General features: G+C 62.7%; 56 protein-coding genes. 34 read left to right on the top strand and 22 right to left on the bottom strand.

The features are described from left to right. Nucleotides 1-163: 163 nt before the first annotated feature. From C8J40_RS18305 to C8J40_RS18260, 10 genes are all read left to right on the top strand, one after another. The gene (locus C8J40_RS18305) at nt 164-757 is read left to right on the top strand and encodes a M17 family peptidase N-terminal domain-containing protein (protein ID WP_165911505.1); all 594 of its coding nucleotides are present in this window, start codon (nt 164-166) and stop codon (nt 755-757) included. Nucleotides 758-861: 104 nt separating this feature from the next. After that, a complete protein-coding gene (locus tag C8J40_RS18300) occupies nt 862-1464 on the top strand; it encodes a response regulator transcription factor (protein ID WP_132898234.1) in 603 nt (200 codons plus the stop codon). Nucleotides 1465-1581: 117 nt separating this feature from the next. Beyond that, nucleotides 1582-2214: an AraC family transcriptional regulator gene (locus C8J40_RS18295; RefSeq protein WP_243693484.1), complete on the top strand. Its 633-nt coding sequence runs from the start codon at nt 1582-1584 to the stop codon at nt 2212-2214. A gap of 26 nt (nt 2215-2240) precedes the next feature. Continuing rightward, a complete protein-coding gene (locus C8J40_RS18290) occupies nt 2241-2912 on the top strand; it encodes a hydrolase (RefSeq protein WP_132898233.1) in 672 nt (223 codons plus the stop codon). Nucleotides 2913-2916: 4 nt separating this feature from the next. Next, the gene (locus tag C8J40_RS18285) at nt 2917-3168 is read left to right on the top strand and encodes a XapX domain-containing protein (RefSeq protein ID WP_132898232.1); all 252 of its coding nucleotides are present in this window, start codon (nt 2917-2919) and stop codon (nt 3166-3168) included. A 77-nt stretch (nt 3169-3245) separates the two neighbouring features. Further along, on the top strand, nt 3246-5090 hold the full coding sequence (locus C8J40_RS18280; protein ID WP_132898265.1) for an amidohydrolase: 1845 nt from the start codon (nt 3246-3248) through the stop codon (nt 5088-5090). Between the two features lie 19 nt (nt 5091-5109). Further along, nucleotides 5110-6009, top strand: coding sequence for a glyoxalase (locus C8J40_RS18275; RefSeq protein WP_132898231.1), 900 nt, complete (start codon nt 5110-5112; stop codon nt 6007-6009). Beyond that, nucleotides 6006-6434, top strand: a complete 429-nt coding sequence (locus C8J40_RS18270; protein ID WP_132898230.1) for a DoxX family protein — start codon at nt 6006-6008, stop codon at nt 6432-6434. The genes C8J40_RS18275 and C8J40_RS18270 overlap by 4 nt, the downstream gene beginning before the upstream one ends. Then, on the top strand, nt 6427-7773 hold the full coding sequence (locus C8J40_RS18265; RefSeq protein ID WP_132898229.1) for an alginate export family protein: 1347 nt from the start codon (nt 6427-6429) through the stop codon (nt 7771-7773). The genes C8J40_RS18270 and C8J40_RS18265 overlap by 8 nt, the downstream gene beginning before the upstream one ends. Before the next feature lie 45 nt (nt 7774-7818). Then, a complete protein-coding gene (locus C8J40_RS18260; RefSeq protein WP_132898228.1) occupies nt 7819-8514 on the top strand; it encodes a YoaK family protein in 696 nt (231 codons plus the stop codon). A gap of 310 nt (nt 8515-8824) precedes the next feature. Here C8J40_RS18260 and C8J40_RS18255 read toward each other — a convergent pair whose 3' ends face one another. Then, on the bottom strand, nt 8825-9934 hold the full coding sequence (locus tag C8J40_RS18255) for an aldo/keto reductase (RefSeq protein WP_056677988.1): 1110 nt from the start codon (nt 9932-9934) through the stop codon (nt 8825-8827). 96 nt (nt 9935-10030) lie between these two features. On the opposite strand from C8J40_RS18255, the gene C8J40_RS18250 reads away from it, so the two are divergent. Further along, on the top strand, nt 10031-10933 hold the full coding sequence (locus C8J40_RS18250) for a LysR family transcriptional regulator (protein ID WP_132898227.1): 903 nt from the start codon (nt 10031-10033) through the stop codon (nt 10931-10933). Between the two features lie 202 nt (nt 10934-11135). Here C8J40_RS18250 and C8J40_RS18245 read toward each other — a convergent pair whose 3' ends face one another. The 8 genes from C8J40_RS18245 to C8J40_RS18210 form a co-directional block, all read right to left on the bottom strand. After that, entirely contained in the window at nt 11136-12521 is a 1386-nt protein-coding gene (locus C8J40_RS18245) for a carbohydrate porin (protein WP_132898226.1), read from the bottom strand. 17 nt (nt 12522-12538) lie between these two features. Beyond that, nucleotides 12539-13612 carry a phosphotransferase gene (locus tag C8J40_RS18240; RefSeq protein WP_132898225.1) on the bottom strand — a complete coding sequence of 358 codons (1074 nt, stop codon included), beginning with the start codon at nt 13610-13612 and terminating at the stop codon, nt 12539-12541. A gap of 115 nt (nt 13613-13727) precedes the next feature. Next, the gene (locus C8J40_RS18235; RefSeq protein WP_132898224.1) at nt 13728-14501 is read right to left on the bottom strand and encodes an SDR family NAD(P)-dependent oxidoreductase; all 774 of its coding nucleotides are present in this window, start codon (nt 14499-14501) and stop codon (nt 13728-13730) included. Next, nucleotides 14498-15994, bottom strand: coding sequence for an AMP-binding protein (locus C8J40_RS18230; protein ID WP_132898223.1), 1497 nt, complete (start codon nt 15992-15994; stop codon nt 14498-14500). Before C8J40_RS18230 ends, C8J40_RS18235 begins: the two co-directional genes overlap by 4 nt. Further along, a complete protein-coding gene (locus C8J40_RS18225; RefSeq protein WP_132898222.1) occupies nt 15987-16781 on the bottom strand; it encodes an SDR family oxidoreductase in 795 nt (264 codons plus the stop codon). The genes C8J40_RS18230 and C8J40_RS18225 overlap by 8 nt, the downstream gene beginning before the upstream one ends. Next, nucleotides 16774-17118 carry an EthD family reductase gene (locus tag C8J40_RS18220; protein ID WP_132898264.1) on the bottom strand — a complete coding sequence of 115 codons (345 nt, stop codon included), beginning with the start codon at nt 17116-17118 and terminating at the stop codon, nt 16774-16776. The genes C8J40_RS18225 and C8J40_RS18220 overlap by 8 nt, the downstream gene beginning before the upstream one ends. A gap of 16 nt (nt 17119-17134) precedes the next feature. Further along, nucleotides 17135-17932 (bottom strand): enoyl-CoA hydratase/isomerase family protein, encoded by a 798-nt coding sequence (locus C8J40_RS18215; protein WP_056485440.1) that lies wholly within the window; start codon nt 17930-17932, stop codon nt 17135-17137. A 40-nt stretch (nt 17933-17972) separates the two neighbouring features. Continuing rightward, entirely contained in the window at nt 17973-18665 is a 693-nt protein-coding gene (locus tag C8J40_RS18210; protein WP_132898221.1) for a carboxymuconolactone decarboxylase family protein, read from the bottom strand. A gap of 336 nt (nt 18666-19001) precedes the next feature. Between C8J40_RS18210 and C8J40_RS18205 the strand changes: the two genes are divergently transcribed. The 6 genes from C8J40_RS18205 (at nt 19002) to C8J40_RS18180 (ending at nt 26694) form a co-directional block, all read left to right on the top strand. Beyond that, nucleotides 19002-20240: an acyl-CoA dehydrogenase family protein gene (locus C8J40_RS18205; RefSeq protein WP_132898220.1), complete on the top strand. Its 1239-nt coding sequence runs from the start codon at nt 19002-19004 to the stop codon at nt 20238-20240. Then, nucleotides 20237-21313: a phosphotransferase family protein gene (locus C8J40_RS18200; RefSeq protein WP_132898219.1), complete on the top strand. Its 1077-nt coding sequence runs from the start codon at nt 20237-20239 to the stop codon at nt 21311-21313. The genes C8J40_RS18205 and C8J40_RS18200 overlap by 4 nt, the downstream gene beginning before the upstream one ends. 114 nt (nt 21314-21427) lie before the next feature. Beyond that, a complete protein-coding gene (locus C8J40_RS18195; protein WP_132898218.1) occupies nt 21428-23797 on the top strand; it encodes a TonB-dependent receptor in 2370 nt (789 codons plus the stop codon). A 1-nt stretch (nt 23798) separates the two neighbouring features. After that, complete coding sequence (locus C8J40_RS18190; protein ID WP_243693483.1) at nt 23799-25061, top strand: MFS transporter; 1263 nt, start codon at nt 23799-23801, stop codon at nt 25059-25061. Continuing rightward, on the top strand, nt 25058-25948 hold the full coding sequence (locus C8J40_RS18185) for an SDR family NAD(P)-dependent oxidoreductase (RefSeq protein ID WP_132898217.1): 891 nt from the start codon (nt 25058-25060) through the stop codon (nt 25946-25948). The genes C8J40_RS18190 and C8J40_RS18185 overlap by 4 nt, the downstream gene beginning before the upstream one ends. After that, nucleotides 25945-26694, top strand: coding sequence for an SDR family NAD(P)-dependent oxidoreductase (locus tag C8J40_RS18180; RefSeq protein WP_132898216.1), 750 nt, complete (start codon nt 25945-25947; stop codon nt 26692-26694). The genes C8J40_RS18185 and C8J40_RS18180 overlap by 4 nt, the downstream gene beginning before the upstream one ends. A gap of 4 nt (nt 26695-26698) precedes the next feature. On the opposite strand, the gene C8J40_RS18175 is transcribed toward C8J40_RS18180, so the two are convergent. The 9 genes from C8J40_RS18175 to C8J40_RS18135 form a co-directional block, all read right to left on the bottom strand. After that, on the bottom strand, nt 26699-27715 hold the full coding sequence (locus tag C8J40_RS18175) for an NADP-dependent oxidoreductase (protein ID WP_132898215.1): 1017 nt from the start codon (nt 27713-27715) through the stop codon (nt 26699-26701). Next, nucleotides 27712-28719, bottom strand: a complete 1008-nt coding sequence (locus tag C8J40_RS18170; protein ID WP_132898214.1) for an acyl-CoA dehydrogenase — start codon at nt 28717-28719, stop codon at nt 27712-27714. Before C8J40_RS18170 ends, C8J40_RS18175 begins: the two co-directional genes overlap by 4 nt. Nucleotide 28720: 1 nt before the next feature. Then, entirely contained in the window at nt 28721-29896 is a 1176-nt protein-coding gene (locus tag C8J40_RS18165) for an acetyl-CoA C-acetyltransferase (protein WP_132898213.1), read from the bottom strand. Between the two features lie 19 nt (nt 29897-29915). Beyond that, complete coding sequence (locus C8J40_RS18160) at nt 29916-31091, bottom strand: acyl-CoA dehydrogenase family protein (protein ID WP_132898262.1); 1176 nt, start codon at nt 31089-31091, stop codon at nt 29916-29918. Further along, nucleotides 31091-32239, bottom strand: coding sequence for a thiolase family protein (locus C8J40_RS18155; protein WP_132898212.1), 1149 nt, complete (start codon nt 32237-32239; stop codon nt 31091-31093). Before C8J40_RS18155 ends, C8J40_RS18160 begins: the two co-directional genes overlap by 1 nt. Next, entirely contained in the window at nt 32236-32664 is a 429-nt protein-coding gene (locus C8J40_RS18150; RefSeq protein WP_132898211.1) for an OB-fold domain-containing protein, read from the bottom strand. The genes C8J40_RS18155 and C8J40_RS18150 overlap by 4 nt, the downstream gene beginning before the upstream one ends. A gap of 61 nt (nt 32665-32725) precedes the next feature. After that, a complete protein-coding gene (locus C8J40_RS18145; protein ID WP_243693481.1) occupies nt 32726-33517 on the bottom strand; it encodes a LuxR C-terminal-related transcriptional regulator in 792 nt (263 codons plus the stop codon). A gap of 83 nt (nt 33518-33600) precedes the next feature. Then, nucleotides 33601-34215 (bottom strand): TetR/AcrR family transcriptional regulator, encoded by a 615-nt coding sequence (locus C8J40_RS18140; protein ID WP_132898210.1) that lies wholly within the window; start codon nt 34213-34215, stop codon nt 33601-33603. A gap of 85 nt (nt 34216-34300) precedes the next feature. Beyond that, nucleotides 34301-35011, bottom strand: a complete 711-nt coding sequence (locus tag C8J40_RS18135) for a carboxymuconolactone decarboxylase family protein (RefSeq protein ID WP_243693480.1) — start codon at nt 35009-35011, stop codon at nt 34301-34303. 173 nt (nt 35012-35184) lie between these two features. Here C8J40_RS18135 and C8J40_RS18130 point away from each other — a divergent pair, with 173 nt between their 5' ends. From C8J40_RS18130 to C8J40_RS18095, 8 genes are all read left to right on the top strand, one after another. Beyond that, a complete protein-coding gene (locus tag C8J40_RS18130; RefSeq protein ID WP_132898260.1) occupies nt 35185-35940 on the top strand; it encodes an SDR family oxidoreductase in 756 nt (251 codons plus the stop codon). A gap of 9 nt (nt 35941-35949) precedes the next feature. Next, nucleotides 35950-36711 carry an SDR family NAD(P)-dependent oxidoreductase gene (locus C8J40_RS18125; protein WP_132898208.1) on the top strand — a complete coding sequence of 254 codons (762 nt, stop codon included), beginning with the start codon at nt 35950-35952 and terminating at the stop codon, nt 36709-36711. Then, entirely contained in the window at nt 36708-37874 is a 1167-nt protein-coding gene (locus C8J40_RS18120; RefSeq protein WP_132898207.1) for an acyl-CoA dehydrogenase family protein, read from the top strand. The genes C8J40_RS18125 and C8J40_RS18120 overlap by 4 nt, the downstream gene beginning before the upstream one ends. Then, on the top strand, nt 37871-38656 hold the full coding sequence (locus C8J40_RS18115) for an enoyl-CoA hydratase-related protein (RefSeq protein ID WP_132898206.1): 786 nt from the start codon (nt 37871-37873) through the stop codon (nt 38654-38656). The genes C8J40_RS18120 and C8J40_RS18115 overlap by 4 nt, the downstream gene beginning before the upstream one ends. 43 nt (nt 38657-38699) lie before the next feature. Continuing rightward, a complete protein-coding gene (locus tag C8J40_RS18110; RefSeq protein WP_132898205.1) occupies nt 38700-40712 on the top strand; it encodes a 3-hydroxyacyl-CoA dehydrogenase NAD-binding domain-containing protein in 2013 nt (670 codons plus the stop codon). A 92-nt stretch (nt 40713-40804) separates the two neighbouring features. Further along, nucleotides 40805-41569 carry an SDR family oxidoreductase gene (locus C8J40_RS18105; protein WP_132898259.1) on the top strand — a complete coding sequence of 255 codons (765 nt, stop codon included), beginning with the start codon at nt 40805-40807 and terminating at the stop codon, nt 41567-41569. Nucleotides 41570-41926: 357 nt separating this feature from the next. Further along, entirely contained in the window at nt 41927-42328 is a 402-nt protein-coding gene (locus tag C8J40_RS18100; RefSeq protein ID WP_056420892.1) for a response regulator, read from the top strand. Nucleotides 42329-42460: 132 nt separating this feature from the next. After that, entirely contained in the window at nt 42461-43441 is a 981-nt protein-coding gene (locus C8J40_RS18095; RefSeq protein WP_056420889.1) for a PAS domain-containing protein, read from the top strand. Between the two features lie 252 nt (nt 43442-43693). Here C8J40_RS18095 and C8J40_RS18090 read toward each other — a convergent pair whose 3' ends face one another. Beyond that, nucleotides 43694-44095 (bottom strand): BLUF domain-containing protein, encoded by a 402-nt coding sequence (locus tag C8J40_RS18090; protein WP_056420887.1) that lies wholly within the window; start codon nt 44093-44095, stop codon nt 43694-43696. Nucleotides 44096-44318: 223 nt separating this feature from the next. Between C8J40_RS18090 and C8J40_RS18085 the strand changes: the two genes are divergently transcribed. From C8J40_RS18085 to C8J40_RS18075, 3 genes are all read left to right on the top strand, one after another. Next, entirely contained in the window at nt 44319-46847 is a 2529-nt protein-coding gene (locus C8J40_RS18085; RefSeq protein ID WP_132898204.1) for a PAS domain S-box protein, read from the top strand. After that, entirely contained in the window at nt 46844-47083 is a 240-nt protein-coding gene (locus tag C8J40_RS20825) for a VOC family protein (RefSeq protein WP_235517089.1), read from the top strand. The genes C8J40_RS18085 and C8J40_RS20825 overlap by 4 nt, the downstream gene beginning before the upstream one ends. Before the next feature lie 446 nt (nt 47084-47529). Continuing rightward, nucleotides 47530-47970, top strand: a complete 441-nt coding sequence (locus C8J40_RS18075) for a GAF domain-containing protein (protein WP_165911503.1) — start codon at nt 47530-47532, stop codon at nt 47968-47970. 254 nt (nt 47971-48224) lie between these two features. On the opposite strand, the gene C8J40_RS18070 is transcribed toward C8J40_RS18075, so the two are convergent. After that, the gene (locus C8J40_RS18070) at nt 48225-48686 is read right to left on the bottom strand and encodes a VOC family protein (protein ID WP_132898202.1); all 462 of its coding nucleotides are present in this window, start codon (nt 48684-48686) and stop codon (nt 48225-48227) included. Between the two features lie 376 nt (nt 48687-49062). Between C8J40_RS18070 and C8J40_RS18065 the strand changes: the two genes are divergently transcribed. Continuing rightward, nucleotides 49063-49668 (top strand): plasmid pRiA4b ORF-3 family protein, encoded by a 606-nt coding sequence (locus C8J40_RS18065; protein WP_132898258.1) that lies wholly within the window; start codon nt 49063-49065, stop codon nt 49666-49668. Between the two features lie 220 nt (nt 49669-49888). On the opposite strand, the gene C8J40_RS18060 is transcribed toward C8J40_RS18065, so the two are convergent. Further along, nucleotides 49889-51067, bottom strand: coding sequence for an MFS transporter (locus C8J40_RS18060; RefSeq protein WP_243693479.1), 1179 nt, complete (start codon nt 51065-51067; stop codon nt 49889-49891). Between the two features lie 129 nt (nt 51068-51196). Here C8J40_RS18060 and C8J40_RS18055 point away from each other — a divergent pair, with 129 nt between their 5' ends. Together C8J40_RS18055 and C8J40_RS18050 are read left to right on the top strand one after the other, a co-directional pair. Continuing rightward, nucleotides 51197-51808, top strand: a complete 612-nt coding sequence (locus C8J40_RS18055; RefSeq protein WP_132898201.1) for a TetR/AcrR family transcriptional regulator — start codon at nt 51197-51199, stop codon at nt 51806-51808. A 312-nt stretch (nt 51809-52120) separates the two neighbouring features. Further along, nucleotides 52121-53110 (top strand): SDR family oxidoreductase, encoded by a 990-nt coding sequence (locus tag C8J40_RS18050; RefSeq protein ID WP_207901267.1) that lies wholly within the window; start codon nt 52121-52123, stop codon nt 53108-53110. Nucleotides 53111-53266: 156 nt separating this feature from the next. On the opposite strand, the gene C8J40_RS18045 is transcribed toward C8J40_RS18050, so the two are convergent. After that, nucleotides 53267-54001: an SDR family oxidoreductase gene (locus C8J40_RS18045; protein WP_093399983.1), complete on the bottom strand. Its 735-nt coding sequence runs from the start codon at nt 53999-54001 to the stop codon at nt 53267-53269. Between the two features lie 81 nt (nt 54002-54082). Between C8J40_RS18045 and C8J40_RS18040 the strand changes: the two genes are divergently transcribed. The 3 genes from C8J40_RS18040 to C8J40_RS18030 all read left to right on the top strand — a co-directional run bounded on the left by C8J40_RS18040 (nt 54083) and on the right by C8J40_RS18030 (nt 57398). Continuing rightward, complete coding sequence (locus C8J40_RS18040) at nt 54083-54487, top strand: helix-turn-helix domain-containing protein (protein ID WP_093399984.1); 405 nt, start codon at nt 54083-54085, stop codon at nt 54485-54487. A 307-nt stretch (nt 54488-54794) separates the two neighbouring features. Further along, nucleotides 54795-55874 (top strand): helix-turn-helix domain-containing protein, encoded by a 1080-nt coding sequence (locus C8J40_RS18035; RefSeq protein ID WP_132898200.1) that lies wholly within the window; start codon nt 54795-54797, stop codon nt 55872-55874. A gap of 45 nt (nt 55875-55919) precedes the next feature. Beyond that, the gene (locus tag C8J40_RS18030; protein WP_132898199.1) at nt 55920-57398 is read left to right on the top strand and encodes a S41 family peptidase; all 1479 of its coding nucleotides are present in this window, start codon (nt 55920-55922) and stop codon (nt 57396-57398) included. Nucleotides 57399-57671 lie beyond the last annotated feature (273 nt).

The following is a 57671-nucleotide window of genomic DNA, read 5'->3' as shown; positions in this document are numbered from 1 at the left end:
GCGTCAGGTCATACGATATTTGGCCGTGCTACTGGCCGGGACGCGTGGGCGCAAATGTCACGATTGTCCAAATTGGGTCAGTCCTGTCCACGATCCTGTGCCAAGCTAGTGATATCAATGACATAGGTCCGCACCGGATCGACGGGAGAACAGGATGCCGCCGATGGACGGTCGGACCGACGACGCGGCGACGATCGGCGTGTGGCGGGGTGTCCGCATTGATGTCGCGCCGCGCGACGCAGTGAGCGTCGAGGTGATGGTCGCGAGCGCGGGCGTCTTCACGCACGAGACCGGTCGGGCGCGGCCCGGCGGCGGACTGGGCAATCTCGATGCGGCCCTCGGCGGCGCGATCACGCGGTTGCGCGCCGACGGCATTTTTCGCGCCGACATGGGCGACGTGCTGACCTTGTCGGCACCGGCGCCACCGATCCACGCGAACACCGTGCTCGCGATCGGGCTCGGCGATCCTGCGGTATGGACGCCCGCGACGATGCGACAGGCGGTGGCGACCGCGGCGTGCGAAACGATCCGGATCGAGGCGACCTCGGCGGCGTTCGCGCCGAGCCTGCTCGACAGCGGCCTCGATCCGGGCGGGCTGGCCGGTACGCCCGACGCGATGCTCGCCGGGCTGTTAGACGCACTGTCCGACGTTCCAACCCCGACGCTATCGCGCTGGGTGTTCTGCGTCGGCGCGGGGCGGTTCGAGACGGTGGTCGAGGTCTTTCGCGCCAGCTTCGACCGGCTCGCCGTGCAGTGACGCAGCGGCCGCTTGCCATATCCGCCAGTCACGGCGCAGGGTTGCCACTCTCCTTTCAGCCAGCCCGAGAGCCCGAATTGCCGCCCTCCCCCCGGATCCGGATCATGATCGTCGACGATCATCCCTTCCTTCGCGAAGGCGTGAAGGCCGTAATCGAAACGCAGGAGGACCTGGCGGTGGTCGCGGAGGCCGAGTCCGGCGAACAGGCGCTCGCGCTCTACCCGACGCGTCTCCCCGATATCGTTCTCATGGATCTGCAGATGCCGGGGATCGGCGGCGTCGACACGATTGCGGCGATGCGGAGCAACTGGCCGCACGCGCGGATCGTCGTGCTGACCACCTATTCGGGCGATGCGCAGGCGTTGCGGGCGTTGCGCGCGGGGGCGTCCGGATACCTGCTGAAGAACACGCTGCGCAAGGAACTGCTCGACACGATCCGCTCGGTGCACGCGGGAGGCAAGCATCTGAACGCGCAGGTGGCATCGAGCATCGCCTTCCACGTCATCGAGGATGCGCTGACCGAGCGCGAGATCGGCGTGCTTTCGCTGGCCGCGTCGGGCAATTCGAACAAGCAGATCGCCGCCAAGCTCGCCGTCTCGGAAGAGACGGTGAAGGGCCATATGAAGCTGATCTTCGCGAAACTCGGCGCGTCGGACCGCACGCACGCGGTGACGATCGCCGCCAAGCGCGGGATCATCACGCTCTGATCCGGGACGACATCCCCCGCCTCTAAAGAGGGGGCGAGCGCCACCCCGGCCGGGGCGCAGGCGATTGATCCGCATCCCCTATGCTCCTTCGTACAGACTGCGACGGAGACCCTGGCGATGCTGCATACCCTTCCTCCCGCGACCGCACTGCCGCGCGGGTTCGTGCCGACGGTGGCCGCCAGCCTGGTCGCGAATGCGGTCAGCACGCTCGATCACGATCCGCAGGTCGCACGGCATTATCTGGAGCGGCTCGCGGCGATGTTCGCCGACGATGTCGGGAATGGGTTCGCCGACGATGTCGGGAATGGGTTCGCCGACGATGTCGGGAATGGGTTCGCCGACGATGTCGGGAATGGGTTCGCCGACGATGGCGCACCCGCTGGCGGCCCGACCGCGAAGGCCAAGCCGGTCAAGGGCGGGCTCGCCGCGTGGCAAGTGCGCAACGTCGTCCAATATATCGATACGTATCTGGGCGCGACGATCGGGGTCGACGCACTCGCCGAGGTCGCGCGGCTCAGCACCGGGCATTTCTGCCGCGCCTTCAAGGTGACGACGGGCGAGACGCCGCACGCCTTCCTGATCCGCCAGCGCGTCCGCCGCGCGCAGACGCTGATGCTGCAGACCGACGATACGCTCAGCCACATCGCCTACGCCTGCGGGCTCACCGACCAGGCGCACCTGACCCGGCTGTTCCGCCGTGTGGTCGGTGCGACGCCGCTGATCTGGCGCCGCACCTGGCAGGCGCGCTGACCGACCTTTTCCAACGGGAGACTATCATGACCATCACCGCCGCCATCACTGCAACCGCCACGCCCGGCGCATCGCTGATCTCGCCGACCGATCACACGCTCGTGCTGATCGACTTCCAGTCGCAGATGGCGTTCGCGACCAAGTCGATCGCGACCGAATTGCTGCGCAACAATGCCGCCCTCATCAGCCATGCCGCGGCGGTGTTCGACGTGCCGACGATCCTGACGACTGTCGCGGTCGACAGCTTCTCCGGGCCGATGTTCAGCGAGATCACCGACGCGTTCCCCGGCGAGCCGCTGCTCGACCGCACCTCAATGAACACCTGGGAAGACGCCGCGGTGATCGACGAGATCAACCGGATCGGAAAGACGCGGATCGTGTTCGCAGGGCTGTGGACCGGCGTGTGCATCGTCGGCCCGGTTGCGTCGGCGATCGACCAGGGCTTCGAGGCGTATTTCATCAGCGACGCATGCGGCGACGTTTCGGTCGAGGCGCATGAGCGCGCGGTCCAGCGGATGATCCAGCTGGGCGCGGTGCCGATGACATCGGTCCAGTATCTGCTCGAGTTACAGCGCGACTGGGCGCGGACCGAAACCTACGACGCGGTCACCGGCGTCGCGCGGAAATTCGCCGGCGCCTACGGGCTCGGCATCACCTACGCCAAGACGATGTTCGGCGCGTCCGAAGGCGGGCACTGATCCGGTGCGGCCGTACCTGATCTCGCTCGCCGCCGGCCTGTTCGTCGGCGTGATCTATGCGCTGCTGAAGGTCCGGTCGCCGGCCCCGCCGACGATCGCGCTGATCGGGCTCGCCGGCATATTGCTCGGCGAGCAGGCAGTGCCGCTCGCGAAGAGCCTGTGGGCGAGCCGTGACAAGGCCGCCGCGATCCGGGCGGCCTGCACCGATCACGTGTTCGGGATGCTGCCCGGCCATCACCACGACGATGCGGCGTGATTGACCGCCGCACGACCATCCTCGGCGGGGCAGCGGCGACGCTTGCCCCGCTGCTAGCCGGCAACCGGAGACCGACCATGTCCGACCTGATCCTCGTAAATGCGAAGGTGACGACGCTCGACCGCGAGAACCCCGAGGCGCGGGCGATCGCGATCCGCGACGGCAAGTTCCTCGTGGTCGGCTCCGAGCAGGACGTGCGCGCGGCGGCTCCGGACGCGACCGTGATCGACGCGGGTGGGCGACGCGTCATTCCCGGGTTGATCGACAGCCACATGCACATCATCCGCGGCGGGCTGAACTATAACCTCGAACTGCGATGGGACGGCGTGCCGAGCCTCGCCGACGCGATGGCGATGCTCAAGAGACAGGTCGACAACACCCCTGCGCCGCAATGGGTGCGCGTCGTCGGCGGCTTCACCGAACACCAGTTCGCTGAGAAGCGCCTGCCGACGATCGCCGAACTCAACGCGGTGGCACCCGACACGCCGGTGTTCATCCTCCATCTTTACGATCGCGCACTGCTGAACGCCGCAGCCTTGCGCGTCGTCGGTTACGGCAAGGACACGCCCAACCCGCCCGGCGGTGAGATCGTCCGCGATGCGGCGGGCAACCCGACCGGGCTGCTGCTTGCGCATCCCAATGCGACGATCCTCTATTCGACGCTCGCCAAGGGACCGAAGTTGCCGCCTGAATATCAGCTCAATTCCACCCGACACTTCATGCGCGAGATGAATTCGCTCGGCGTCACCGGCGTGATCGATGCCGGCGGCGGCTTTCAAAACTATCCCGACGACTATGAGATCATCGAAAAGCTACATGCCGACGACCAGCTGACGCTGCGCATCAGCTACAATCTCTTCACGCAGAAGCCGAAGGAGGAACTCGCCGACTTCCAGGGCTGGGTGAAGCAGGTCAAGCCGGGCCAGGGCGACGACACATACCGCCACAACGGCGCCGGCGAGATGCTCGTCTATTCAGCTGCCGACTTCGAGGACTTCCGCGTCGAGCGCCCCGACATGCCGCCGAGCATGGAAGGCGATCTCGAACCCGTCATCCGGCTGCTCGCCGAATATAAATGGCCGTGGCGCCTGCACGCGACCTACGATCAGACGATCGGCCGCGCGCTCGACGTGTACGAGAAGGTCGCGAAAGACATTCCGTTCGACGGGATCAACTGGTTCTTCGACCATGCAGAGACGATCACCGACCGCAACATCGATCGGATCGCAGCGCTCGGCGGTGGCATCGCGATCCAGCACCGCATGGCGTATCAGGGCGAGTATTTCGTCGAACGTTACGGCACCAAGGCCGCCGAGCGGACGCCGCCGATCGCCAAGATGCTCGCCGCCGGGATCCATGTCGGCGCCGGTACCGACGCGACGCGGGTGGCCAGCTACAATCCGTGGGTGTCGCTCAACTGGCTCGTGACCGGCAGGACCGTCGGGGGGCTGGGTCTCTACCCCGGTGCCAACCGCGTCAGCCGTGAGAAGGCGCTGGCGATGTGGACGCACGAGAACACCTGGTTCTCGAACGAGGTCGGCAAGAAGGGCCGGATCAAGGTCGGGCAACTCGCCGATCTCGCCGTGCTGTCGGGCGATTACCTGACCGTTCCCGAGACCGACGTCCCGCACCTGCGGTCCGTCCTGACGCTGCTCGGCGGCAAGGTGGTGTTCGGCGAAGGCGACTACGCCCCGCTCGCGCCGTCGCTACCCAAACCGATGCCCGACTGGTCGCCGGTCGCGACGTTCGGCGGCTACCACCGCACGCCCGAAGCCTTGGCGAAACTCGCCGCCGCGTGCGGCTGCGCAAGCGGCTGTTCGGTTCACGGACACGACCATGCCGCCGCTCTCGGCCGCGAGGTCCCCGTGGCCGACGTCCAGAGCTTCTGGGGTTCGTTCGGCTGCGGCTGCTGGGCGGTCTGACATGATGGGGAGACTGAGAATGAACCGTACAAACCTGCTTATCGCAATAGCCTTGCTCGGCCTGTCGCCCTCCGCGCCCGGCTTTGCCCGCGACGCTCCGGCGACCGCCGACTATGCGGTGGGGCCACAATACGACACGACCCATGTCTACGTCGCGCCGGAGGATTTCGACCGCTTCGTCGCCAGCCTGACCGCCACGTTCGGCGGGACAGCCACGAAGAAGGGCGCGTTCCAGGTCACGCCGACGATCAGCAAGACCTTCTCGCAACTCGTGCTTATGCCCGCCGGATCGATTTCGGTATTCGGCTTCACCACGCCGGTCCCGTTCCCGTTCGGCAGCGAGCGCAACGGCTATCTCGTTACCGACATCGACGCGGCCGTCGCGTCGGCAGTCAAGCACGGCGCGACCCGCACCATAACGACGTTCCCCGATCCGATCGGCTGCGATGCCGTCGTCCAATGGCCGGGCGGAGTCGGCATGCAGATCTACTGGCACACCGCCAAGCCGAACTATCCCGCGCTGGCGACCATCCCCGAGAACCGCGTCTACCTCACGCCCGACGCCGCGGACGCCTTCGTGAAGAGCTGGACCGGTTTCGCGCACGGCAAGGTCGTTGCCGACGACAAGGCGGCGGATGGCAGTGAGATCGGCCGGCCGGGCACGCACTATCGGCGTATCCGCGTCGCATCCGGCTACGGCAAGACGACCGTGATGGTATCCGACAACCAGCTCCCCTGGCCCTATGGCCGCGACGTGACCGGCTATGAGGTGGGCAACCTGCAAGCCACGCTGGCCAAGGCGAAAGCGGTCGGCGTCGAAACGCTGGTCGAGCCGCATGCCGAGAGCGACCGGCAGTCCGCGATCGTTCGCTTCCCCGGCGGCTATATCGCCGAAATCCATTCGCCGATGGTCCGATGACCGCCGCTCGTGCACCGCGCTTCGTCGGAGCCATTCTCGACTGGAGCTGGACGGGCTTCCTTGCCCGCCTTGCGCTCGTCGGGGCGTATTTGCTCGGCGGAATCGTCAAGGCGAGCGACTGGACTGCCGCGGTCGCCGAGCAGGCGCACTTCGGCATGTCCCCGCCCGCCCTGTGGGCGGCGCTGACCGTCGCGATCGAGATCGTCGGCCCGCTGCTGATCCTGTCCGGTCGGTTCGTCTGGCTCGGCGCAGGCATGCTCGGCGTCTTCACGCTGTTCGCCGCCATCACGGCCAATGCATTCTGGGCGATGCCCGCCGGCCAGGAGCGTTTCATGGCCACGAACGCCTTCTTCGAACATCTCGGCCTGATCGGCGGATTCGTCCTCGCGGCCATGGTCGCGGAGATGGAAGCGAGACGTGCGTAGGCTCCTGCTGCTGGGATTGGCGTCGACGAACCCGGCGGCCGCGCAGACCGAGGCGTGGCAGCCCCCGACGCTGACCGTCACGCGCTACGACGAGGATTGGACGAGCCTTCGCGATCCGGCAGAGCGGAAGGACCATTGGACGGGCCCGTTCAAATACATCCCGATCACGGCGGACGCCTATCTCGTCACCGGAGTCGAATTCCGTCTGCGCAACGAGACGTACCACGATAATTTGTGGGGCGATGCGGATGCGCCCGACGACAGTTACCTCTGGGCCCGCGTCGTCCCGTACGCCGACCTGCATGTCGGAAAAGCGCGCGCGTTCGTCCAGCCGATCATCGCCTATGCGGCAGGCGTCGCGCCCTCCGCCAGCCCCGTCGATCAGACGCGTGTGGACGTGCTCCAAGGGTTTGCGGATGTCGACATTGGCGCGGTGACGTTGCGCGCCGGCCGGCAGATGCTCTCGCTCGGCACCGAACGCCTCGTCGGCACACGCTACGGCCCGAACGTACCGCTGGCTTTCGACGGCGCGCGCGGCATCGTCCAGATCGGGGCGGCAACCGTCAGCGTGCTGGCGGTGCGTCCGGTACAGCTGGGTCCGAAATCGTTCGACGACACGCGCTCGCGCAGCAAGTCGCTCTGGGGCGCCTATGCCACGCTTCCCGGTCTCGACATCTATTATCTCGGTTACCGCAATGCCCGCGCCGCGTTCGGCGGACGCACCGGGCGCGAACTGCGTCACAGCGTCGGCGCGCGATCGTTCGGAACCGCCGGCGACTGGCAATGGAATATCGAGGGCGTCGCGCAGTTCGGCCGCTTTGGCGGCAACAGGATCGGTGCATGGACGCTCGGTACAGAAGTCGGAAGATCCTTCCCCAACGCCCCATTTGCACCGGATGCCGTCATGCGGTTCAACATCGTCAGCGGTGACCGCCGCCGCGGCGACCGCACGCTCGGCACGTTCAATGCCCTGTTTCCAAAAGGCAAATATTTCGGCGAGCTGTCGCCGGTGGGGCCGTCGAACATCGTCAGCGTGAACCCGCGTGTGGCGATGACCGCAACGCCAGGCGTTTCCGCCAGCATCAGCGGCATGGCCTATTGGCGATACGCGCGTGCCGACGGTGTCTACGACGTTCCCGGCAATCTCCTGCGCGCGCCGGGCACGTCCAAGGCACGCTTCATCGGCAAGGAGATCGAGGCGACCTTGGCCTGGCAGGCGACGCCCGAACTCGAACTCTCGACATCGCTATCCGCCTTCGACGCTGGGCGGTTCATCTACGACACGGGCTCCGGCCGGACGATCGTCATGCTCGGCCTCGAGAGCAATTTCCGGTTCTGACCACACCGCCTCTTCCTCGCACGAACACGGATCCTGGAGATCGACATGGCCACCACCGCTACACCCACCGACCCCCGCGTGCCGTTGCTACTCCTGCTTTCCGTCACGACGGGCCTCGTCGACGCGGCCAGCGTGCTTGGTCTCGGCAAGGTCTTCACGGCCAACATGACCGGGAACGTCGTGTTCCTGGGCTTCGCGGCATCGGGCGCGCCGGGGTTCAAGATGCTGCCCTTCGTGGCCGCGCTGGCTAGCTTCATGATCGGCGCACTCGTCGGCGGACGGACCGGAAAGGCCCATGCAGGGGGATCGGAACGACGCTGGCTCTTGACATCCGCCATCGTGGAAACCGCGCTGCTCTGGGCCGCCGCGATATTGGCGCTGGGGTTCGACGTAGCTGCACAATCGCCTGAGGCACGGCTCTACCTTATCATCGGCCTGACGGGGATCGCGATGGGATATCGCAACGCCACCATCCGACAACTCAAGGTGGCGGATCTCACGACGACGGTCCTCACCTTGACGCTGACGGGGCTTAGCGCAGACTCACGAGCCGCCGGTGGAACGAGCACGAACTGGAGGCGACGCGTGGGCGCCGTCATCGCGATCTTTGCCGGCGCGGCGCTGGGCGCGGGACTGCTAGTGCATGTCGGTCTCTACGCGCCGCTCGCCCTCGCCGGAACCGTCGTGTTGTTCGGAACGCTGGCCTTCGCCTATCGTCTGGAAGCAGTATCTTCGACCTGATAAACGTTATGTCGAAGCAGCGTTTTGCAAATGGTGTGATAGGCGCTTCGCTGCTGGACGCTTTCGAGCAGTGCCAATCCCGCACGCGCATCACGAATGCAAATGACGACGAGGTTTAATCATCACGCCCCCAGATCACATTGGTCTTGATGACCCAGAAACCGACATTCAGCGTACCTTCGGGCCTCCCAACTTCGGACGCTTGTTCATATCCACTCGGACCAGCGATGAACAAGTCTTGTGATGTGACGGATCAACTGGACAGAGGCGGGGATGTTGCCAGCACGCTCCCCGCCACCATCTCATCCAATTATACGAAGGTTGGCGCCCAAGGCTCGATCGCCTGACCACCGAAAATTCGGGCGCGCGGCAAGGCAAAGATAAAATACGGATTGAGCATCGGCGGCGCGCCCACGGCATCGAGCCGTGCCTGCTGATCGGTACTGAAGACGATGTCCAGCGCGGCAATGTTTTCCAGCAGCTGCTCGGGCCGACTTGCGCCCACAAGGACCGAAGCAACACCGCCGCGCGCCGCGACCCAGGCGAGCGCGACCTGCGCCATCGGCCGACCGATTTCAGCGGCGATCACGCGCAATACGTCCACCACTTCGAAATTCTTTTCGGTGAACAGCATGCCGCCAAAGGGATTGTCGCCGTTCAGCCGGCCGTTGCTCCCGCTGGGCGCCGCGTCGCCGGCACGGTTGGGCAGACTGCCGGCCGGGCCGGCCTCGGCGATCTTGTCGCGGCCGTATTTCCCGGTGAGCATCCCCGCCGCCAAGGGACTCCAGGCGACGAGCCCCAACCCGAGCGCGTGCCCTGCGGGTATCACTTCTAGTTCGACGCCGCGGTCGATCAGCGAGTAGGAATATTGCAGGCCGATCGGCTCGGGCAGGCCATGGGCGCGCGCCAACGTCGCGATCTGCGCGGCGTACCAGGCAGGTGCATTGGAGAAACCGTAATAGAGGATGTCGCCGCGCCGCACCGCATCGGTCAGCGCGCGCAGCACTTCCTCGGGCGGGGTCGTGCGGTCCCAGACGTGCGTCCAGTACATGTCGATGAAGTCGGTACCGAGCCGGCCGAGCGATCCTTCGATCCCGTCGCGGATGTTGCGTGCGGAATTGCCGCCGGCGAGCGGCGTTCCCTCGCTCCGCGGGAAGCCTGATTTGGTTGCGATCACCATCCGGTCGCGGTTTCCCCGCTCGGCGATGAAGCGGCCGAGCATCTCCTCGCTCTGCCCGCCGGAATAGACATCGGCCGTATCGGCAAAGTTACCGCCTGCCTCAACATAGGTGTCGAAAATCACCCGCGCAGTCGCTTCGTCCGCACCCCATCGTCCGGCGCCAAAGGTCATCGTGCCGAGCGCGAGCGGACTGACCGTCAGTCCCGAACGTCCGAGCGTGCGATAGGTGGTGAGGGTCATTGCTGTAGCTCCTTGGAAAGTGGACCTGAGAATAGTGCTTGTTTGCGGGGGGATTAGCCGTCATCGCCGACAAGGCCTTGTGAAAGATCTGCAGCAATGAAGCGTGGCGACCTCGACGATCTGGCCGCCTTCGCGGCGGTGGCCCGCGCGCGAAGCTTTACCCGTGCCGCGGCGGAACTCGGTCTCTCACCCTCCGCGCTCAGCCACGCGATGCGCAGTCTCGAGGCACGGCTCGGTGTCCGCTTGCTCGCGCGCACCACGCGAAGCGTTGCTCCGACCGTTGCCGGGGAGCGCCTGCTAAGCTCGCTCGACCCGGCTTTGCAGGAGGTGGCGCGAGGATTGTCCGCGCTTGCCGATTGGCGCGGCATACCCTCGGGCGCGATCCGGCTGACCACGTTCGGCTATGCGGCGCGCACTGTGCTCGCGCCGATCTTGCCGCAATTCCTACGCGAGCATCCCGACATTTCGGTTGAGGTAATCGTCGAAGATCGGCTGGTAGATCTGGTGGCGGGTGGTTTCGATGCGGGTATCAGGCTGGGCGAAACCGTCGATCTCGACATGGTGGCGGTGCCGGTGGGCCCTGCGCTGCGCACGCTCGTGGTCGGAACACCGGGCTATTTCGAAGGCCGCTCGTTGCCTGCAGCCCCCGCCGATCTGGAGAACCACAATTGCATCAACTACCGGTTGCTCGGCGGCGGCGGCCTGCTGCCGTGGGAGTTCGAGCGCGACGGCCGCGAGATCAGATTCCGCCCGACTGGGCAGCTGATCGTAAACGACGAGGTGCTGTCGGCCGCCGCGGTCCGCGCAGGCGCGGGGCTGGGCTATATGCTGGAGCATGACGTCGCCGAAGAGATTGCCAACGGCCAATTGATTCAGGTGCTCGACACCTGGTGCCCGCCCTTTCCTGGGTGCTACCTTTACTATCCGAGCCGACAGATCACGCCGGCGCTGCGCGTACTGGTCGACACGCTCCGGTGGACACCTACTGGCATACCATGATCAAACAGCTGCGTTGACCCACAAGCGGACGTTTAGGAGGCCTCGCCCCTTTTCCAACTTCGGACACTCATTCATCTTTAAAATAATAGTGCATATTGCCAAACTTTGATCGTTAGCATCCTAGTACGATGGCAGTACACAAAGCTTTGACAATATCATTTCAGCGCAACCAGGCCGGTCGTAAATTATATGAGGTCAGTAACTAGAACAACGTGATCAGGCTCAGGTAGCCGTTCAGTGCTGGCCCGAACCTTGGGCTGAAGATCGGATGCACCGTTACTCCCAAGCCCGGCTGGATATAGATTCCCGCCGCAGCGCGATAGGCGTAGCTGGCCGTGGCAGCCCAGGTACCTTTGTAGAATGATTGGTTTGTCGGGACGCGAGCACGCAGTCCCTCCGGACTATACACGTTATACGTTGTTACCAACGACGCCAGATCGAACGGACGGCTTTTAATGAGACCGACGCCATAGACACGGCCCTCGTAATATTGCGTGTAAAAGTTCTGTTCGGGTGGTGCGTAGTTGAATGTCGCTCCGGCATAGATTCCGCGAAACGGTTTTCCCGGATCGGTCTGCGTCAGCTGTCGATCGGCAGCGACGAAAACCGCCCAATTATCTTTTTGCGCACCGTCGGAAAAGCGAGTGTAGCGCGTCGAATTATGAATGCCGCCGAACCGTACCCAGGCAGATTTGGTTCCGGGCGCCGATGCCCGATTGAAACCGATTTCGTCGATCAATAATACGCCAGTCCCTGGAGGGGAGAATCGGAAACCTCCAGGGTTTACGGCGTTTTCCGCTGTCGCGCCCCCTGGTGGCAAGCTGCGCTGAATACCGAATTTGTTATAGAAGCCGGTCTTGGATCGTACCCGGACGTTGATACCGGGCGCAGCAAACCCGCCATAACTCAAACCGAGTTGGAACGGGATCGTCGCCTGCGGTCCAAGGTTTCCGGTTGCCAGATTGCCACCGACGTTGATCCCGAGGAACTCCTGCGTGTTGTCGATGTAGCCCGCTTTGAAGTCCAACACCCCGGCGATCACATCCTGATAATAGTGCAGACGACCGATCCGGATTTTCTTCGGACCGTTCACTGCTGGAAAGCTGTTGTCGACGATGCTCAATGTCGTCGCGACCTGTCCGCCCCTGAGGCCAATACGGCCGAGATCATAGGTCGCGGTGAGGCTGGCCGTGGTATTCGTTCGGGTTATTCGCTGACCGTTATAAAGCTGTGGTCCACGATAGCCGCGATCGTTCTGCAAGAAGTCATACTGGAAATTAGCCGTATTTATCGGCGAAATGCCGATGCCGATATCGGCGAGCGCATCACGAACGCCTTGATGATCGGCGAGGATCGTATCGGCGACCTTCGGATACGAGATTGCCCAGCCCTTCAGACTAAGATCGTCAAACCGCTTGAAGCGATCGGGCGCGGGCAACACGCTGTCATCTGGCAACGCGCTCGTCGTGGCCGGCTGTGTCGTCTGTTCGGGGGGAACCGGTCGCGCAGGCACCTGAGCAAGAGCCGCGGCGGGCGCTGTCAACGCCAATAGCGCGGCAGCGCAGCGGAATGCGGTAGGATCGGACATACGCAACTCTCCAAATATCAGCGACGCGTCGCGCGCTCCGCCTGCGCCCAGGCCAGCGCCATCAACTCGGGCAGCACCGCGACGCGCTGACGTGCCTCGGCGGACGCCGCCGTACCGTTCAGCACGCGGCCCTTTATTCCGTGGAAGATCGCGGCGAGGCGGAAGAAGTTGAACGCGATGTAGAAGTCGTATCCGGGCATCGAAGCCAAGCCACGCCGGGCACAATAGGCTTGCAGATACGCTTGTTCGGACGGGATCCGGAGCGACGCCGGATCCACACCACCAAGCCCGGCGACGATATGTGCCGGCATCCGGTACATCATGGCATGATAGGCGAAGTCCGCTCCCGGATGCCCGAGTGTCGACAATTCCCAGTCGAGCACCGCCAAAGTCCGAGGTTCGCTGGGGTGAAAGATCAGATTGTCGCAGCGGAAGTCGCCGTGCACGATGGACGATACATCGTCGTCAACGGGAATGTTCGCAGGCAGCCATTCGACGAGTCGGTCCATATACGGATCCCGCCCCGCAGCATCGTCGGACAGATACTGGCTCGACCACCGCGCGATCTGACGTTCGAAGTAATTGCCGGGCCGGCCATAGTCCGCGAGCCCGATCGCGCCTGGATCGATCCCGTGAAGCTGCGCCATCGTCGCATTCATCGCATCGAAATACGCAGCCCGCTCCTCGGCAGGTACGTCAGGAAAAGTTGCGTCCCAGACGACGCGCCCTTCGACCATGTCCATGACGTAGAACATCGTGCCGATCACCGTGTCGTCCACCGACAATCCGTGCACGTGCGCCACCGGAAAGCCGGCACGCTCGAGGGCGATCAGCACCCTGGCTTCGCGGTCGACGGCGTGAGCGCCCTTCAGCAACGGCCCGGGCGGCTTGCGACGCAGGACGTAACGTCGTTTCGGCGTAGCCAGATGGTAAGTCGGATTGGATTGCCCACCGCGAAACTGCGTGACGATCAGCGGCCCCTGATAGTCCGCCACATGCTCGCGCATCCACCTGTCCAACGCGCCTTCGTCGAGCTCGAAACCTGGGCGTACCGGCGTGGTCCCCAGATTGGCATCGGTGACTCGCGTCATGACGTGCTCGACCCGCAACTTGCGGCGCCGCGGTAGCCGTTCACCGGGAAGGCCAGCGCCAGTCCAGCGGCGAAACGCGCGGTATCGCGCCGACCAACCCTGGTATGCCAAACCCTCAAAGCGTCTGCCCGTCGTCGATCGTCATCACCGAACCGGTCAGGTTCCGGCTTGCATCGGACGAGAAATACAGGATCATCGCATCAAGCGCGTCGCTGTCCATGACGCGCTTTCGCGGAAAGGACGCGAGCAACCCCTGCCCCGCCGGCTGATCCCAAAGCGTCTCGTTCATTTCAGTCGAGATGTAGCCGGGGCAAAGCACGTTGACGTTGATGCCCTTGCGTGCCCAGTCCTTCGCCAGCGATCGCCCCATCTGGGCGACGGCAGCCTTTGTCGCGCTGTACGGGGCAATGCCCGCCCCCGGTTGATGCGCGGTGATCGACGATATTATCGTGATGCGACCATGTTCGCGGTCCTGAGAACCGGCTGCCACCATGCGCCGCGCACCTTCGCGTGCCGTCAGGAACACGCCCCGGAGATTGACCGCGACGATCCGGTCGAAGGCGTCGGCCTCCAGCCCGAGAGAACTGCCTGCGACGTTCAGTCCCGCGTTGGCAATGACCGTATCGACCGGGCCGAAGCGTGCTGCGGCTTCATCATAGGCCGCTATGATCGAGGCCTCGTCGGTGACATCCATCGCCAGCGGCAGCGCTTCGCCGCCATTGTCCGCTATCTCCTGCGCAAGCGTGTCGAGCAGTTCGGCACGCCGCGCACCGATCACCACTTTCGCACCGCTCGCCGCCAATATGGTCGCAAACCGACGCCCCAGTCCCGAGGAGGCCCCGGTGACCAGCGCGACACGGCCGGTCAGGTCGAACGAAAATCCAATCATGCTGACACCAGTGCCGCAACCGCACGCGCGGCCATGGCCTTCTTGTCGAGCTTTCCGGTCGCGCCGATCGCCATCTCATCGACCAGAACCAGATGTTCCGGCCATTTCTTGCGCGACATTCCTTCGCGTTGAAGATGCGCGATCATCTCGTCGAAACTGATTGGCGACGCCCCATCGCGTATCCGACAGACTGCGCAAGCCTGCTCGCCAAGCTTGCGTTCCGGAACGCCGACCACTGCCACTTCGGCGAGCGCCGGGTGGCGCAGGAGTGCGGCTTCGATCTCGGCGGGGTCGATGTTCAGGCCGCCGCGAATGATCTGGTCCTTGATACGACCCACCACCCGGACATAGCCCTCATCGTCGCGGACTATCTCGTCGCCGGTCAGGTAATAGCCGTCGGGCGTCATGCGCTCCTGTCCGGCTCCCAGATCGTCGGCATAGCCCAGGAACAGCGACGGTCCGCGCACGCCCGCCTGTCCACGCTCGCCGCGCGGCAGCGGACGTCCGTCCGTATCGAAGGCTTCCTCGAGCGTTCCCGGGAAGGGTCGGCCATCGGTTGATTGACGCCTCACGAGCGTGTCTGTCGGCAATGTCGAACAATGTCCCATGCATTCCGACATGCCGAACATACGCAGTGCCTTCAGGCCGAGCAGAGTATCGGCATCGGCGATCAGTTCAGGCGTCATCGCGCTGCCGCCAACCGCCACCGCACGTAACGGCAATCGCCCCGACCACGCCCCCGTCTTCGCCGCCTCCACCATCGTATAAAGATGCGTTGGCACCATGATCGCCCAGCCGCAGCCATGAACGGTCGCACGTCGCATTGCTGCGACGGGATCCCATGGATCGATCAGCACGAGCGGGTGGCCAAGCGACAGGGCGAAATGCGCGGTGAACGTGAAACCCGGTGCGCTGTCGAGCGGTACGATTCCGAGGATCGAGTCTCCCGGCTTCAGGCCGGCATTGGCAGCGCAGGCACGCGTTGCGTAGTTCAACGCCGTCGACCCGTGCATCACGCCCTTGGGCACGCCTGTCGTACCGGACGTGAACCCGATCAGCGCAGCGTCGCGGTTGCGAAAATCGTTGGAGCGGTCTGTCGAAGGAGCGGGATCGATACGGATCGCTTCGTCGGCATCCCCGTAAATGTGCGCTGCATGGCCAAGCCGACCCACCAGCATCGTCCGGTCGGCGTCGGACAATTTTGGCGAATAGGGGCAGAAGATCGCCTCGCACGCCGATACGGCGAGCGCCACGACCAAGGTGCTCGCGCGCTTGTGCCCGGCCACCAGCACGCGGGATCCTGCGCCGACCCCCGCCGCACGCAGACGGACCTGCAGGACATCCGCCTCGGCGCGAAGCTCGTCCCGGGTCCATCGTCGATCATCGCAATCGACCAGGGCCGTCGCGGCTGGATCTTCGTCGGCCCTCGCCACGAACTGCGGCCATAGCCGGTCGTCGGACCAGACAAGTCCGTCCGCGCTCAGGTCAGCCAAGGGATTGCCCTCCGTCCACGAGGAAAGTCTGGCCGGTAATGAAACTGCCGGCCTGGGAGGCAAGCAGGGCCAGCGTACCGGAGACTTCGTCGGGGCGTCCGAAGCGCCCCATCAGGATGCGTGCCCGGGTCTTTTCCTGAATCGCGGGATCAAGCGTCTCGGTCATGCCGGTCTCGATCGATCCCGGCGCGATCGCATTCACGCGTATGCCGTGCTCGGCCCATTGCGCAGCCAGATCACTCGTCAGGTGAACGATAGCCGCCTTGCTTGTCGTGTACGGCACGACCTGGCCATCCGCAGGGCGGTAGGAGATGAAGGCGCCGACCGAGGCGATGTTGACGATGGCGCCGCCGCCATGCGCGATCATGTGCCGTGCCGCTTGGCGGCACGCGAGGAACGTGCCGGTGACGTTCACCTCCATGACCTTGCGCCAGCCCTTGAGTGGAATGTCCTGGGGAAGCCCCCACCACGAGGCACCGGCATTGTTGACGAGGATGTCGAGACCGCCAAGTCGAGCGATCGTCTCGGTCACGGCGGCCTCGATGGAGCCCTCATCCGAGATATCGCAGGACAGTCCGATCGCCTGCGTGCCAAAGCGCTCGGTGATCGTGTTGGCTAACGCAACACATTCGTCGCCGTTGCGGGAGGCGAGTGCTACGGCGCAGCCCAGATCCGCCAAGGTCGCGGCCATCGCCTCTGCCAGTGCGCCGCGTCCGCCGGTGATGAGCGCACGCTGGCCGTCCAGTCGAAAGCCTTGAGCCATAAAGCCAGGAGAGAGTTCACTCATCTCCATACTCCTTCGACTGAACCTGCGATTCCAGCAGATCTACCTCCTCGGTAATCAGGATGATCCGCCGACCGCCCATCCCCCGGGTCTGGGCAGTCGCCGCCTTCCATTCGGGCGAGGCGAAGGCGACGTCGAGCGCCGCCTGATCAGCGAAGGTCAGCACGGCGTGCCCGTCCCATCCCGGCGTTTCGGGACTGTCATAGTCCTTCGTCACGACGCCGTGGCGATACGCGACGAGACCAGGCAGTACCCGGGCGGCACCGGCATGGGGCCCGCGCCACCACTCGGTGAAACGCGCCTGCGTCCAGTCGTCGGGACGGCTTGCGAGCACGACCATGCTGACCTTCGTCACCTTAGTTGCCCGTCCAGACCGGCTTGCGCTTCTCTAGGAACGCGGCGACGCCTTCCTTCGCATCGGCGGAATGGTGGACGACGTTGCAGGTCATCGTCTCAAGCGTGATGAGCGTGTTCGTGTCCGCGTCCATGCCGCGGTTCAGCGCCATCTTGGTCATCCACATGCAGAACGGGCTCTTGTCGATCAGCGGCGCGCAGAAGTCGGCGATCAGAGCATCGAACTTGTCGGCGGGTGCAGACGCGTTGCACAGGTTCCACTCGACCGTCTCGTCGCCGGTCAGCAGTTTGCCGGTCAGCATCAGTTCCTTGGACTTGCGCATGCCGATGTAGCGCGGCAGGCGATAAATCGGTCCGGCACCGCCGAACAGCGCGCGGCGGATATGGAAATCGCCGATCTTCGCTTCCGATGCAGCCAGTGCGAAATCGCACGAGATCATCAATTCGAAGCCACCCGCGACGGCATAGCCTTCGACTGCAGCGATGGTCGGCTTCGACATGTTGTAGATCTTGTCGTAGGTCCGCGCCGAATCGATCGCGAGCTGCAGCGAGACCGTGCTCTCGTGCAGCACCGGACCAACCAGCTGGTCCAGATCAGCGCCAGAGCAGAACGTGTTGCCGCGTCCGCGAAACACCACGGCCAATGCCTTCTTGTCGGCAGCAGCGCGATCGACCGCGACCTCGAGTTCGCGCAGCAGCTGGGGGCTGACGCAGTTCCGCTTGTGAGGCCGGTTCAGCCAAATCGTACAGATACCATTATCCGCCAGTTCATACTGGATGACGTCTTTTTCGAGTTCCATGTCGCTCTCCGTTTTTAGTGATGGAAATACTTGTAGAAAGTCAGTCCGCTGCCGGCTCCAGCAGCGCGCCAACGGCCATCCAGGCGGCAACCCCTGCTGCGGGGATCGCGCAGAGCACCGCTTCGGCGATTTCCTCGTCGCTGGCGCCCGCCCGGCGGGCACCGCGAACATGCGTTGCCGCCATCGGGCTATACCCGGCCGCGAGGATCGCCAGCAGCAGCAGTTCGCCATGCTTGGGCGACAGCGGGTTCGCGTCGATGCTGCCGCGACGCATGAGATAATATGCGTCCGCGGCCCGCGGCACGAGCCGCAGCAACTGGGCCAGCGGCGGAGGAATCGTCCCGAAATACGCCTCGAAATTGGCGACTGCTTCGCCAGGTGCGGCGTCGGGTAACGGTTGTGGTTTCGGTAACTCGCCCAACGCCATCGTCCTGGTAACTAGTTCGGCGAATTCCAGCGCCGCACCTTCACCGCGCAGGCTGCTCAAGACGATGATTCCGGCAGTCGCCTCCGTCACGGTGAGACCCAGACCCACGCCACGAACGAGTTCGCGGCGAGCAAGATCGGGATAGCGCCGATCGGTTGCCGTGACCGCGACGAACAACGCCTTCAACCGCGCCGGAACGGCTCCGTCCCGATCGATGACGTCGCGAAAGGCCGCATACCCAGCCAGCGTGTAAGGGGCGTGAGACCGCAGCAATACCGCGTCTTCCAGCCCGTTCGACGAACTCATCGGCACTATCCTCTCTCGCCGCCAATTGTGTCGACCGTCCGGTCGGGCGTCAATCTTTTTTCTTGGTTGGCGGTCCGGTGGTCGCGATTACCATCCTGCCGAACCGATACTCCAACGTCAGTATCTAAGCACCGTCCGACCGGTCGGTCGCCTGTCTAATTGGTCAATGGATTTCACGAATCGATATCTGCCGAACCCGGCGATTTGGCGCGTCCATGTTCCGCCCCAGGCGCCACAAGACCGGTTGACAGCCGACCGGTCGGTCGAATAGCTTTATCAGTACACGACCGACCGGTCGATTGAGTGATGATTTAGTTGTTAGGCAGGGGTAGCAGCATGAATTTCGAGCATTCGGATCGATCGCAGGCCTGGATGGGCCGTGTCCGCGCATTCATGGACGAGCATATCATTCCTGCCGTTCCGGTTTATCACGAGCAAGCCGCGAAAATCGATCGCTGGAACGATATTCCGCCAATATTCGAAGAGCTTAAAGCCAAAGCCCGCGACGAAGGATTGTGGAATTTCTTTATGCCCCCTTCGGAGCATGACGACGAATTCTTCACCAGTCCCGGGCTGACGAACCTCGATTATGCCCCGATCGCGGAGCTGATGGGTCGCGTGTCATTCGCGAGCGAAGTCTTCAATTGCATGGCGCCCGACACCGGCAATTTCGAGGTGCTTCACCGGTATGGTACGCCTGCACAAAAGGCACGTTTCATGGTGCCGCTGCGTGACGGGATCACGCGGTCTGCGTTCCTGATGACCGAACCCGCCGTCGCCTCGTCCGACGCGCGCAACATACAGACCGCGATCCGCCGCGATGGCGATGAGTATGTCATCAACGGCCGTAAATGGTGGTCGTCCGGTGCGGGCCATCCCAGGTGCGACTTCTTCATTCTCATGGGCAAGACCGACCCCGACGCGGCGGCCTATAAACAGCAATCGATGATCCTGGTGCCGCGCGACACGCCGGGCGTGACCTTGCTGCGCCACCTGCCCGTATTCGGTTACGATCACGCGCCGCACGGCCATTTCGAGGTATTGCTCGAGGACGTTCGCGTGCCCGTCGACAACATGCTGCTCGGCGAGGGACGCGGCTTCGAGATCGCGCAGGGCCGCCTCGGGCCCGGTCGAATCCATCATACCATGCGCAACATTGCGACGATGGAGGTGGCGCTCGAAAAGATGTGCCGGCGACTCCTGACCCGCCATACGTTCGGCAAGGCTATCGCCGAACATTCGGTGTGGGAAGAGCGGATCGCGCGCGCGCGTTGCGAGATCGAGATGACGCGCCTCCTATGCCTGAAGGCGGCCGACATGATGGACACCGTGGGCAACAAGGCCGCGCGCGCGGAAATCGCGATGATCAAGATCGCCGCGCCCCGCATGGCGCAGCAAATCGTCGACGATGCCATTCAGGCGCATGGCGGTGGAGGCGTCAGTGACGATTTCGGATTGGCCGAGTTGTGGGCGAACACCCGCATCGTCCGTCTGACCGACGGCCCCGACGAAGTGCACGAACGTCAGCTCGCACGCATGGAATTCGACAAGTACCGTGGGGAGTTGGCGGCATGAGTGCTCCCGCTGCAACGATCGGCCAGACCGAAGCAGTCGTGCCTGGTACCCAGTTCGACGAGGCGACGCTGGAGCGTTACCTCGTTGGGGTAGTACCTGGGTTTTCTGGTCCCATGGCCGTCGATCAGTTTCAGGGCGGCCAGTCCAATCCGACATTCCTGCTGACGACTCCGAATGCCAAATATGTATTGCGCCGGAAGCCGGCTGGCGTCCTGCTCGCGTCGGCGCATGCGGTGGATCGCGAATATCGCATTACGCGCGCGCTGTTCGAAGCGGGGCTGCCCGTTCCCGAACCGCTGGTGCTGTGCGAGGACCTCGATGTCATCGGCACAATGTTCTACGTCATGCGACATGTACCCGGCCGCGGCTTCTGGGACCCCCGCATGCCGCAATTGTCCCCGGCCGAGCGCGCGGCGGTGTATGATTCCGCAAACGACACGCTCGCCCGACTTCATCGCGTTGATTATGCGGCGCTCGGTCTTGCCGACTATGGTCGCCCGGGAAATTATTTCGTCCGTCAAATCTCACGCTGGACGCGCCAATACGAGGCGTCACGGACGGTCGATATACCGGAAATGGACTGGCTGGCCGAGTGGCTGCCAGGGGCCATTCCGCCAAGCGACGAACGCACGACGATCATCCACGGCGACTATTCGTTCCACAATTTGCTGATCCACCCGACCGAACCTCGCGTCGCGGCGGTGATCGACTGGGAACTGTCGACGTTGGGGGATCCGCTCGGGGACCTGACCTATCACATGATGGAGTGGTTTCGCCCCGAGGGGGTTGATGTGCGCGGAACGTTGCGCGGCGCCGACCTGACGGCCCTCGGTATCCCGACGCCCGAGGCTTATGCCCGGACGTATTGCGAACGCACAGGGTTCGACGTCGACCCCACGCATCCCTTCTACACCGCGTTCAACCTGTTCCGGGTTGCGGCCATCTTGCAGGGCATCGCCGGGCGCGCGCGAGACGGTGTGCAGACCGCCGCCAATGCAGGCGAAATCATCCAGCGGATCCGTCCCCTCGCCTTGGCCGCATGGCACTCAGCGCGCGAGGCCGGCGCAGGCTGACCTTCCTTTCGCGGCCTGAAACCTACCGTCGGTCACAGCGACCATCTGACTACGGAGCGAAACAAGCGACCATCAGATCCGACAACAGATCGGACGATTAAAGGAGAGGATTATATGACGCGATCGATGATTCCGTTGGCGCTAGGTGTTTCGACGCTTGCCCTGCTTACTCCGATGACGGCTCATTCCCAAGCCGCCGGCACCACGACGCCCGGGGAACAGGAACCCGTTATTCCGACTACGCCAGCCCCCCCGGCCGGCAGCGTGACGGACGCGGTACCGACGCCGCAGGCAACAGCGGCAACTGGCATCGCCGGCGACATCATCGTCACCGCGACGCGGCGGTCCGAACGTCTCCAGAATGTACCGATCGCCGTCAGCGCGCTGGGGGAAGAGCAAATTCAGGCTCGCAAGGTCGACAATTTCGCCGAGATCGTGAAGATCGCACCTGGCCCCACCTTCGTACCGGTCAAAGGTACATCGGTCGTTACGGTACAAATCCGAGGTCAGGGTACCATCAACGATTCACCCGGTCTGGAAAGTCCGGTCGGGGTGTATATCGACGACATATTCTACGGGACGCTCGCGTCGTTCGACGCCAATCTCTATGACGTCTCCCAAGTGTCGATACTTCGCGGACCGCAAGGAACGACCTTCGGTCGCAATGCCGTGGGCGGCGCACTCGTCGTCACCAACAACATGGCCGAGATTGGCGTCAGCAGCGGCCGCGCGACGTTGACTGGAGTGACCTATAAAGGCGGCCGCGGCGGGTTGGAGGCTGACGGATTCATCAACGTACCGATATCGGAAACTCTCGCCGGACGTTTCGCTTACAGCGTGAAGTCGGTTGGCGGATATCAGCACAATTTGATCACCGACAACTACCTCGCGAATAACAAGGTATCTTCCTATCGGGCGTCTGTTCGCTGGCGGCCCAACGAGAAATGGAACATCGTCGCGAGCGGCTCCTACCTACGCCGCGTTGGGTCCGGCGATGGCCCTACCATAGTCGGCGACGGCGCCCTGGCGGCATCGGTACAAGAACGAACGAACGGCAATCTTCACAAAGTGCTTCTCGATGACGATGGGTTTACGCGGCGTACGATCGGCACCGCGTTGCTCAATGCGAGTTACGAGACCGCCATCGGACAGATCAGTTCGATCACGGGATACCGATACCTGAAGTCGAGGCTTGCCGAAGACGCCGATGGAGGCCCGAACCCCGTCAACTTTCCTTCACTCAACACGAACGACGAGTGGCAGGTAAGTCAGGAATTCCGGTTCACATCAGACCTTGGCGGCCCCTTCGATTTCGTCGCGGGCGCATATTTCGGCTATGAGGACTTGAACCACAAGATCACGTTCGGTTTCGACGGTCGCGATCCGAACCTCTTCTTCTCGGTCCTCAATGCGGGTCGATATACGCCAGGTCAGACGTTCGAGGGACAGATCGAGAATCGCAGCTTCGGACCGTATGCCGAGGGAAAATACAAGTTCACGGACAAATTGTCGCTGACCGCCGGCCTTCGTTACAGCTACGAGCGCAAAACGGGCTACACGCAGCATATCGGATCGTCTCCGTTCCAGGGCGGTCCTTACTTCCAGCAACTGCCGGCCAATGACGATGCGGTCGACAGCTGGAAAGGTTGGACCCCGCGCGTCATCGCGGAGTATCACCCATTCCGTGGCAGCCTGTTTTACGCATCGGCGTCGCGGGGCTTTCAGGGTGGCGGCTGGTCGTTCAACGTCCGAACGCCGCTGGCTGCTGCTACTCCGCTGCGCGCCCAAACGACGTGGAGCTATGAGGTCGGCACAAAGACCGATCTCTTCAATCGTGCGCTCACCATCAATATCGCTGCCTTCCACGCCGACACGGCCAATCTCCAAGTGCGGTCACAGGTGGACGGCGTGTTCCAAGACTCGAATGCAGGGAAGCTTCGGTCTCGCGGCGTCGAGGTCGAGGCAGTGGTACGTCCGACGTCCAACCTGTCGATTGGCGCCAATTATGCTTACACCGACGCTTTTTATGCAAGTTTCGTCGGATGCACTGCAGCAGGTTTGAATTGTACCGGGAACCAGGCTCCATTCACGCCGAAGCATGATTTCACTGCCCTTCTCGATTATACTGCCGATCTTGCGAGCGGCGCTTCGGTGATCTTTCACTTTGATACGAAGTTCGCCAGCCCGTTTCAGGTTACCTCAACCGGACTTGGCCAGCCCGCAGTACGACTGACCGAGCGCAAGAATGTTGCCAATACTTCTTTGACTTTCAAACCGGCCGCCGCCGACTGGGATATCCGTGTCTGGGCGCGCAATCTGTTTGACAAGCAATATGCCACCAACGGTCTCCAGTATAACTTCTATCATGTGTCGCGCGCCGAAGTTGCCGCTGCAGGTGGCTTGGGCAACCTTGACGTTGAACGGATCACCGTCGGCGCACCGCGAACGATCGGTGCGACCCTGACGATACGATATGGGAAATGATATGATGGGACAGGCCGCAGATACCCCGACGACGGCATCACGACGGATCGCATTGTTGGTGCTGATTGTGGTGTCGGTGTTCAACTATCTCGATCGGACGGTGATCTCGATCTTGCAGGTGCCGATCAAGCGCGACCTGTCCCTCAGCGATGCTCAGCTCGGCGCGTTGACCGGGCTGACGTTCGCCCTGTTCTATTCCACGCTCGGCGTGCCGATCGCGCGGCTGGCCGATCGGTACAGTCGCAGGATCGTGATTGCGGGATCGTTGTTGCTGTGGAGCGCGATGACTGCGGTAAGCGGGTTCGCTGGCAGCTTTGCCATGCTAGTTTTCTTTCGCATTGGCGTGGCGCTGGGAGAGGCAGGCAGCATTCCCGCAAGCCATTCGATGATTGCCGACTATTATCCGCCGGAGCGCCGGGCGACGGCGCTCGGTATCTGGGGGCTCGCACTCCCGATTGGGGTCATGCTGGGGTATCTGTCGGGCGGCTGGCTCGCCCAGGCGATCGACTGGCGGGCCGCTTTGTGGATTATCGGAGGGATCGGCGTCGTGCTGGCACCGATCGTCGTGATGATGCTCCGGGAACCGGTTCGCGGGCGCTACGATGCCGGGCCCGCCCCCGACGCCATGCCGTGGCGCGACGGGCTGGCGCTGATGGCGCGACGGCCGAGCCTTTTGCTGCTGTTCGCCGGTGGCGCGCTGAACAACGTCGTGCTCAGTGTTGCGCTCAACTGGAACGCGCCATTCTATACGCGGCTGCACGGCATGGCGCTTGGTGACGTCGCAACTGCGCTGTCGCTGATGACAGGTCTTGGCGGCGCAATCGGTATTTTCCTGGGAGGGTGGCTGACCGATCGTATCGGGGCCGACAAGCCTCATCTCCGGCCGGTATTGACCGGGATTGCTCTGATCGCGGTCACGCCTGCCGCACTCGTCCAGCTGTTGTCGCCATCGACCACGGTATCGCTGATCGCGTGCGCGATGACGGTCATGCTGCTGTTCTTCTACTACGCGCCGATCATCGCGATGACCCAGACGCTGGTGCCGGCATCGATGCGGGCATTCACGTCGTCGATCCTGTTGCTGTCGGTCAATCTCATCGGGCTCGGTCTTGGACCATGGCTGACGGGCGTCCTGAGCGACGTCATCGGCATGGGCGACCAGTCGTTGCGCTATGCGATGGCGGCGATGTCCTTCGTCGGAATCTTCGCAGGGTCATGCTTCCTTCTCGCCGCCCGCTATTACAAAAAGGATTTGGCAAAATGAGCGATTGGTCGAACGGCTGTGCTGTCATTACGGGTGGCGGCAGCGGAATCGGCGCTGCACTTGCGCGCCATGCAGCGACATTGGGCATGAACGTCGTGCTCGCGGATATCGCGGTCGAAGAGGCGCAGGCGGTCGCCGACGAGATCGGAGTCGATCGTGCGATCGCGCTGCGTTGCGACGTGTCGTCCGAAGCCGACGTCACCGCGCTAGCCGATGCCGCGGAAGCCAGGTTCGGCCGTGTCGGCCTGCTTTGCAACAATGCCGGGATCGTCCCTGGCGGGCGTCATCGACGCGTGTGGGAATATACCCAAAACGACTGGCAATGGTCGCTCGGCGTCAATTTGGGAGGCGTATTGAACGGCATGCGCGTGTTCGTGCCCCGTCTATTGGCGGCGGAAGCGCCTGCGCATATTATGAACACGGCCTCTGTTGCCGGGCTGGTCAGCGGCTCGGGATCGGCCTGTTACGGTGCGGCGAAGCACGCCGTGGTCCGCGCGACAGAGGCCCTGTATGCGGGCCTGCAGGAAATGGACGCTCCGATCGGCGTCACGTTGCTCCTGCCCGGACTGGTAGCGACGCGGATCTATGAGGCTGAGCGGTCTCGTCCGCAAGCGTTGGCAGGGCCAGGTGGCCCGCCCGGCGAGTCCGCCGCTCTGGAAGCAATGCGCGACGACCTCTATCGCGGCGCACTGACCGCCGAACAGACCGCCACGATCGCCTTCGACGCGATCCGACAAAACCGCTTTTACGCGACGACGACCGACGCGTTCGATCCCGCAATTCGCGCCCGTGCCGATGCGATCCTCTCCCGGACGAACCCGCATTTCGAGAGCATCGTCGACATGAGCCGCAAGGATGCCGGATTGGCGGTCACGTCGGCGGGATGAGCTTCGTCGGCCGCTCTGTACTGATATCCGGTGCGGCAATGGGTATCGGCCTCGCTACCGCGGGTCGCTTCCTCGAGCACGGGGCCGATGTATGGCTCGCCGACCGAGACGAACGCGCGCTCGCGTCTGCGTGCGGTGATCTCCCCCTTGCCCGCCGCGATCGTGCCATCGTGCTCGATGTCACGAACGAAGATGACTGGGCGGACGCCGCCAGTCGCATCGCCACGGCCGGCGGGTTGGACGTCCTGATCAACAACGCCGGGCGGGGTCATTTCCGTATGCTCGCCGATACCAGCCTTGCCGAGTGGCGCGAGATCCGCGCGGTCAATGTCGACGCACTGTTCCTCGGCACGCGCGCGGTGCTGCCGATGCTTGCCGCGTCGGGATCCGGTGCGATCGTCAACGTCGCGTCGATCCGGGGCATGATTTCGGGGCCGGGATCGGGTTCGTATAGCGCGGCAAAAGGTGCGGCGCGCATGTTCGGCAAGGCGGCCGCGTTGGAGTTCGCGGCGCTCGGCAACGGCGTGCGCGTCAATACGGTCAATCCCGGCCTGATCGACACCCCGCTATCGCGTGCGGTATTCAACGATCCCGCTGCGTCTGCCAGGCGATTGGCGGACATCCCGCTCGGTCGCGCGGGGACTGCGGAGGAAGTCGCCGACGCTATCGTCTTTCTCGCAAGCGACGCCGCCGCCTATATCACGGGTGCGGAGGTGACGATCGACGGCGGCCAGACCGCGGGCTGACGCGTCACGCCGTGACCAGCAGCGTCCCGTCATTACCTCCGTCAAACAGTGCGACGAACGCTTCGGGCAGACGCTCGAACCCGGCGCGCTGGTCGACGCGGACGGTGAGCCGGCCCTCGTCAGCCCAATCCCGCAACTTCGCGCGCGCAACAGCAGCGCGACCGACGAAATCACCGACTACGAACCCTTCCATGCGAATGCGGCCATAGACCAGCTTCATCATGTCTCGCGGCCCTGGAGCGCCGCCCGCCCGGTCGTAGGATGATATTTGCCCACACAAGACGATACGGCCAAAATCGGCCATCGCGTTCGCCGCGGCCTCGAGTTGCTCGCCACCGACATTGTCGAAGAACACGTCGATGCCGCCGGGGCACAGTTCAGCCAAGCGGGCCGGAACGTCATCGTTGCGATAGTCGATCGCTGCCGTCGCACCGAGTTCTTCGACAAGCTTGCGACATTTGTCGGGACCCCCTGCGATACCGATCACGCGACAGCCTACTATCCCCGCGATCTGGCACACCAGCGAGCCAACCGATCCTGCCGCGCCTGACACGACGACGGTTTCGCCCGCCAGAGGCCGTCCGATGTCCAGCAACCCGAAATAGGCCGTCAGGCTGTTCGGTGAATACAGGCCAAGCGCCTCGATGAGTGTCACGTCGGCAGGTATCGGAAACGGCGGAACGGGCGCTGTATCCGGACGAAGCACGCTCCAGTCCTCCCACCGCGCCATCGCGACCATCCGGGTGCCAACGGGATGATCCGGATGGTTCGACTGCACGACCTCACAGGCTGTCATGCCGGCGATCGTGCCGCCGATCGGGATCGAGCCGCGATAGCTTGCGGGGCCGGCGTTCAGCCAGTTGCGGATCGTCGGAGCCACAGCGAAGATATGGTTGCGGACCAACACTTCGCCTTCGTCCAGCGCGGGAGGCGTGAACGGCTCGGTCAGCATGGCAAAATCGCTCGTCGCGACGCGCCCGTCGGGCCGCTTGGCCAAAGTCCATTTGCGGTTGAACGTCACGCCGCGAGCGCCACGCGCGCCTCACTGGCACTGCCGAATACACGTGCCAATAGAATGACCCGGCGCAGGCCGCGTCCGACTGGAAGTTCGTCGGTCACGCCCATGCCGCCGTGAAGGTGCACCGCCTCCTCGGCAAGCCGCTGTGCGGCGTCCGCGACATAGGCCTTGGCGCCCAGCACGCCACGCACGAACCCGGCATCATCGCGGTCGACGATCGCCGCTTTCAGCATGAGCGATCGCGCCTGTTCAAGCGCGACGAACATCCGCGCCAACTTGTGCTGAACGACCTGAAAGGTGCCGATCGCGACGCCGAACTGCTGGCGCTGGCGCACATACTCCACGGTCTGCTCGTACAGCGTGGACATTGCCCCCACCAATTCGGCCACGTGGCAAAGGCGAATCATTGCCAGGGTCGTATCGCCGTCCCCTTGCGTCAGGGCCAGAGCGGGCGTGCCGTCAAACCGCATCATGCCGGCAGCCGATCCGTCGATCAGCCGCACCGGGTCGATCGAAAGCCCCTCGGCGTCGCGTTCGACGAGCCAGGTCGCACCGTCGCCTATCACGACCAGTGCGGCTGCATCGACTGCGGACAATACAAAATCCGCACGTCCCGTCAGCCGCGCGCCATCGTTCGAGACATCGGCCACCGCGACGGCGAGCACGTGATCGCCCGTCATCGCCGGTGCTACCCATGTCTCGATCGCCGCGGCGTCGCCCCCACGGGCGATCGCATCCGCGGCGCCGACGATCCCCTCGGCTAGTGGCGTGATCGCAAGCGCGCGACCGAATTCTTCCGCAACGATCATCACGTCCTGCGGACCGCCGCCCAGGCCACCCGCTGCTTCGGGCAACAGGAAGCCGAACAGTCCCAGTTCGCCCAGCGCACGCCAGTCGTCCTGCAAGATCGGCCCCTCGCCCGCCGTCGCGGAGTCCGTCCGATCCGCCAGAAAACGGCCGACGGTATCGCGCAACAGGACCTGTTCCTCGCTGGGGGTGATGTTCATGTCACACCCGCTCCACGATCGTGACGTTGGCAATGCCCCCGCCCTCGCACATCGTCTGCAAACCGTACCGCCCACCGCGCGCATGCAGCGCATGAACGAGGGTCGCCATCAGCTTCGTGCCCGTCGCACCCAGCGGATGGCCAAGGGCGATGGCACCGCCATTCACGTTGAGCCGTGCTGGATCGGCACCGAGCGCGGACAGCCACGCCATCGGGATTGATGCGAATGCCTCGTTCACCTCGAACAGGTCGATCTGATCCAGCGTCATGCCCGCACGCTGCAGCGCACGACGGGTCGCGGAGATAGGCTCCTCCAGCATGATGACCGGATCGCCCGCCGTCACGGTGAGGTTGTGGATGCGCGCGAGCGGCGTCAGGCCATGCGTCCGAACCGCTTCGGCGGAGGCGACGAGGACACCGCTGGCACCGTCGCAGATCTGGCTGGCGGTCGCCGCGGACAAGGTGCCCTTCTCGCTCAAGAGCTTGACCGAACCGATCGACTCGAGCGACGCGTCGGCACGTACGCCCTCGTCATGATCATGCACGACCGATTTGCCATCCGCATCGATCGTCGTGACCGGAACGATCTCGGCAGCGAAGGCGCCGGACGCGCGAGCGGCTACCGCCTTGCGGTGGCTTTCCAGCGCATAGGCGTCCATCGCAGCGCGGTCGAAACCGTATTTGTCGGCGATCATCTGTGCACCGGTGAACTGGCTGAAGCCCTCGACGCCGTAGCGTTCCAGGATCTTCGCCGAGAAGGGACTGCCACCCATGCCGGCCTTGGCGGCCAGCGCCACGGGCGATCCCATATGGACGCGGGACATGCTCTCGACGCCGCCGGCGATCACCAGATCCTGCGTGCCAGACATCACCGCTTGAGCCGCGAAGTGCAGCGCCTGCTGCGAGCTGCCGCATTGACGATCGATCGTAACGGCAGGCACGCTGTCGGGCAGTGACGACGCAAGGACGACGTTACGGCCAAGTGCGAAGGTCTGCTCGCCGATCTGGCTGACGCAGCCGATGATGACGTCGTCGATCGTCGCTGGATCGACACCGGTCTCGGCGATGATGGCGTCGAGTATCGTCGCACCCAGGTCGGCAGGGTGAATCCCTGCAAGCCTGCCATTGCGACGGCCACCGGGAGTACGTTTCGCGGATACGATGAAAGCTTCTGGCATGAAAATGGTCCTTCGATGGTCAGAGGCCGACGGCGGCCTTGGCAATGATGGTGAGCTGGATTTCGCTGGTGCCGCCGAAGATCGACCACGCCCGCGCATTGAGATAGCGTGCGGCGGCCAAGCCGGCCTCGGGCGGACCGACCAGTGCGGGCGCGTCGGCGGCGTGGAACGGGCGTTCGGCGGGGAGCTGCAAGCTCGCCATGCCGAACGCGTCGATCGCAAGACCCTCGATCCCCTGGCGCACTTCGGAGGCGATGAGTTTCACCGCGAGGCTACGCGCATGCGGTGGATTGCCCTGCTCGATCTCCAGCAACGTGCGCAACTCGGTCATCTCGAGCGCTTCCGCCTCCAGCCGCAGCCGTACGGCGCGATCCGCAAGTTCGCCGGTCAGCGTCGTGGCGCGTGTCAGACGGTCGAAATCGGCCAGCAGTTGCGGCGCATAGCCGGTACCACCGCGCTCGTTCTCGAGCAGGAACTTGGCGATCGTCCACCCCTGCCCTTCCTCGCCGACCAGGTTCGCGACGGGGACACGGACGTCTTCGAGAAAGACCTCGTTGAGTTCATGGTCTCCCGATGCGCTCAGGATCGGTCGGACGGTAACACCGGGCGATGCCATGTCGATCAGCAGGAACGAGATGCCGCGCTGCGCCTTGACGGTGGCGTCGGTGCGTACCAGCGCGAACATCCAGTTCGCGAATTGCGCCTGCGTGGTCCAGATCTTCTGACCCGAAACGACATAATCGTCGCCTTCGCGCACCGCACGCGTGCGAAGCGAGGCGAGGTCCGAGCCCGACCCCGGTTCCGAAAAGCCCTGCGCCCAGATGTGCTCGCCGCTGCGCAATGCGGGCAGAAACCGCTCCTGCTGCTCATCGCTGCCATAGGTATACAGGACAGGCCCGACCAGCTTCAGTCCCATACCGGGCAGGATCGGTGCGCCCGCGGCCGTGCATTCGGTCTCGAATATCCAGCGGCGCACGGCATCCCATCCCGGACCACCCGCTGCCTTAGGCCAGAAATAGACAAGCCAGCCCTTGGCGTTCAACGCCGCCTGCCACGCGAGATACACATCGGGTTCGGCGAACACGCCCGACGTCAGGGTTGCGCCCTGCCGCATCGCCGGCGTCAGCGCGTCCTGCAGAAACGACCGCACCTCCGTACGGAAAGCCTGCTGTTCCGGGGATAGCGAAAGATCCATCACGCGCGCTCCACGATCGCGACGCCCGAGACGCCGGGGGCGCCATAGACGTGACTATAGCCCAACCGGGGGCTGCCCGGCACCTGCCGCGCGCCGGCCTGGCCGGTCAGCTGGCGGTAATTCTCGTACACCTGCCGCAACCCCGAGGCGCCGACCGGCTCCCCGCACGCGAGGCAACCGCCATCGGTGTTGACCGGCAGCGCACCGCCGATCCGCGTGCGTCCCTCGGCTAGCCATCGTTCCTGCTCGCCGTCGGCGCAGAAACCGTTCTCGGCCATGTGCATGATCTCTGCGCCGCTTTCGGTATCCTGCAACTGCGCGACGCTGATATCGGCAGGACCGACCCCGGCCATCTCATATGCGGCGCGCGAGGCGATCTCGGTGGGCGATGGCCCACGATCGATTGCCAGCGCCGGCGAAAAGACCTCGAACGACCCAGGCGGTCGGCTTCGGACCGCGGCCGCACGAAGCCGCACCATCGGCAATCCCAGTTCGCGTGCGCGCTTGCCACTGGCAAAGATCAGAGCGACCGCGCCTTCGCCAGGCGAGCAGAACATGAACTTGGTCAGTGGATCGCTCACCATCGTCGATTGCAGGATCATGTCCGCATCGACCGGTTCGCGCCGCCATGCATGCTCGGTCAGCGCACCATTTGCGAACGCCTTCTCGGCGACCGCCGCGAGCGTCGGTGGCGTAATGCCGTAAGCTGCCATGTACCGCTGGATCTTCATCGCGAAGAACTGCGTGGTCAGCATCAGGCCAGTCTCGCCATACCATTCGGGCAGGCCCCAATCGGCAGGCTTCGGATCGAAGGCACCGCGCGGATGCTTGTCGAAGCCGACGGCGATACCCAGGTCGAATTCGCCCGACTTGATCGTCGTATACGCGCCGAACATCGCCGAGCCGCCGGTCGCGCACCCGTTCGACACGTTGATGAACTGCAAGCCGGTCAGTCCCAGATCGGAGACCATCGTGTCGGCTTTGCCCGCAGCATCCGATCCACCATACGCGAACTGCACGTCGGGCCAGGCAAGACCCGCCTCGGCGAGTGCCGCGCGCACCGCGAACGCCCCCTGCTGCAAGCCGCTGCGCCCCGGCGTACGGCCGAACGGGTGGATGCCAGCACCGACGATGAAGACGTCGCTCATGCCGCGATCCCCGTTGGCGCGAAAGCGAAGGTCGTACGAACCTCGCCATCCATTCGCGTAAAGGCCTGCGCCACCAGCGTCATCGGCATGTCGATCGCGAACCGGTCGATCGGTGCGCCGGTCAACCGACCCTCGACGATCAATGCTTCACCCAGAGCCACATAGCCGACCGCATAGGGTTCGAACGCTTCGGGCCCCGCATAGGGCGGCGACTTGGGACGGAAGCGCTGCACCGTCCACGACCACAAACGGCCTTCGCGGGGCAAGGTTACCGTTTCAAAACGGTCCTCGTCATCGGGTAGCGGAAAGGCGATCGCGCCCGTCATGCGATCGCGACCCGCCAACAAGGCGACGTCGCCCTCTCGATCGCGGACAAGCAAGCGATCGTCGATCAGGGGCGCATCTTTCTGCGGTGCATCCAGCATATCTCTCTCCTTAGTTCGAGAGACTAGCGGCATTGCCCATGATACGCCGCTGACCTTTGTGTCAGCGCACCTTGCCGAGAAAGCCGAGCTGCGCCGCCTTGAACAGCGCCTGGTCGCGATTGACGGCATCGAGCTTCTGCGCGGCGGAGCGGATGTGAAAGCGGATGGTGGTGCGCTTCAGGCCAAGGATGATCGCGATATCGTCGTTGGTCTTGCCTGCCCCCGCCCACCGCAGGCACTCTACCTCACGCTTCGTCAGCGCCACTCCCGCAAGTTGCTCGCGTGGCTGTTCTGTCGCCTTTACGTAGCTGGTGATGAAAATTCGCGCGAGCAGCGCCAGTGCCTCGTCATGCGCTTCGAAGATCGCGCTCAGGTCTTCCACGTCATGATCATGATGGACGAAACTCGCAGCGCCGATCTGACCGAACGGGAGATGCACCGGCGCCACGATCGCCGCGCGCGTGAATGCGCGCGCCTCGAAATCACTGAGATCGAGCGCTTCCAGCGCGCGATTGCGCGACCGCGAATAAATCCCGGTTCGGTTACACCAGAACGGTTCGCCCTCGAGCCGACACGCCTTGGGTAGAGGCGACGTCAAGCCGAGCAGCGGTACTTCCCACCATAACGCCCCAGCCTCGCCCGGGGTAAAGACGTCGCTGGCGAGCACGCGGCCGTCCGCATCCTTCATCGGCATCGAGGTGGCGATATTGTGCGTGATGTTGACGAGTAGCCCGGTGCGCTCGCTCACCGCATCGCGCAGGGCCTCGGCAGCCGGACGTATGTCTGCGGACGTCTGTATCCGTACCGCATCGAGGACATTGTCGTCGATCAGCATGGCAGCGCGGGGGGACACGAAGTCCAGACACAAACACGGTGAGGATCAGGTCGCGATCGGTCGTCCATGGACGAGGGTCTAACAGGATCGTCGTCGGCGCGTTACCCCTGCGATGGGTTGGTCTTGAGCCCGTTGAAGAAGGGTTGGCATAACGCATCCGCGACTTGCTCCGGCGTCTGCGTCGAGGCCAGCGGCGGGTACCATTTATACGCCCAGTTGCACATGCCCAGGAAGCCGTAGGTCGTAATGGTCGGATCAACGCTGCGGAATTCACCGCTCGCTATGCCCGCTTCGATCAAGCCCTTCACACGGGCAAAATAATCGCGCCTTGCCTGGCGGATAGCATCGCGCATTTCCCCTTCAAGATCGCCGTAATTGTCCATGAAAGCACGAACATAGCCCGGGTGGTTGGCAATCTGGGTCAGGATGCCGACGCACGCCGCGCGTAGCGACGGTACCGGATCGGAGCCCTCCTTCACCGTAAGCCCGGCAAGCAACGCCTGGATATGCGTATCGTGGATAGCGTACAGAATGGAAATCTTGCTCGGGAAGTAATGGTACAGGGTCGGCTTTCCCATGCCGACCTCGTCCGCGAGCATCTGCATCGACGTATTGTGATACCCGACTTTGTCGAACAGGCCGGCGCAATGCTCGATGATCGCAATACGCTTCTCATCATGCGCTTCCGTGCGAACCTTGGTCGTCTTTGCCGGCATGCGGTGTCGTATCCTGTTGTCTAGCAGTTGTCGTTCGTATGCCGTTCGAGCGCGTGCGTCCATGCATCCGCGCAGCCTTGGCCTGTTATCCGCCCTTTGGTACTTCCATCGCGGTTGCGCCGATCACCCATGCCGACAACCCGGCGACCGGGACCGCGCAGAGGATGGCCTCGGCGATCTGGGCCTCGGTCGCGCCTGCTTTTCGTGCGCCATCGATGTGAACGGAGGCCCAGCTACTATAGTCCGCGGCGAGCACGGTCACGAGCAGGAGTTCCGCATGAGCCGGCTCCAATGCGGTCCCCGACAGCGTCCCCTCACGCATGAGATAATAGGCGTCGGCGCCGGTGGGCACGAGATCGAGCAACAGCCGAAGCGATGGCGGCACCGTACCGAAATACTTGATGAAATTGCCTTCCGCTTCTCCCTCCTCGACCTCAACCGGATGCTCATCGGCCTCGATCACGGCATCGTCGGGATAGGTCACGCTCAGCACTTCGGCGAAACGCAGCGCCGCCCCCTCGCCTCGCGAACTCGACAAAATCGTCATCGCCGCGGCGGCATGCTCGCTCGTCAGCCCAGCGGTCGCGGCCTGCGCCAATTCCCGCCGCGCCATCGCCTCATAGCCCTTCGTACAAGCGGCCGCGGCGACAAACAAACGCTTGAGCGACGCCGACAGCGCACCGTCCTCCTCGACCACCTTACGAAACCGCGCATAACCCGCGACGGTCTTCGGCGCGTTAAAGCGCAGTCGCCCGCTTGAAAGCAGCGGATTGGCTTGGGGGGCGTCGCGAGTCACGTCTTTCTCCTTCAAGCAGAAGCCGATGAGCCTTGGTTCGGCCTGTGTGCCGCCCTTCTTAACGACCATCCGGACGCTGACAACAGTTGACGACCGACCGTACGGTCGATTATTCGTGACGACGATAATCGAGAAGGATGTCAGGCTATGACGAACGACCCGGAATCGACGTGATCAGAGCATTGGAAAACCGCGTCGCCCTGGTCACCGGCGCAGCGTCGGGCATCGGGCGCGCTACCGCCCGTCGCATGGCCGAACACGGTGCGACCGTTATTCTCGTCGATCGGACAGCAGACGCATTGCCCGGCGCGCTGGAAGACCTGCCGGCAGGTGCGCACCGCACCGTCACGCTCGACGTCACCGACGAAGCCGGCTGGATCGACGTGGCGCGGACCATCACCGATGAAATCGGGCATCTCGACATCTTGGTGAACAACGCCGGCTTCGGGACCTTCCGTTCCATCACCGATACGACGCTCGCTCACTGGCGGATGGTCATGGCCGTCAACCTCGACAGTATCTTTCTCAGCACCAAATATCTCCTGCCCCTGCTCGCGAAGTCGCCGACGGGCGGTGCGATCGTCAATATGTCGTCGATCCGCGGCATCGCGGGCGCCGCCAACACCGGCGCTTACTGCGCCGCAAAGGGCGGCGTTCGCATGTTCACCAAGGCGACCGCACTCGAGTGCGCGGCCTTGGGCAACGGAATACGCGCCAACTCTATCCACCCCGGACACGTCGCCACGCCCCTGACGGCGGGAGCGCACGCGTCGGAGGAAGGACAGCGCGCGCTGCTGGCGGACACGCCGCTCGGGCGCAAGGCCTCGCCGGACGAGATAGCCGACGCCATTGTCTTCTTGGCCGGAGACGGATCGCGCTACATGACGGGCTCCGAACTGATCGTCGATGGCGGATCCACCGCACAATAGGAGACAGTCTTGAAGATCAACGACATAGCCGCCATCGTCACCGGTGGCGCGTCCGGACTGGGCGGAGCCACTGCTGCGATGCTCGCGGCCAGAGGCGCCAGGGTAACGATCGTAGATCGGGATCGTGAGGCCGCAGAAGCTCACGCCACTGCGATCGGCGGGCGCGCCGCCATCGTCGACGTCACGGACGATACCGCCATCGAAGCTGCACTCGCCGAGGCCGAACAGGCCCACGGCGTCGCCCGCATATTGGTCAATTGTGCCGGTGTGGCGCCCGCGATCAAGACCGTCGGCAAGGAAAACGTGCCGCATCCGCTCGACGCTTTCCGCCGCGCCGTCGAGATCAACCTGATAGGCACCTTCGCGATGATTGCCCGCTTCTCGGCGAGACTGGTCGCGGCCGAGCCGATCGGTGAGGAACGCGGCGTGATCGTCAACACCGCCTCGGTGGCGGCCTATGACGGACAGGTAGGCCAGGCAGCCTATGCCGCCTCGAAGGGTGGCGTCGTCGGCTTGACGCTCCCCATCGCTCGCGACCTCGCGCAGCATCGCATCCGGGTGATGACGATCGCCCCCGGGATCTTCCTGACGCCGATGCTCATGGGCCTGCCACAAGCGGCGCAGGATTCGCTGGGAACGCAGGTGCCACACCCTAGCAGGCTTGGGAAACCAGACGAATATGCCGCGCTGGTCGAAGCGATCCTGACCAATCCCATGCTCAACGGCGACGTGATCCGCCTCGACGGTGCAATCCGGATGGCACCCCGATGAGCGGCGCTCGCATTGCTGCCGCAGTGGCGCGCTTCGTTCGCGATCAGGTGGTGCCGTACGAACATGACCCCCGGCGTAGCGCGCACGGTCCTTCGGACGAACTCGTCCAGGAGTTGCGCGATCTGGCGCGCGCAGCCGGTGTCCTGACCCCGCATATCCTTTCCGACGGTAGCCACCTGTCGCACAGAGATACGGCCAAGGTGCTGCGCGCTGCCGGGTTGTCGCCACTCGGGCCATTGGCGGTCAACGTCATGGCACCCGACGAGGGCAACATGTATCTGCTCGGCAAAGTCGCCAGCACCGAGCAGAAGGCGCGCTTCCTCTCGCAGCTAGTGGACGGCACAGCGCGATCCGCCTTCTTCATGACGGAGCCAGCGGCCGATGGTGGCGCCGGCTCGGATCCTTCGATGATGCTCACGACGGCCGCTCGCGACGGGAATCACTGGGTCGTCAACGGTCGCAAGGCATTCATCACGGGCGCCGACGGTGCCAAGGTCGGCATCGTGATGGCGAAAGCCGACGAAGGTGCGACGATGTTCCTGGTCGACCTGCCTGATCCTGCGATCACGATCGAACGCGTGCTCGACACGATCGACAGTTCCATGCCGGGCGGTCATTCGGTGGTCGCTATCACCAACCTGCGCATCCCGGCCGACCAGATGCTCGGCAATCCGGGAGACGGCTTCAAGCTCGCGCAAGTTCGGCTGGCGCCTGCGCGGCTTACCCATTGCATGCGGTGGCTGGGTGCCTGCGACCGCGCGAACGAGATCGCGACCGACTATGCCTGCCGCCGCCACGCGTTCGGCAAGCCGCTGGTCGATCACGAAGGGGTCGGCTTCATGCTGGCCGAGAATATGATCGATCTGAAACAGGCCGAACTGATGATCGATTGGTGTGCTGACGTGCTCGATACCGGCGCGCTTGGTACCGTGGAAAGCTCGATGGCGAAGGTTGCGGTCAGCGAGGCGTTGATGCGGATCGCCGATCGCTGCGTACAGGTCATGGGCGGCACCGGCGTGACCGACGACACGATCGTCGCCCAAGTGTTTCGCGAGGTACGCGCCTTTCGGATCTACGACGGTCCCACCGAGGTTCACAAGTGGAGCCTCGCCAAGAAGATCAAGCGCGACTGGCGCGACGCCCAAAGTTCGGTTCAAACATGAACGGCTTGCTGTTCGAGCGCGTTGGACCGGTGGCTTGGCTGACCCTCGATCGCCCTGACGCAGCCAACGCGATAGACGTGCCGATGGCGAAGGCGTTGATGGAGACTACGATCGAGTGTGACGAAGACCCGGCGATACGGTGCGTCATCTTGACCGGAAACGGGCGCATGTTCTGTGCCGGTGGGGACGTCGCCGGCTTTGCAAAAATGGGCGATGCGTTACCAGCGCACATCAAGCAGACGACTGCGTATCTGCATGCCGCCATCACTCGCCTAGCGCGAATGGACAAGCCGCTGATTACGGCAGTCAACGGTCCAGCGGCGGGTGCTGGTATCGGGCTTGCCGTCATCGGTGACATCGTGTTGGCAGCCCCCGAGGCCCATTTTACGATGGCGTATACCGCACTCGGAATGTCGCCAGATGGAGGTACAAGTTGGCTTGTTCCACGTCTCGTAGGATTGCGACGGGCACAGGAACTATTCTTCTGCAACACACGCGTCTTGGCGACCGAAGCCGCCAAGATGGGACTTGTGACGCGCGTCGTAGAAGGCGGCAGCCTCGCAGAAGAGGCAACGGCATTGGCCGAAAAGTTGGTGACCTCCGCCACATCGGCACTGGGCGCAACGCGGCGTCTGTTATTCGATAGTCTGGTCACACCGCTCGAAACACATCTCGACGCCGAAGCACGCAGTATCGCAAGTCAATCGCGACGGTCTGAAGGCCGCGAAGGCATCGCGGCCTTCCTGAGCAAACGCAAACCGACATTCCAAGGTGCTTCTTAGCCCTGTCTACACCGCGTTGAACGACAGAAATTCTGGAGACTGTATGACTTCGCCGATCCGCTCCGAACGCCATGACGACGTGCTCGTCATCATCTCGAACAACCCGCCGGTCAACGCGCTCGGCGCCGCGGTCCGCCAAGGCCTTGAGGCGGCGATAAAGGAAGGCGTGAACGATGACAGCATCACCGCGATGGTGATCCGCTGCGACGGCCGTACGTTCTTTGCGGGTGCGGACATCACCGAGTTCGACAAGGAGATGATCGAGCCTGGCCTGCCCACCGTCGTCGACATGATCGAGGCATCCTCGAAGCCCGTCGTCGCGGCGATCCACGGCACCGCGCTCGGCGGCGGCTGCGAGGTCACGCTCGGCTGCCACTACCGCGTTGCCGTCCCGTCGGCGAAGATCGGTACGCCCGAAGTGAAGCTCGGCCTCCTGCCCGGCGCGGGCGGCACGCAACGCATCCCGCGGATCGCCGGCGTGAAGCTTGCGCTGGAGATGACCGCGAAGGGCGATCCGATCTCGGCCAAGAAGGCGCTCGATGCCGGCCTGATCGACAAGATCGTCGGCGAGGATTTGCTCGAGGCCGATGCCGTCGCGTTCGCGCGCGAGATCGCGACCAAGCGCCCCCTGCCCCGCGCGTCCGAGAAAACCGCGCAGGCCGATCCCGACGCGGTCACCGCGTTCAAGAAGGAAAATGCCCGCCGTTTCCGTAACTTCGACGCGCCGGCCGCCAATATCGCCTGCGTCGAGAAGGCCGCCGACGGCTCCAGCTTCGAAGAGGGCATTGCCTTTGAGCGCCAGGAATTCATGAAGCTGATGACCGGCGTTCAGTCGGCCGCGCAACGCCACATCTTCTTTGCCGAACGCCAGGCGGCCAAGATCGACGACGTCCCCGCCGACACCAAGCTGCGTGAGATCAAGCGCGTCGGCGTGATCGGCGCGGGCACGATGGGCGGCGGCATCTCGATGAACTTCCTGTCCGCGGGTATTCCCGTGACGATCGTCGAGATGCAGCAGGACGCGCTCGACCGTGGCACCGGCGTCGTGCGGAAGAATTACGAGGCGACCGCTGCGAAGGGCCGGATGAAGCCCGAGCAGGTCGAGCAGGCGATGGGCGCGCTAAAGCCGACGCTGGACTTCGCCGACCTCGCGGAGTGCGACCTGATCATCGAGGCGGTGTACGAGACGATGGAGGTGAAGAAGGAGATCTTCACCAAGCTGGATGCGATCGCCAAGCCGGGCGCGATCCTGGCGTCGAACACCTCGTATCTCGATATCGACGCGATCGCGGCGTGCACCAAGCGGCCCGAGGACGTGGTCGGCATGCACTTCTTCTCGCCTGCCAACGTGATGAAATTGCTTGAAGTTGTACGCGGCGACAAGACCGCTGACGACGTGCTCGCGACCGTCATGGCGCTCGCGAAGAAGATCAAGAAGGTCGCGGTGGTGGCGGGCGTCACCTACGGGTTCATCGGCAATCGCATGCTGATGCCGCGGCAGGTCGAGGCGACCAAGCTGCTGCTGGAAGGCGCGAGCCCGGAGCAGATCGACAAGGTCCATGTGGCCTTTGGGATGCCGATGGGGCCGTTCCAGATGAGCGATCTGGCGGGCGTCGACATCGGCTGGCACCGCGATCCGAGCCGGATCGAGAACATCCGCGATGCGCTGGCGGCGGAGAACCGCTGGGGCCAGAAGACCAAGGCGGGCTTCTACGATTACGACGAGAAGCGGACGCCGTCGAACTCTGCGCGGGTAACGGAGATCATCGACGACTTCCGCAAGAAGTCGGGCGTGACGCCGCGCGCGATCAGGGACGAGGAGATCGTCGTGCGGACGCTCTACACGATGGTGAACGAAGGCGCGCTGATCCTCGAAGAAGGCAAGGCGCAGCGCGCGTCCGACGTCGACGTGGTCTGGATCTACGGCTATGGCTGGCCGGTGTACCGCGGTGGGCCGATGTTCTGGGCGCAGTCGGAAGGCCTGGCGAAGGTCGTCGCGGGGCTCGAAAAATACGGGTTCCCGGTGGCGGAGTCGTTGAGAAATGGGATACGCTGATCTTAGCGTGCGCTGCTGTGCGCCATGCCGATGTGGCCCGTCCGGCCGCTCGCGTCCGTGATCAGGTGGTACAACAGAGGCTGCGAAGCCCGATGATCCCGTCGCCGGCCCGACAAGTGAGCAGAGCGCTGACCGGGCGGCTCGCGCTTGTCACGGGCGCGGGTGGTGGTCTCGGCCACGCAATCGCTCGGAACCTCGCTGAGACTGGTGCGGAAGTGGTAGTTCACGGTCGTGACCGGGGGCGGTTGGAAGCGGTCGTAGCCGAATTGGTGGATGCGGGCGGCTATGCCAAGGCAATTGTCGTCGACCTAAAGGACGAGAGCGCCCTTCGCGATTCCGTAACAGCGCTCGGTCCGATCGACATACTCGTCAGTAATGCGGGTCTACGCGATCGACGTCCCCTCGCTGAACTCGACCGCGCCGCTTTCCGCCGGCTGCTCGAAGTAAACCTTGTCGCTCCGTTTGACCTCGTGCGAATGGTGGCACCGCAAATGCGAGAAGGTGGGCGGATTATCACGATCACATCAATTGCCGGACAGATCGCGCGCGCTGGTGACGCCGCTTATACCGCCACCAAGGGCGGGCTTGAAGCGCTGACCCGCGCGCTCGCTGCCGAACTGGGCCCACGTGGGATCACGGTCAACGCGGTCGCGCCGGGCTATTTTGCGACTGATGCCAATGCGCCGATGGTGGCCAGCGAGGAGATCGCGGCGCACCTTGCGAGGCGCACGTCACTCGGCCGCTGGGGCCATCCTGCCGAGATCGCCGGAGCGGTCGTGTTCCTCGCCTCGCCGGCAGCTTCCTACATTACGGGGCAGGTAATTGCGGTCGATGGCGGATACCTTGCCCACTTTTAGGCCGTAGCTTGGTCGGCGTCGAAAGTATCGACCCACATCCGGACGCTTACGCCCCTTCCCTCGCTTCCTAAATTCGGACGCTGGTTCATCTTCGCGAATGACCGATTTTGACGCCCAGCTATCCGCTCGCAAATGTCGTGATGGGATCGGAGAGCGGACCTTCCGCTTTTAAAAAGGTGGGTGGCGATAGGCGACTTTGAACATATGCCGCCTTTCCCAGAAAGCATGGGCAATTGAAATCGTTATAGCTTAAACGATCGCTAGTGACAGGTTACCGACGTGGCGAAGCGAAGTCGCCGAATATCAAAGAAATTTAAGGCGCGATAAGCGGTTATCGCGCTGATGCGTTAGACCTCAATGACCGACACCCCGCAGCAACCGCTTCTCATCGTCGAAGACGAGATGTTCATCCGGATGATCGCCGCTGATGCTCTGGAGGACCGGGGGTTCTCCATCATCGAAGCCGGTGACGCACGCGAGGCGTTGGAAATACTGGAGCGTTCGTCGGAGATCGCCCTGATTTTTACCGACATCAACATGCCGGGTGATCTCGACGGACTTGATCTGGCAGAGGAGGTGACAAAGCGCTGGCCGCACATCGAGATCATCGTCACCTCTGGTGGGGTTCGCTTGGACTCGGCCGAAGTTCCAGATTCCGGTAAGTTTTTGCCCAAGCCGTATGCGACGGATCAGCTCGTTAAACTGGTGCAAGAGCAATTGGCGAGGCGGGACGCTGGATCGCCGACGGACCACAGGTAGAGCGGGGACGGCTCACCAGTTTTGGCAAGGCATTGGCGCGAACTATCGGATTACGTTAGAAGAAGTCGTTCGCCGAGATGGACGGATGCGGCGGTCAGCTTGACCACACGGGGCTCTTGTCGGGTTCATGGTTTGAAAAACGAAGCACTCATTGTCGCGCCACACGCTGTCAGCGGTCTTTCGTCCGTCGCGCTCGCATCGGTCCTCGATCAGAGCGTGGATTGCGTGAAGCTGATCGGTCTCGACGGCAACATCCGGTACATGAACGGCAACGGCATTTGCGCGATGGAGATCGACGATTTTTGCGCCGTCGAAGGTCAGCCATGGGCAGATCTGTGGCCGGACGAAGCGCGACAGGCGATAATCGGATCGTATCCGCAGGCAGCGACCGGGCAAACCGTACGGTTCAGGGCATTTTGCCCGACCGCAAAGGGATCGCCCAGGTGGTGGGACGTAACTGTCTCACCGGTGACGGACAATGCCGGCGACCACGCCGGCTACCTCTCTGTGTCTCGCGATATCACCGAGACGGAGACCGCGCGCGAGGCACTCGAGATCGCGGCAGCTGAGATGAAACATCGGTTGAAGAATACCTATTCCATGATCGGCAGCCTGTTGATCGGGTTCGCCAAGGGCAATGCGGACAACGAAGCCTTCGCGCACGAGATGGCCGAGCGAATGGGTGCGCTCAGTACCGCGCAGGCGCTATTTGTTTCTGATGAGGTGCCGCTGGAGTTGGATCGCCTCATACCCGCACTTGTGACGCCATTCGATCAACCGGCGTGTCCTGTGACGATCGAGCGGCTTTCCTCATCCATCGTCGACCAGGGCCAAGCGAACGCCATTGCGTTGGTAATAGGCGAACTGGCGGTAAACAGCGCCAAGCACGGCGCCTTGCATCATGGCGGGAATGTGCATGTGAGCGCAGTTGAAGAGCTCGAAAGCTTGACGATCCTATGGGTCGAGCGTTCTAACCAGCCGGTCCTAGCGCGTGATCGGACCGGCGGACAGGGCTTGCGATTGATGGAACGGATCGTGCGCGCCCGTCGCGGGATCATTGCCTACGACTGGGATGACAGCGGCTTGTCGGTCAGGCTGACCTTCCGGCGCTGACGAGCGAAGTCTTAAGGTCGTGGAAGGGACCTGTTTCAGTCGCCGCGCGGACGTCTGGTGGGCCGAGAACACGTCACGATCCTAGGCATCAAACCTCCCGCAGCGCCTTGGACAATGCGTCAATCGAGTTCGGCCTGTGCTGTAGTCCGAAACCAAGTTTTCCTGCGGAACCTGCGTCCCGGTCGGGATGAACAATCAGGAAGGCACACGGCACTAAGAACTTGTTTTCAGAGGCGCGGTACCGATCGCTGATCACCCAAGATCGTCGGCGACGATGGCGATCTCGTACAGCTTCCTTGCTGAGGCGCTTTGTTCGTTCTGTGCAAAGCCGATCAGAAAAGCTGTGGCCTCGATGCCCTCCGGGGTTTCGCGTGGAAGCGTCATCGACCAGTTCCCGAACATTGGCTGCTTTATTTCGCGGTCGCAAATGATCTCGATATCCGTGTGGCGCTCATCGGCGTTAATCCGGTCCATAGTTTCGATAATTGCTGCTCGATCACCCTCGAGAACTTGTGCGAAGTTATTCTTGTCGAACCACAACACCCCGGTGATGCCGGCGCAGGCGTTGCGAACGGCTGAGGTTTTCACAATCGCGTCAAGATCGCTACGATCGGTCCCGATCAACGATTTGCTGATATAGATTAGTCGGTGCATCTAATCGTAACCGTCTGGTTTGGATCGCGTTCCCAGGCCAAGGCAATCGGGGTACCATATTGATCAGGGACGCCTGCGGCGTCCCAATCTGGCGTCTCCATACGCAGTAGCATCGGCCTGCTCAGCAGTAGGGGTTTGCCTAAAGCTTTTCGCCGACTTGCCGGATCGTAGGCACAGCCTGTAGGTTTGACCTGCTAGCGCCGGCGCCATCCACTGGATCGACATGATTTCTGACGTGTTTCGTACCCCCGCCTCCCTCCCAGCAGGGCTGCAGTTTCTTGCGGGGGGCGGCGAAGCCAGTCGTCTCATCGTTGATCGCGACTGGTCGAACCACCCTCTGGGTCCTCCCGAGGGCTGGCCCGACATTCTGAAGTCGACCCTAAGTACAGTGCTCAACTCACCAGAATCTATGATTCTGGCCTGGGGTCGCGAAGAGCTGACCTTCTTTTTCAACGAGACCTATTTCCCGCTTCTCGGGCCTAGGCTTCCGTGGTCGATGGGGGCGCCTTTCAGGGATGTGTGGGCGGACGCCTGGACGCAGGCTAAGCCGATCATCGACGATGCCTTCGAGGGCAAGAGCCAACGCTTTACGGACCTGCCATGGAAGCTCGCGACCGACCGAGGGCCCGCGGATACGTGGTTTACCTTCTCCTATTCACGCATCCTTGATGCAGAGGGCGAGGTCGCCGGCCTCTTCATCCTCACCAACGAAACGACTGATCGTGTCCTTGGCGATGCTGCCCTACGCCAAAGTGAAGAACGCCTTCGCCTCGTTATCGAAGGCGCCAAGGATCATGTGATCGTGACCGTTGATACTGGCGGTATCATTACCTCTTGGTCAGCCGGTGCGACTGCCGTGCTTGGCTGGTCTGGCGACGAAGCCGTTGGACAATCAATCTCAATGATCTTCACCGATGAGGATCGTGCTAGCGGTGCCGATGTTCGCGAGCTTGCTGGCGCCGCGCGGGACGGCTCCGCTACCGATGAACGCTGGCATATAAACAAAAATGGCCATCTTGTTTTCCTAAGCGGATCGATGCATCCACTCATCGCGGACGTTCAGGGCCATGACCAGGGCTTCATCAAAATCGCTCGTGATGAGACAGAGCGCCAGAAGGCCCGGCAGGATCTTGAGCGGTGGAACGCCACCCTGGAACAACAGGTCGCCGAACGGACAGCTGATCGAAACCGGCTCTGGCAGCTTTCGTCCGATTTGATGCTGGTAGCGAGCTTCGACGGCGACATCGAAGCCGTAAATCCTGCATGGACGCGTATTCTCGGATGGTCGGAAGCCGAGTTGATCGGTGTCTCGCTATTTTCCCTCATTCATCCAGAGGATCTCGATCACACGATCACCGGCGCCTCCGGCATCGCGAGCGGGCAGACCTATGCCCGGTTCGAGAACCGCTACCGACACAAGAATGGCAGCTATCGTGATATCGTCTGGGCCGCTGGGCCGGGGGATGAAAAGATTATCGCGGTAGGCCGCGACTCCACCGAAGAACGCGCTGCCGCAAAAGCGCTTACGGTCGCCGAGGACCAGCTTCGGCAAGCACAAAAAATGGAAGCGGTTGGCCAGCTCACCGGTGGGCTGGCGCACGATTTCAACAATCTGCTGACCGGTATGATGGGCAATCTGGAATTGCTCCAGCTACGCCTTGCACGGGGCAGGCTCGACGACGCGGAACGTTTCATCCTCGCGGCGCAAGGGGCCGGCCGACGTGCGGCATCGCTCACCCAGAGGCTGCTTGCCTTCTCCCGCCGTCAGACGCTCGATCCCAAGGCCACTGACGTAAACCGTTTGATCGTCGGTATGGAGGATCTGCTGCGCCGAACGGTCGGCCCTACAAACAACATCGAGGTTATCGGAGCCGCTGGTTTGTGGACCGCCATGATCGACGCCACGCAGCTCGAAAGCGCCATACTGAACCTGTGCATCAACGCCCGTGATGCGATGCCGGATGGAGGCCGGCTGACGATCGAAACTGGCAACAAATGGCTTGATGACCATGCTGCGCGCGAGCGGGACCTTCCCGCTGGCCAGTACCTCTCGATCTGCGTGACCGACACGGGGACAGGTATGACACCCGAGACGATCGAAAGGGCGTTCGAGCCTTTCTACACGACAAAGCCGATCGGCCAGGGAACCGGCCTTGGTCTGTCGATGATCTATGGCTTTGCCCGTCAGTCGAACGGACAGGTCCGCATCTACTCAGAGGTGGGCGAAGGAACGACGATCTGTGTCTATCTGCCACGCTACATGGGGGAGGCCCTACTTCCCGAAGAGGAAGAGGCTCTGGCGGCAGCGGCATCCGCAAGCGGCGAAACCATTCTGGTCGTCGATGATGAAGCAAGCATCCGCCATCTCATCGACGAGGTCCTCGACGAGATCGGTTACACGGTCATAGGTGCCGCGGACGGCGCGTCCGGGATCAAGGTCCTTCAGTCCGGTGCCAAGATAGAGCTGCTGATTACCGATGTCGGCTTGCCGAACGGTATGAACGGACGACAGGTCGCCGACGCGGCACGGACCCTGCGACCGGGGCTGAAAGTGCTCTTCATCACAGGATACGCAGAGAATGCCGCGGTCGGTAATGGTCATCTCGAACCTGGCATGGAGCTGTTGACGAAGCCGTTCACCATGCAGGCGTTGGCATTGAAGGTGGCGGACATGATGAAGACCACCACCCAGAGGTCGGATCGTACATCAACTGCTTCACCCCGACGTAGCGACCGAGAGGGCAGTCGATGAAAGTGAAGGCGATCGATCACGTCGTGTTCAACGTGCGCGACGTGGATGCTTCAGCGGAGTGGTACGAGAAGGCGCTCGACATGGAGCGGCATGTTTCATCCTCGGATGACGGTCCAATTCGCATGAGCATGATATTTGGCCCCAACAAGATCAACCTTCGCCCGATATCCGCCTCGCAGGAGGCGTGGTTTACCGCGCGTACGCCGACCTCGGCAGCGATGATCTTTGCTTCCTGACCGATACGCCCCCCACCGAAGTCGCTGGCCACTTCCGCAACCTCGGCATTGCGATCGAAACCGGCACCGGCATCAAAAAGGGCGCGCGGGGGCCGATATGTTCGGTCTATTTGCGTGATCCCGACGACAACCTTATAAAGGTCTCGTCGTACCAACTATGACGGGACCGTCAGTTAACATATCGCTAAATAACCAATATGGCCAATAACAACCGCCTATAAAGCATGTTTGGCGTTAGCTCCACCCTGTAATTACGCTATAATTATGCATTTACGTTTCTAGTACATGATAATTTCCTTGCATGTGCTTTATGAAACCATTCTATATCTGTGCGACGGTAATGTGTGGAGATGGATGTGTACGGGGCACACGTCGGTTCATGGTTGGACGTTTTTTCTAATGAGAAGAAGCGACAGCTTGCCGTAGATCAGAGCGGAGCGTTAGCAATGCGCGGCAGCGAGGAGCTTGAGCGCATTGTGGACGTCGTTCGCGATTACTATCGGACACAGTATGCGGCGATCTCGATCATCGACAAACGCATGCAAACTTTGTTGGCGGAACGTGGACTGGGTGTCACCGAAACCCCGCGAAACACGGCCTTCTGCGCCGTCACGGTTCGGCAGGGCGGGCAGATGCTGGTCATCCCCGATGCGCGCAGCGATCCGCGTTTCGAAGAGTTCGACAGTGTTATAAATGATCCATTCGTCCGCTTCTCCGCTGGCGCGCCTATTACTGATCCCGCGGGACTGGCGCTTGGCGCGATATGCGTTGCGGACAGTGAGCCGCTGGCGGGGGACTTTGATCAGTCCCTTCTTGTCATAATGGCTCGCGAAGTCGAACGCGAACTTGCCAGCCGAATGAAGGCGGTAGTTACTCCATTAACGTAAGAGCTCAGACGGTATCGGCTAGCCGTTCGGTTACGTCGTTCGACGGCCACCAGCACTCTATGGCCTGTAGCACCTGATAGTCGGACGCGGCAGGCGGGATCGACCCACTTGCGGTCATTCGCGGCCTCTTTCTGGCTCCCCAACTTCTGCCATCCATTCAGTATTGCAGCAGAGAAGGTGCTGAGCCTCGGCCCTGCCCGCTGCCTCGCCAGCTTTCAAAAGGATGATGAGGCGGCAAAGCTTTTACCGGCCCATTAACTGGCTGTCGGCTGCATAAGCTCGATCGTGATATGATCGGGGCCTGAAACGTAGGCCACCAACGTTCCCTTCCGTGGACCACTTGGGATCGGCAGCGGATTGCCTCTCGCCTTCCATCCTGCTGCCTCGACGCGGGCAATGGCGACGTGAATATCCTTCACGGTCAGAGCCAGGTGGGCCGCTCCGATCGATCCCGCGCCGCTGGGTACCGTCCCGTTCTGGAGCCCGTTTGAATATTCCAACAGTTCGACCACGTAGCCGTCTTGTGCCTTGACGATAGCCGTTTTCACACTCGGATCATCGACACCTGTCACCTGATGCAGGAAGTCGCCCCCCATCTCCGATTGCCGCTCAAGTGTGAAACCGAGCGCTCCCGTCCAGAACCGAACGGCTTCGTCCAAAGACGACACAGCGAGGCCTGTGTGGTCCACGGCAATTACGTTTGCGGCGTCCGTCATTACTGCCCTCTCACTGGTATGCCGGGCGTGCTTACCACGCGACCGTTCACCATCGTAAACCGCTTTCCCAAAACCCTTCCCGCATACACTTTCCCAATATGGGCTGACGGACACGGAGAAACGGAAAGGCTTCGAGCTCTCCTAGAGCGGCGAGCTCCAGGAGGCGAAAGACCTTGGGAGCAGACGAGATTGGTCATGCAGCGATCAGGCGACCAGCGGCGGCGGAGACCCATTACCCGCCGTTTGTATGCCGTTCGTCGTTCCCGAACTTCCGTCGGTCGTTCAGGCTAACTGCGCGCCACGATTTCCCTCCAGAGGGTGGACCGGAACGACACTGTCCCTTGGCAACGAGTGCCCCATTCTTCAAAACTGCGGCATGACGCAAGAGACCATCGCGCGCGTGCGCATCAACCTTAACGACATCGGTCCTGAGATCTGGCGGATCGTCGAGATGCCTGTCGCGGGCAGCCTCAAGATGCTCCATGACGTGATCCAGGCCGCCATGGGGTGGCAGGATTATCATCTCTGGCATTTCGAGGCCGGTGAACGCCGCTACGGCGTACCAAACCCGGAATGGCCAGACCGCAACCTCGCCGCAGCCCGAAACGTAAAGCTTGGTACGCTCATCGATCGCGACGTCCGGCAGTTCACCTATACCTATGACATGGGTGATGACTGGCGGCACACTGTCGTCGTCGAGGCAGTCGAACTGGGTGAGCACGAAATCAAATATCCCCGCTTCGTTACCGGAGAGCGACGATGCCCACCCGAGGATGTCGGCGGCCTCCCCGGCTTTGAGCGCTTCCTACAGGCGCTGAGCGACGTGGCCCACGAAGAACATCAACAGCTATATGAATGGTATGGCGGTCCCTTCGACCCGCTCGACATCGATGAAGTCGCCTCGAAGAATGCAGTCGCAGCGATTGCGATCCGCCGACATGCCGGCAAGGTCGCCTACGAAAAGAGCCGAAACCGCCACTGACGCAGTTGAAAGATCAAGATCCTGGCGCGGGAGACCCATACCCGGACATTCGCGATCTGCTATCAGCTACCCAACTTCGACCATTCATTTATCTTTGGGGCGGAGATATTTCCGAAGGCATCGCTCCTGCCCGATGGCACGGGTCAGCGCGATACTCGCTCACGCCGATCTCGCGCCTGACGTCATAACCCGACGTCATCCAACACCGCGCATTCTTCGATTACGGATGCAAGCGTGGACCGGGTTTGAAACCATCCGTACGCGCGCTGAAAGCGATGCCAAGCGCGGTCATCGAAAGCCCGAGCACCACCCAGGAGAAGGTGCCCGCGCCCGATGTATCGAGCAGAATGCCGCCGACAATGCCTCCCGCGGCAATCGCGCTATTCCAGACGGTCGTGATCATGGCATTGGCGAGATCGACTCCGTCGCCTGCCGCATCGGCAGACGCCGTCTGCAATTGCGTCGCTGCACCGCCGAAGGATAATCCCCAAACAACGATGCCCCCGATCACCACGGCAGCGATCGTACCGAACAGGATGAAGGCCAGCGCGACTCCAACGAACGCGACCAAGCTGATCAACACCAGCCGGCGCAGCATCCGGTCCACCAGAAGCCCCGTCATCCAGATGCCTACAAGCGCTGCAACGCCAAATGTGAGCAGCAGCAGATCGACGCGACCTTGGAGGCCCGACAGCACGGCGAACGGCGCGACATAGGTGTAGAGAATATTATGGGCGGTCATCCAGGCGAAAATCGTTGCGAGGATCGGGCGGATGCCGGGAGTTCTAAAGACGGTTCCGATAGACAACCGTCGGTGCGCCGACTGGCCCGCGAAGTCGGGCACCGCCCACAACACCCAGCCGATCAGCAGGACTGTCGTTCCCGACATCGCGAAGAACGCGGCCCGCCAGCCCACGGTCGCCCCTAGAAAGGCGCCCGCTGGTACGCCAAGCGAGAGCGCGATCGGTGTACCGACCATCGCGATTGCGAGCGCCTTGCCCTTGAGCGGGCCAATGACCATTCGGCGGGCATAGCCTGCCAGGATACCCCAAGCGAGGCCGGCCGCCACACCGGCCAGGAAACGAACGACCAAGGTCAGCCAGTAGTTACCGGAGATGGCAGTGATAGTATTGAAGATAAGGAAGCCGATGATAGCCGCCAGCAGCGTCGGCTTGCGGCGCGATCCTTGGGTCCACGCCGTCAATGGGATCGCAGCGACCAGCGAACCTGCGGCGTAGGCGGTGACGGTCTTCCCGGCTAGCGCTTCGGAAACGCCAAGCCCCTCCGACATGCGGGGCAGCAAGCCGGCCGGTAGCGTTTCCGTCAAAATCGCGGTGAAACCAGTCATCGCGAGCGCCAGAAGCGCAGCGATTGGCAGTGTATCGCGCTCGCCTTCCACGCGTGCCGGTACTGGATGCGCCATAGAATACCTCATTTGTGGATTGAATAGTCCACAAGTGTGAGATGCGCTTCCGGTTGTCAACGACTTTTGGATCGACTATTTCAGAAGTCAGCACAGGAGCTTGCTATGGCCCGTACCGGACGTCCCCGAAGCTTTGATCGTGACACCGCGGTCAGGCAGGCTATGCACCTGTTCTGGGAGTATGGCTTCGAAGGCGTGTCGCTGGAGCAGCTTCGTCAATCGATGGGCGGCATCTCGTCGGCGAGCTTCTACGCGGCGTTTGGGTCCAAGGAGGCACTCTATCGCACCGCGCTAGAGAGATATGGCGCGACGCATGGCAAGGTAATGCTGGTCTTGCATGATGAGGGTCTTTTGCCGCGGGAGCGCATAGAGCAAGCGTTGCGCCGGTCGGCGGAGATGCAGACCGATCCCGCCCATCCGACTGGCTGCATGATCACGCTCTCGAGCACTATCTGCTCTGTCGACGGAGGATCCGTTCAAGCGCTGACTTTAGCTGAGCGGGCAGCGAATCGTGAGGCAATCCGGACCTGTGTCGACGCGGCGATCAAGGATGGCGCACTGCGGCACGACACCAATCGGGCCGGACTGACCACGCTGTTCGACGGGGTCTTGGTTGGCTTGTCTATTCAGGCTCGAGATGGCGTCTCTCACGAAGACCTCGATGCGGGGGTCACGCAGGCATTGGCTGCTTGGGATGCAAACTCTGGCCGACCTTAGGATCGCGTTTGCGCGTGGCGGTCCCAAATACGACGAATTACCCGTGGAATATCTGCACGGAGACCCGGTCTAGCAAACTCAACGCCTTTCTACGCATCCCCACATCAGACGCCCGTTCGTTTTAACCGTCCGGTATCGCAAGCGCGGCTAAAAAAGGGCGAATGTCGCTCGCGGATGCTCATTCGATTTAAAGCGAATCCCCCTCTGCAAATGCTGGTGACGCAGAAGTAACAAGGCAGCATCACGACCCATTTTTGGAACAGAAGCAATTGCTTAGCGCTTGGGGCTGTGATCATTCCGGGAGCTATGACAATGACCGATACCACACGACGCACCTTCGTGACGGGGGCAGCCGTTACCGCTGGTGCCATCGCCGCGACAGCCGCAAACGCCGCGACACAAAGCGGTGGCAGTAATGCCGCAACGACACCAGCGGCCGCAGCGTATCCCAAGCCCCCCTACCCCGTAGAACGGCAGCCTTGGCCCGGTCTTGCATCAAAGATGACACCGCGTCCCGATCATGGCGAGAAAAGCTATAAGGGTTCAGGCAAGCTGGCAGGCAAGAAGGCCCTGATCACCGGCGGAGATAGTGGCATTGGTCGGGCCGCAGCGATTGCGTATGCGCGAGAGGGCGCGGACGTCGCGATTAACTATTTGCCGGCCGAAGAACCGGACGCTCGCGAAGTCATTGCGTTGATCCGGGCCGAGGGTCGCAAGGCCGTCGCGATCCCCGGTGATTTACGCGACGAGCGCTTTTGCCGACGTCTTGTGCAGCAAGCGAGCGAACAGCTTGGCGGACTCGATATCCTGGTCAACAATGCGGCCCGTCAGCAGACGCGTCCCGGCATCGGCGATATTTCGAGCCAAGACTTCGACGACACTATGAAGACCAACGTCTACGCACCGTTCTGGCTGACGAAGGCGGCACTCGAACGGATGAGCGCGGGCGCGGTGATCGTCAACACGTCCTCCGAGCAGGCTGGCAATCCATCACCCGACATCGTCGACTATGCACTGACCCGTGCCGCGGTGCTGAACTTCACCAAGAGCATGGCCAAGCAGCTTGCCAGTCGCGGTATCCGCGTGAACGCAGTTGCCCCCGGTCCGTTCTGGACGCCGTTGCAGGTCAGCGGCGGGGCGACGCCTGAAAAGTTGCGCAGCTTTGGTGGAGACTCGCCGATGGCGCGAGCTGGCCAGCCAGCTGAGATTGCGGCGCTTTACGTAGCCGCTGCCGATCCGTCCTTGAGCTATTCGACAGGTCAGATCTTTGGTTCGACCGGAGGGAATGGGCAACCGGCGTAAATTTTCCGAACGGCGGCTGATCCGAACCGGGGCGGACATCGCGCGCTTGAGGATTGGTAGAGCTGGCGGACGAAAACACGCCTCCTGTCTAATTTGGCGAGTGGACCGATACCGCGATCACAGCCAGCGGGCTTATTTGCCCGCTGGCTTAGTTCTTTAGATTTGAGCCAATCCTCCGTCGGTGAACAGCTCGCTGCCCGTCATGAAGCTGCTATCCGACGATGCGAGGAACGCCGCGGCTGCCGCGACTTCGGACGGGTCGCCGACATGCCCAATCGGCGTGGTAGACCCCATTTCGATCATCGCATCGCGACCGACAACCTCGGCCGCCAGCTCGGTGAGCGTTGGTCCTGGCGACAGGACATTGATGCGAATACCCGTACCCCGCAAATCCTGCGCCCAGCTGCGCGCGAGGTTACGAACCGCAGCCTTTGAAGCGCTGTAGATGCTGAACGCGGGCGTTCCCATCACGCCTGTGGTTGAGCCGGTAAGGATGATCGAACCGCCCTGGCCCATCAGCTTCGAGCCCTTCTGCACTGTGAAGATAGTGCCCTTTACATTGATGTCGAAGGTCTCGTCGTAATGCTCGGACGTGATCTCAGTGAGCGGCACGAGGGCGCCGGTCCCAGCATTGGCAAACAGGATATCGAGCGTGCCGCGCTCTTGCTTCACTGTATCAAACAGCCGGTCGAGATCGTCGGCATCGGTGACCGATCCCACTACCGCGCGTGCATCCGTACCAAGGGTAGCCAATGCCGCGTCCAGTTTCTCCTGTCTCCGGCCGAAGATGTAGACGAACGCCCCCTCTTCGATGAAGCGCTTTGCCGACGCCAGGCCGATGCCCGTGCCGCCCCCGGTGATGATCGCCGTCTTGCCTTCTAGTCTATTCATACATGCCTCCAGTTTTGGTTGCATGCAGCTGGCGTTGGACCTACCTATGAGCAAGTATGCACCTTTTGGTAAGTATCAATTATGTCTGATCACCGGAGATCCGCTATCGTCGAGCCCGCTCCCGTTGCACCTGCCTTCACCTGTGGCCTCGACGCGACGCTCAAGATCATTTCTGGCAAATGGAAGCCGCTCATTCTGTATTTCCTGTTGCGTGGACCGACGCGCTACGGCCAGCTCAAGCGCGCGGTACGCGACGTCAGCGACAAGGTTCTAATCCAGCATCTAAAGGAGTTGGAAGCAGACGGCGTATTGCGCAGGAACGACTATAAGGAGGTACCGCCACGCGTCGACTACACGCTGACGCAGCTTGGTCAGAGCCTTGCTCAGGCACTCGAGCCGTTATGCGTTTGGGGGACCGAGAACATGGCAGAGATGCAGGCGATCTTCGCTGAACGCGATATTTGGGTTCGCCAGAAGCACGCCTGATTGCTGGAAGTCAGTTTGCGATCTGAACGACCCACTTCCGGTCATTCGCAGCCTCTTTTCGGCTCCCCATCTTCTGACATCCGTTCATGTTGGCAGCGGAGGATGTGCTGAGCTGAGCTGAGCTCAGCCCCGCCCGCTGCACCGCCCGCTTTCCCAAAATGGATGGTTGAGCGAGAACGGCAGCGGCTTCCCAAAAGCCGTTTTTGACAGGTGAATCGAGAAGGCCGGTGCCGATAGCCTATCCACCTCGATCGCCCATTGACGTTGTCGGTGGGGCGGGGCTGATGGTCATGTGAGCATCGGTTCCATGTCCCTCATCCTCGGTATGTTCGAGGCACAGATGCTGGTGCTGGCGGCTGCCATCATCGGCCGGGGCGGGATGGCACGACGCTCTCTCGGAGCGTTGCTGGTCGTCCTGTGCGGTGTGCTGACGCCGTTCACTATCGGCTATGCAGGTTTCTACGATAGATGGCCGTGGCTTTCGTTCGCGCCGTTCGCCGTTCCTCTGCCGATGGGGCCATTGCTCTACGCGCACCTGAACGCCCTGATCTACGATCGCTCGATACCCCGTTGGCACGCCGCGTTGCCGGTGGCCCAGTTCGCTTATCAGGCTGTCGCTTTCTGCCTGCCGCTCGAACTGCGCGGCGCGTTCGACCGGCACGTGCAACGCCCTTGGCTTGATCCAATCCTGGCGGCGCTGCTGCTCGCGTCGATGGTCGGATATGCCGCCGCAGCCTTGCGTGCGCTACGCCGGCATCAAGGCTGGCTCATGGCGCACCGATCCGACCTCGCCGCGGCAAGGCGCGTGCGAGCCGTGATGATCGCCTATGCCACGATAGCGACGGTGCGGACGGGGTACCTGATCGCTGATGCGTTGATCGCGCCGCTCTCTTACTTCGATATGTTCGGTTTCTACGTCGTGCTGGCTGTCGTCGGGAATTTTTTGGCGATCGAGGGCTGGCGGCAGGTGGACGCCCGACCGCAGCCAATCGTGGAGCCGATCGAGCGCGACTGGCGGCCGATCGCGGCCGGGTGGATGGACCAGATCGAAGCGCATGGATGGTGGCGCGATCCGGATCTCGATCTTGCCGAGCTGGCTCGCAGGCTGGGCACCAATACCGCCTATCTGTCCCGCGGACTCAACGAAGGGCTGGGGCTGGGGTTCGCCGAAGCGATCAACGGGCTGCGCGTCGAGCATGTTGCCGTCCGCCTGCGGGACGGCACCGATGGCGATATCCTGACGCTCGCGATCGATGCCGGCTTCGGATCGAAGGCGACCTTCAACCGCGTCTTCAAGGAGCGGTTCGGCGTCACACCCTCGGCCTATCGTCGCGTCTCAACCGACAAAAATGACGCGGAACGCCCGGATTTGCAGCGCAACACCTGACCGGCATCGGCATCGGCTCGGGTCACATCCGCTCGGAGCAAGACCATGATACATCTCGATCGCCGGCACCTTCTGACGGGAGCGTCGGGCCTAGTCGCAACCGCCTTTCTGCCCGCTCCCGCCAAGGCGAACGATACGCTGCTGTCACCCGTGGCGATGCGATCAGATATCGCCATCCTGTGCGACGCCTATGCCAGCCTGCATCCCGGCCTCTATCGCTATCTGACCCCGGCGAACTTCCAGCGCCAGCGCCAGTGCCTCGATCGCTTCGCCGCGACGCCCCATACGCTGGGGGACTTCTACCTGGCGCTGTCGGCGTTTACCGCAAGCGTCCGGTGCGGTCACAGCTTTCCTAATCCCGCCAACCAGACTCCGGCCGTCGCGTCGGCGCTGTTCGGCAAGCCCGATCGCTTACCGTTCGCCTTCAGATGGCTGGACCGGCGCATGATCGTCACCGCCAATCTCGGCAGCGGGCATCATCTGCCGATCGGAAGCGAGGTCGTTGCGATCGACGGTATCAGCGCACGCGCCATGCTTGCGAAGATGCTCCCTTATGCCCGCACGGACGGCAGCAACGATGCGCGCAAGGTGGCCGACCTCGGCATACCCGGCAATGCCGATCAGCAGACGTTCGACGTGCTGCGGGCACTGATGTTCCTGGCATCAGGCCCTTCGGCCCGTGTCGCGGTGCGGACTGGTAGCAAAGTCGCGACGATCGCTTGCCCGCTGATGACGGCCGCAGCGCGCGACGCGGCGTTGCGCCATCCTTCCGAGGACTCCCCCTATGGCTGGACGTTCGAGGTGCGCGGCCAGGTCGGCATCCTGACCATGCCCACCTGGGCGGTCTTTCACGAAAAATGGGATTGGCAGAGCTTCATCGACGCCAGCCTGGACACCGCGGTCGATCGCAAACTCTCGGGCATCGTCATCGACGTGCGCGACAACGGGGGAGGGCTCGATTGCGGGGCGGCGATCATCGCCCGCCTGATCGAAGCGCCGCTGCCCGCCGACAGCTATTCCCGCCATGTACGCTACCGCAAGATACCCGATCGGCTGGCCCCCTACCTCAAAACCTGGGATCGCAGCTTCAAGGATTGGGGAGCGTCGGCAATCGGTCCTGACGCGGCCTGCTTTTACACGCTGACCCGTCCCGGCGATGCGTCCGACACCGACACTATCCAGCCCAAGGGTCGCCGGTTCGCTGGCCAGGTCGCCGTTCTCGTCGGCCCGAAGAACGCTTCGGCTACCTTTGGCTTCGCAGGCCTCATGCAGCGTCAGCGGCTGGGAATGCTGGTAGGCGAGCAGACCGGCGGCAACCGCCGTGGCATTAATGGCGGTGCCTTTTTCTTCGTCGGGTTGCCGGCATCAGGCGTCGAGGTCGATCTGCCGCTGATCGCCTATTGGCCTGAGACACCTCAGCCGGATGTTGGAATCATGCCCGATATCACCGTGTCGGCCCGGATTGCCGATATTCAAGCCGAACAGGATACCGCGCTGATGCGCGCCGTCGTCGCGGTAAGTTGAACGATCAGCCTTCCCGATTGGGAATGGTCAGCGAGACGTCTGTCGCTTTCCCAATGGGATCATAAAACGGGAATGCGTATGCCTTCCCAAATCCCATGATCGCACCGCAACTGAGAAAGAAGACGAGCCGGCCGGATGCTTCAAGGCTACTGATCGCCGCTCACCGTCGATCGAAATCCTACGCCGTTCGCGGCGCGCGCCTTTTGGATCGCGCCTCGGTTGGCGCAAGCACGAAGGCGAGACTTACCAATTGCGCCCGCCCATCAGCCTTTG

This window comes from Sphingomonas sp. PP-CC-3A-396 (genome assembly GCF_004343105.1).
Classification (GTDB): domain Bacteria; phylum Pseudomonadota; class Alphaproteobacteria; order Sphingomonadales; family Sphingomonadaceae; genus Sphingomonas.
This window is presented reverse-complemented; position numbering and strand designations above follow the sequence as displayed.

Bases quoted from the DNA above. Each gene is read 5' to 3' on its own strand.
- C8J40_RS18075 (WP_165911503.1), top strand. From the start codon at position 47,530: ATGCGCGGCAGCGAGGAGCTTGAGCGCATTGTGGACGTCGTTCGCGAT.
- C8J40_RS18110 (WP_132898205.1), top strand. From the start codon at position 38,700: ATGACTTCGCCGATCCGCTCCGAACGCCATGACGACGTGCTCGTCATC.
- C8J40_RS18090 (WP_056420887.1), bottom strand. From the start codon at position 44,095: ATGCACCGACTAATCTATATCAGCAAATCGTTGATCGGGACCGATCGT.
- C8J40_RS18170 (WP_132898214.1), bottom strand. From the start codon at position 28,719: ATGAACATCACCCCCAGCGAGGAACAGGTCCTGTTGCGCGATACCGTC.
- C8J40_RS18185 (WP_132898217.1), top strand. From the start codon at position 25,058: ATGAGCGATTGGTCGAACGGCTGTGCTGTCATTACGGGTGGCGGCAGC.
- C8J40_RS18040 (WP_093399984.1), top strand. From the start codon at position 54,083: ATGTCTGATCACCGGAGATCCGCTATCGTCGAGCCCGCTCCCGTTGCA.
- C8J40_RS18150 (WP_132898211.1), bottom strand. From the start codon at position 32,664: ATGCTGGATGCACCGCAGAAAGATGCGCCCCTGATCGACGATCGCTTG.
- C8J40_RS18180 (WP_132898216.1), top strand. From the start codon at position 25,945: ATGAGCTTCGTCGGCCGCTCTGTACTGATATCCGGTGCGGCAATGGGT.
- C8J40_RS18235 (WP_132898224.1), bottom strand. From the start codon at position 14,501: ATGATTGGATTTTCGTTCGACCTGACCGGCCGTGTCGCGCTGGTCACC.
- C8J40_RS18305 (WP_165911505.1), top strand. From the start codon at position 164: ATGGACGGTCGGACCGACGACGCGGCGACGATCGGCGTGTGGCGGGGT.
- C8J40_RS18300 (WP_132898234.1), top strand. From the start codon at position 862: ATGATCGTCGACGATCATCCCTTCCTTCGCGAAGGCGTGAAGGCCGTA.
- C8J40_RS18035 (WP_132898200.1), top strand. From the start codon at position 54,795: ATGTCCCTCATCCTCGGTATGTTCGAGGCACAGATGCTGGTGCTGGCG.
- C8J40_RS20825 (WP_235517089.1), top strand. From the start codon at position 46,844: ATGAAAGTGAAGGCGATCGATCACGTCGTGTTCAACGTGCGCGACGTG.
- C8J40_RS18255 (WP_056677988.1), bottom strand. From the start codon at position 9,934: ATGACCCTCACCACCTATCGCACGCTCGGACGTTCGGGACTGACGGTC.
- C8J40_RS18115 (WP_132898206.1), top strand. From the start codon at position 37,871: ATGAACGGCTTGCTGTTCGAGCGCGTTGGACCGGTGGCTTGGCTGACC.
- C8J40_RS18105 (WP_132898259.1), top strand. From the start codon at position 40,805: ATGATCCCGTCGCCGGCCCGACAAGTGAGCAGAGCGCTGACCGGGCGG.
- C8J40_RS18210 (WP_132898221.1), bottom strand. From the start codon at position 18,665: ATGAGTTCGTCGAACGGGCTGGAAGACGCGGTATTGCTGCGGTCTCAC.
- C8J40_RS18045 (WP_093399983.1), bottom strand. From the start codon at position 54,001: ATGAATAGACTAGAAGGCAAGACGGCGATCATCACCGGGGGCGGCACG.
- C8J40_RS18120 (WP_132898207.1), top strand. From the start codon at position 36,708: ATGAGCGGCGCTCGCATTGCTGCCGCAGTGGCGCGCTTCGTTCGCGAT.
- C8J40_RS18100 (WP_056420892.1), top strand. From the start codon at position 41,927: ATGACCGACACCCCGCAGCAACCGCTTCTCATCGTCGAAGACGAGATG.
- C8J40_RS18215 (WP_056485440.1), bottom strand. From the start codon at position 17,932: ATGGAACTCGAAAAAGACGTCATCCAGTATGAACTGGCGGATAATGGT.
- C8J40_RS18190 (WP_243693483.1), top strand. From the start codon at position 23,799: ATGATGGGACAGGCCGCAGATACCCCGACGACGGCATCACGACGGATC.
- C8J40_RS18160 (WP_132898262.1), bottom strand. From the start codon at position 31,091: ATGGATCTTTCGCTATCCCCGGAACAGCAGGCTTTCCGTACGGAGGTG.
- C8J40_RS18065 (WP_132898258.1), top strand. From the start codon at position 49,063: ATGACGCAAGAGACCATCGCGCGCGTGCGCATCAACCTTAACGACATC.
- C8J40_RS18225 (WP_132898222.1), bottom strand. From the start codon at position 16,781: ATGAGTGAACTCTCTCCTGGCTTTATGGCTCAAGGCTTTCGACTGGAC.
- C8J40_RS18280 (WP_132898265.1), top strand. From the start codon at position 3,246: ATGTCCGACCTGATCCTCGTAAATGCGAAGGTGACGACGCTCGACCGC.
- C8J40_RS18030 (WP_132898199.1), top strand. From the start codon at position 55,920: ATGATACATCTCGATCGCCGGCACCTTCTGACGGGAGCGTCGGGCCTA.
- C8J40_RS18200 (WP_132898219.1), top strand. From the start codon at position 20,237: ATGAGTGCTCCCGCTGCAACGATCGGCCAGACCGAAGCAGTCGTGCCT.
- C8J40_RS18050 (WP_207901267.1), top strand. From the start codon at position 52,121: ATGACCGATACCACACGACGCACCTTCGTGACGGGGGCAGCCGTTACC.
- C8J40_RS18250 (WP_132898227.1), top strand. From the start codon at position 10,031: ATGAAGCGTGGCGACCTCGACGATCTGGCCGCCTTCGCGGCGGTGGCC.
- C8J40_RS18085 (WP_132898204.1), top strand. From the start codon at position 44,319: ATGATTTCTGACGTGTTTCGTACCCCCGCCTCCCTCCCAGCAGGGCTG.
- C8J40_RS18055 (WP_132898201.1), top strand. From the start codon at position 51,197: ATGGCCCGTACCGGACGTCCCCGAAGCTTTGATCGTGACACCGCGGTC.
- C8J40_RS18155 (WP_132898212.1), bottom strand. From the start codon at position 32,239: ATGAGCGACGTCTTCATCGTCGGTGCTGGCATCCACCCGTTCGGCCGT.
- C8J40_RS18070 (WP_132898202.1), bottom strand. From the start codon at position 48,686: ATGACGGACGCCGCAAACGTAATTGCCGTGGACCACACAGGCCTCGCT.
- C8J40_RS18240 (WP_132898225.1), bottom strand. From the start codon at position 13,612: ATGACGCGAGTCACCGATGCCAATCTGGGGACCACGCCGGTACGCCCA.
- C8J40_RS18260 (WP_132898228.1), top strand. From the start codon at position 7,819: ATGGCCACCACCGCTACACCCACCGACCCCCGCGTGCCGTTGCTACTC.
- C8J40_RS18270 (WP_132898230.1), top strand. From the start codon at position 6,006: ATGACCGCCGCTCGTGCACCGCGCTTCGTCGGAGCCATTCTCGACTGG.
- C8J40_RS18205 (WP_132898220.1), top strand. From the start codon at position 19,002: ATGAATTTCGAGCATTCGGATCGATCGCAGGCCTGGATGGGCCGTGTC.
- C8J40_RS18275 (WP_132898231.1), top strand. From the start codon at position 5,110: ATGAACCGTACAAACCTGCTTATCGCAATAGCCTTGCTCGGCCTGTCG.
- C8J40_RS18295 (WP_243693484.1), top strand. From the start codon at position 1,582: ATGCTGCATACCCTTCCTCCCGCGACCGCACTGCCGCGCGGGTTCGTG.
- C8J40_RS18140 (WP_132898210.1), bottom strand. From the start codon at position 34,215: ATGCCGGCAAAGACGACCAAGGTTCGCACGGAAGCGCATGATGAGAAG.
- C8J40_RS18165 (WP_132898213.1), bottom strand. From the start codon at position 29,896: ATGCCAGAAGCTTTCATCGTATCCGCGAAACGTACTCCCGGTGGCCGT.
- C8J40_RS18220 (WP_132898264.1), bottom strand. From the start codon at position 17,118: ATGGTCGTGCTCGCAAGCCGTCCCGACGACTGGACGCAGGCGCGTTTC.
- C8J40_RS18290 (WP_132898233.1), top strand. From the start codon at position 2,241: ATGACCATCACCGCCGCCATCACTGCAACCGCCACGCCCGGCGCATCG.
- C8J40_RS18245 (WP_132898226.1), bottom strand. From the start codon at position 12,521: ATGTCCGATCCTACCGCATTCCGCTGCGCTGCCGCGCTATTGGCGTTG.
- C8J40_RS18195 (WP_132898218.1), top strand. From the start codon at position 21,428: ATGACGCGATCGATGATTCCGTTGGCGCTAGGTGTTTCGACGCTTGCC.